This window comes from Methanobrevibacter thaueri (genome assembly GCF_015062905.1).
Lineage (GTDB): Archaea > Methanobacteriota > Methanobacteria > Methanobacteriales > Methanobacteriaceae > Methanocatella > Methanocatella thaueri_A.
This window is the reverse complement of sequence record NZ_SUTK01000004.1, coordinates 1-57671: the sequence shown is the minus strand read 5'-3', so window position 1 is coordinate 57671 and position 57671 is coordinate 1. Positions and strand designations below refer to the sequence as shown.

General features: G+C 37.6%; 54 protein-coding genes and 1 riboswitch (1 of these 55 running past the window's edge). Of the genes, 25 read left to right on the top strand and 29 right to left on the bottom strand.

Features of this window, described 5'->3' with window-relative positions; translation table 11 throughout:
* Positions 1 to 842: the 3' portion of a methanogenesis marker protein 11 gene (gene mmp11, locus E7Z79_RS01690; RefSeq protein ID WP_303738250.1), read on the top strand. 100 nt of this gene lie to the left of the window's left edge; 842 of the gene's 942 nt are visible here — the last part of the coding sequence; its start codon lies off the left edge, out of view; it ends in the stop codon at positions 840 to 842.
* A gap of 249 nt (positions 843 to 1091) precedes the next feature.
* On the opposite strand, the gene E7Z79_RS01685 is transcribed toward mmp11, so the two are convergent.
* The 7 genes from E7Z79_RS01685 to E7Z79_RS01655 all read right to left on the bottom strand — a co-directional run bounded on the left by E7Z79_RS01685 (position 1092) and on the right by E7Z79_RS01655 (position 11702).
* The gene (locus E7Z79_RS01685) at positions 1092 to 3731 is read right to left on the bottom strand and encodes a PEP/pyruvate-binding domain-containing protein (RefSeq protein WP_303738249.1); all 2640 of its coding nucleotides are present in this window, start codon (positions 3729 to 3731) and stop codon (positions 1092 to 1094) included.
* 79 nt (positions 3732 to 3810) lie between these two features.
* Positions 3811 to 5298, bottom strand: a complete 1488-nt coding sequence (locus tag E7Z79_RS01680) for a glutamate synthase-related protein (protein ID WP_303738248.1) — start codon at positions 5296 to 5298, stop codon at positions 3811 to 3813.
* A complete protein-coding gene (locus E7Z79_RS01675; RefSeq protein ID WP_303738247.1) occupies positions 5299 to 6372 on the bottom strand; it encodes a Coenzyme F420 hydrogenase/dehydrogenase, beta subunit C-terminal domain in 1074 nt (357 codons plus the stop codon).
* Positions 6373 to 6383: 11 nt separating this feature from the next.
* Positions 6384 to 7037, bottom strand: coding sequence for a tributyrin esterase (locus E7Z79_RS01670; RefSeq protein ID WP_303738246.1), 654 nt, complete (start codon positions 7035 to 7037; stop codon positions 6384 to 6386).
* 15 nt (positions 7038 to 7052) lie between these two features.
* Positions 7053 to 7970: a glutamine amidotransferase gene (locus E7Z79_RS01665; RefSeq protein ID WP_303738245.1), complete on the bottom strand. Its 918-nt coding sequence runs from the start codon at positions 7968 to 7970 to the stop codon at positions 7053 to 7055.
* A gap of 338 nt (positions 7971 to 8308) precedes the next feature.
* Positions 8309 to 9646 (bottom strand): type I glutamate--ammonia ligase, encoded by a 1338-nt coding sequence (gene glnA / locus E7Z79_RS01660; protein ID WP_303738244.1) that lies wholly within the window; start codon positions 9644 to 9646, stop codon positions 8309 to 8311.
* 328 nt (positions 9647 to 9974) lie between these two features.
* A complete protein-coding gene (locus E7Z79_RS01655; RefSeq protein WP_303738243.1) occupies positions 9975 to 11702 on the bottom strand; it encodes a glycosyltransferase in 1728 nt (575 codons plus the stop codon).
* A gap of 144 nt (positions 11703 to 11846) precedes the next feature.
* Here E7Z79_RS01655 and E7Z79_RS01650 point away from each other — a divergent pair, with 144 nt between their 5' ends.
* The 3 genes from E7Z79_RS01650 to E7Z79_RS01640 all read left to right on the top strand — a co-directional run bounded on the left by E7Z79_RS01650 (position 11847) and on the right by E7Z79_RS01640 (position 16342).
* On the top strand, positions 11847 to 13994 hold the full coding sequence (locus E7Z79_RS01650; protein WP_303738242.1) for a Tex family protein: 2148 nt from the start codon (positions 11847 to 11849) through the stop codon (positions 13992 to 13994).
* A 61-nt stretch (positions 13995 to 14055) separates the two neighbouring features.
* Positions 14056 to 15078, top strand: a complete 1023-nt coding sequence (gene purE / locus E7Z79_RS01645) for a 5-(carboxyamino)imidazole ribonucleotide mutase (protein ID WP_303738241.1) — start codon at positions 14056 to 14058, stop codon at positions 15076 to 15078.
* A 7-nt stretch (positions 15079 to 15085) separates the two neighbouring features.
* A complete protein-coding gene (locus E7Z79_RS01640; protein WP_303738240.1) occupies positions 15086 to 16342 on the top strand; it encodes a UbiD family decarboxylase in 1257 nt (418 codons plus the stop codon).
* A 648-nt stretch (positions 16343 to 16990) separates the two neighbouring features.
* Here the strand turns inward: E7Z79_RS01640 and amrS are convergent.
* From amrS to E7Z79_RS01615, 5 genes are all read right to left on the bottom strand, one after another.
* Positions 16991 to 17863, bottom strand: coding sequence for an AmmeMemoRadiSam system radical SAM enzyme (amrS, locus tag E7Z79_RS01635; protein ID WP_303738239.1), 873 nt, complete (start codon positions 17861 to 17863; stop codon positions 16991 to 16993).
* The gene (gene thiL / locus E7Z79_RS01630) at positions 17850 to 18773 is read right to left on the bottom strand and encodes a thiamine-phosphate kinase (protein WP_303738238.1); all 924 of its coding nucleotides are present in this window, start codon (positions 18771 to 18773) and stop codon (positions 17850 to 17852) included. The genes amrS and thiL overlap by 14 nt, the downstream gene beginning before the upstream one ends.
* A 63-nt stretch (positions 18774 to 18836) precedes the next feature.
* The gene (cfbA, locus tag E7Z79_RS01625; protein WP_303738237.1) at positions 18837 to 19325 is read right to left on the bottom strand and encodes a sirohydrochlorin nickelochelatase; all 489 of its coding nucleotides are present in this window, start codon (positions 19323 to 19325) and stop codon (positions 18837 to 18839) included.
* 87 nt (positions 19326 to 19412) lie between these two features.
* Positions 19413 to 20327, bottom strand: coding sequence for a sirohydrochlorin nickelochelatase (gene cfbA, locus E7Z79_RS01620; RefSeq protein ID WP_303738236.1), 915 nt, complete (start codon positions 20325 to 20327; stop codon positions 19413 to 19415).
* Complete coding sequence (locus E7Z79_RS01615; protein ID WP_303738235.1) at positions 20299 to 20697, bottom strand: Zn-ribbon domain-containing OB-fold protein; 399 nt, start codon at positions 20695 to 20697, stop codon at positions 20299 to 20301. Before E7Z79_RS01615 ends, cfbA (E7Z79_RS01620) begins: the two co-directional genes overlap by 29 nt.
* Positions 20698 to 20870: 173 nt before the next feature.
* Between E7Z79_RS01615 and E7Z79_RS01610 the strand changes: the two genes are divergently transcribed.
* On the top strand, positions 20871 to 21824 hold the full coding sequence (locus E7Z79_RS01610; RefSeq protein ID WP_303738234.1) for a hypothetical protein: 954 nt from the start codon (positions 20871 to 20873) through the stop codon (positions 21822 to 21824).
* Positions 21811 to 22662, top strand: a complete 852-nt coding sequence (locus tag E7Z79_RS01605) for a hypothetical protein (RefSeq protein WP_303738233.1) — start codon at positions 21811 to 21813, stop codon at positions 22660 to 22662. The genes E7Z79_RS01610 and E7Z79_RS01605 overlap by 14 nt, the downstream gene beginning before the upstream one ends.
* Here E7Z79_RS01605 and E7Z79_RS01600 read toward each other — a convergent pair.
* Genes E7Z79_RS01600 through E7Z79_RS01585 form a run of 4 tightly spaced genes read right to left on the bottom strand, consistent with a single transcriptional unit; the run spans position 22659 to position 26142 of the window.
* A complete protein-coding gene (locus E7Z79_RS01600) occupies positions 22659 to 23918 on the bottom strand; it encodes a magnesium transporter (RefSeq protein ID WP_303738232.1) in 1260 nt (419 codons plus the stop codon). The two genes, E7Z79_RS01605 and E7Z79_RS01600, sit on opposite strands and share 4 nt — an antisense overlap.
* A 33-nt stretch (positions 23919 to 23951) precedes the next feature.
* A complete protein-coding gene (locus tag E7Z79_RS01595; protein ID WP_303738231.1) occupies positions 23952 to 24548 on the bottom strand; it encodes a potassium channel family protein in 597 nt (198 codons plus the stop codon).
* Between the two features lie 11 nt (positions 24549 to 24559).
* On the bottom strand, positions 24560 to 25633 hold the full coding sequence (gene cobJ, locus E7Z79_RS01590) for a precorrin-3B C(17)-methyltransferase (RefSeq protein ID WP_303738230.1): 1074 nt from the start codon (positions 25631 to 25633) through the stop codon (positions 24560 to 24562).
* 8 nt (positions 25634 to 25641) lie between these two features.
* Positions 25642 to 26142: a hypothetical protein gene (locus E7Z79_RS01585; protein ID WP_303738229.1), complete on the bottom strand. Its 501-nt coding sequence runs from the start codon at positions 26140 to 26142 to the stop codon at positions 25642 to 25644.
* 161 nt (positions 26143 to 26303) lie between these two features.
* Here E7Z79_RS01585 and E7Z79_RS01580 point away from each other — a divergent pair, with 161 nt between their 5' ends.
* Both E7Z79_RS01580 and E7Z79_RS01575 read left to right on the top strand, forming a co-directional pair.
* On the top strand, positions 26304 to 28031 hold the full coding sequence (locus tag E7Z79_RS01580) for a DNA-directed DNA polymerase II small subunit (protein WP_303738228.1): 1728 nt from the start codon (positions 26304 to 26306) through the stop codon (positions 28029 to 28031).
* An 11-nt stretch (positions 28032 to 28042) separates the two neighbouring features.
* Positions 28043 to 28618: a class II aldolase/adducin family protein gene (locus E7Z79_RS01575; RefSeq protein ID WP_303738227.1), complete on the top strand. Its 576-nt coding sequence runs from the start codon at positions 28043 to 28045 to the stop codon at positions 28616 to 28618.
* Here the strand turns inward: E7Z79_RS01575 and E7Z79_RS01570 are convergent.
* A complete protein-coding gene (locus tag E7Z79_RS01570) occupies positions 28615 to 28779 on the bottom strand; it encodes a Met repressor (RefSeq protein ID WP_303738226.1) in 165 nt (54 codons plus the stop codon). The genes E7Z79_RS01575 and E7Z79_RS01570 overlap by 4 nt on opposite strands.
* A 144-nt stretch (positions 28780 to 28923) precedes the next feature.
* Between E7Z79_RS01570 and E7Z79_RS01565 the strand changes: the two genes are divergently transcribed.
* Positions 28924 to 29172, top strand: coding sequence for a UPF0147 family protein (locus E7Z79_RS01565; protein WP_296782455.1), 249 nt, complete (start codon positions 28924 to 28926; stop codon positions 29170 to 29172).
* A 26-nt stretch (positions 29173 to 29198) separates the two neighbouring features.
* Here the strand turns inward: E7Z79_RS01565 and E7Z79_RS01560 are convergent, their stop codons facing one another.
* Together E7Z79_RS01560 and E7Z79_RS01555 are read right to left on the bottom strand one after the other, a co-directional pair.
* Entirely contained in the window at positions 29199 to 30212 is a 1014-nt protein-coding gene (locus tag E7Z79_RS01560) for a cobalt-precorrin 5A hydrolase (RefSeq protein WP_303738225.1), read from the bottom strand.
* The gene (locus E7Z79_RS01555) at positions 30209 to 31246 is read right to left on the bottom strand and encodes a cobalamin biosynthesis protein (protein ID WP_303738224.1); all 1038 of its coding nucleotides are present in this window, start codon (positions 31244 to 31246) and stop codon (positions 30209 to 30211) included. Before E7Z79_RS01555 ends, E7Z79_RS01560 begins: the two co-directional genes overlap by 4 nt.
* Before the next feature lie 65 nt (positions 31247 to 31311).
* Here E7Z79_RS01555 and E7Z79_RS01550 point away from each other — a divergent pair, with 65 nt between their 5' ends.
* Together E7Z79_RS01550 and E7Z79_RS01545 are read left to right on the top strand one after the other, a co-directional pair.
* Positions 31312 to 31794 carry a DUF2299 domain-containing protein gene (locus E7Z79_RS01550; RefSeq protein ID WP_303738223.1) on the top strand — a complete coding sequence of 161 codons (483 nt, stop codon included), beginning with the start codon at positions 31312 to 31314 and terminating at the stop codon, positions 31792 to 31794.
* Positions 31795 to 32429: 635 nt separating this feature from the next.
* Positions 32430 to 33596 carry an orc1/cdc6 family replication initiation protein gene (locus E7Z79_RS01545; RefSeq protein WP_303738222.1) on the top strand — a complete coding sequence of 389 codons (1167 nt, stop codon included), beginning with the start codon at positions 32430 to 32432 and terminating at the stop codon, positions 33594 to 33596.
* Here E7Z79_RS01545 and pyrB read toward each other — a convergent pair.
* On the bottom strand, positions 33589 to 34524 hold the full coding sequence (gene pyrB / locus E7Z79_RS01540) for an aspartate carbamoyltransferase (RefSeq protein WP_303738221.1): 936 nt from the start codon (positions 34522 to 34524) through the stop codon (positions 33589 to 33591). The two genes, E7Z79_RS01545 and pyrB, sit on opposite strands and share 8 nt — an antisense overlap.
* Positions 34525 to 34528: 4 nt before the next feature.
* Positions 34529 to 35389 (bottom strand): ATP phosphoribosyltransferase, encoded by an 861-nt coding sequence (hisG, locus tag E7Z79_RS01535; RefSeq protein ID WP_303738220.1) that lies wholly within the window; start codon positions 35387 to 35389, stop codon positions 34529 to 34531.
* Positions 35390 to 35630: 241 nt separating this feature from the next.
* Between hisG and E7Z79_RS01530 the strand changes: the two genes are divergently transcribed.
* Together E7Z79_RS01530 and E7Z79_RS01525 are read left to right on the top strand one after the other, a co-directional pair.
* The gene (locus E7Z79_RS01530) at positions 35631 to 35837 is read left to right on the top strand and encodes a histone family protein (RefSeq protein ID WP_296782471.1); all 207 of its coding nucleotides are present in this window, start codon (positions 35631 to 35633) and stop codon (positions 35835 to 35837) included.
* 43 nt (positions 35838 to 35880) lie between these two features.
* On the top strand, positions 35881 to 37185 hold the full coding sequence (locus tag E7Z79_RS01525) for an amidohydrolase family protein (protein WP_303738272.1): 1305 nt from the start codon (positions 35881 to 35883) through the stop codon (positions 37183 to 37185).
* On the opposite strand, the gene tfrA is transcribed toward E7Z79_RS01525, so the two are convergent.
* Positions 37178 to 38821: a fumarate reductase (CoM/CoB) subunit TfrA gene (gene tfrA / locus E7Z79_RS01520; protein WP_303738219.1), complete on the bottom strand. Its 1644-nt coding sequence runs from the start codon at positions 38819 to 38821 to the stop codon at positions 37178 to 37180. The genes E7Z79_RS01525 and tfrA overlap by 8 nt on opposite strands.
* Positions 38822 to 39032: 211 nt before the next feature.
* Between tfrA and E7Z79_RS01515 the strand changes: the two genes are divergently transcribed.
* Positions 39033 to 39407 (top strand): DUF120 domain-containing protein, encoded by a 375-nt coding sequence (locus tag E7Z79_RS01515; protein WP_303738218.1) that lies wholly within the window; start codon positions 39033 to 39035, stop codon positions 39405 to 39407.
* A gap of 39 nt (positions 39408 to 39446) precedes the next feature.
* Positions 39447 to 39578: riboswitch (FMN riboswitch) on the top strand.
* Between the two features lie 53 nt (positions 39579 to 39631).
* Positions 39632 to 40315 (top strand): 3,4-dihydroxy-2-butanone-4-phosphate synthase, encoded by a 684-nt coding sequence (gene ribB / locus E7Z79_RS01510; RefSeq protein ID WP_303738217.1) that lies wholly within the window; start codon positions 39632 to 39634, stop codon positions 40313 to 40315.
* On the opposite strand, the gene E7Z79_RS01505 is transcribed toward ribB, so the two are convergent.
* From E7Z79_RS01505 to gatA, 3 genes are all read right to left on the bottom strand, one after another.
* On the bottom strand, positions 40316 to 40729 hold the full coding sequence (locus E7Z79_RS01505; protein ID WP_303738216.1) for a hypothetical protein: 414 nt from the start codon (positions 40727 to 40729) through the stop codon (positions 40316 to 40318).
* Positions 40729 to 42222 carry a DJ-1/PfpI family protein gene (locus E7Z79_RS01500; protein WP_303738215.1) on the bottom strand — a complete coding sequence of 498 codons (1494 nt, stop codon included), beginning with the start codon at positions 42220 to 42222 and terminating at the stop codon, positions 40729 to 40731. Before E7Z79_RS01500 ends, E7Z79_RS01505 begins: the two co-directional genes overlap by 1 nt.
* Positions 42223 to 42314: 92 nt before the next feature.
* Positions 42315 to 43685: an Asp-tRNA(Asn)/Glu-tRNA(Gln) amidotransferase subunit GatA gene (gene gatA, locus E7Z79_RS01495; RefSeq protein WP_303738214.1), complete on the bottom strand. Its 1371-nt coding sequence runs from the start codon at positions 43683 to 43685 to the stop codon at positions 42315 to 42317.
* A 109-nt stretch (positions 43686 to 43794) separates the two neighbouring features.
* Here gatA and E7Z79_RS01490 point away from each other — a divergent pair, with 109 nt between their 5' ends.
* Positions 43795 to 44589, top strand: a complete 795-nt coding sequence (locus E7Z79_RS01490; protein ID WP_303738213.1) for an HAD family hydrolase — start codon at positions 43795 to 43797, stop codon at positions 44587 to 44589.
* A 72-nt stretch (positions 44590 to 44661) separates the two neighbouring features.
* Here E7Z79_RS01490 and E7Z79_RS01485 read toward each other — a convergent pair whose 3' ends face one another.
* Positions 44662 to 45375 carry a sugar phosphate isomerase/epimerase gene (locus E7Z79_RS01485; RefSeq protein ID WP_303738212.1) on the bottom strand — a complete coding sequence of 238 codons (714 nt, stop codon included), beginning with the start codon at positions 45373 to 45375 and terminating at the stop codon, positions 44662 to 44664.
* Between the two features lie 67 nt (positions 45376 to 45442).
* Between E7Z79_RS01485 and E7Z79_RS01480 the strand changes: the two genes are divergently transcribed.
* The 6 genes from E7Z79_RS01480 (at position 45443) to albA (ending at position 51408) form a co-directional block, all read left to right on the top strand.
* Positions 45443 to 45856, top strand: coding sequence for a PadR family transcriptional regulator (locus E7Z79_RS01480; RefSeq protein ID WP_303738211.1), 414 nt, complete (start codon positions 45443 to 45445; stop codon positions 45854 to 45856).
* Positions 45843 to 46889, top strand: coding sequence for an ATP-binding cassette domain-containing protein (locus tag E7Z79_RS01475; protein WP_303738210.1), 1047 nt, complete (start codon positions 45843 to 45845; stop codon positions 46887 to 46889). The genes E7Z79_RS01480 and E7Z79_RS01475 overlap by 14 nt, the downstream gene beginning before the upstream one ends.
* Positions 46876 to 48030 carry an ABC transporter permease gene (locus tag E7Z79_RS01470; RefSeq protein WP_303738209.1) on the top strand — a complete coding sequence of 385 codons (1155 nt, stop codon included), beginning with the start codon at positions 46876 to 46878 and terminating at the stop codon, positions 48028 to 48030. The genes E7Z79_RS01475 and E7Z79_RS01470 overlap by 14 nt, the downstream gene beginning before the upstream one ends.
* An 11-nt stretch (positions 48031 to 48041) precedes the next feature.
* Entirely contained in the window at positions 48042 to 49244 is a 1203-nt protein-coding gene (locus E7Z79_RS01465) for a PQQ-binding-like beta-propeller repeat protein (protein ID WP_303738208.1), read from the top strand.
* A 45-nt stretch (positions 49245 to 49289) separates the two neighbouring features.
* Complete coding sequence (locus E7Z79_RS01460) at positions 49290 to 50825, top strand: 2-isopropylmalate synthase (protein WP_303738207.1); 1536 nt, start codon at positions 49290 to 49292, stop codon at positions 50823 to 50825.
* Between the two features lie 307 nt (positions 50826 to 51132).
* Entirely contained in the window at positions 51133 to 51408 is a 276-nt protein-coding gene (albA, locus tag E7Z79_RS01455) for a DNA-binding protein Alba (RefSeq protein ID WP_292600277.1), read from the top strand.
* A gap of 6 nt (positions 51409 to 51414) precedes the next feature.
* Here the strand turns inward: albA and E7Z79_RS01450 are convergent, their stop codons facing one another.
* Positions 51415 to 52074, bottom strand: a complete 660-nt coding sequence (locus E7Z79_RS01450) for a PHP domain-containing protein (RefSeq protein WP_303738206.1) — start codon at positions 52072 to 52074, stop codon at positions 51415 to 51417.
* A gap of 5 nt (positions 52075 to 52079) precedes the next feature.
* A complete protein-coding gene (locus tag E7Z79_RS01445) occupies positions 52080 to 53108 on the bottom strand; it encodes a DUF1786 domain-containing protein (protein WP_303738205.1) in 1029 nt (342 codons plus the stop codon).
* A gap of 92 nt (positions 53109 to 53200) precedes the next feature.
* Here E7Z79_RS01445 and E7Z79_RS01440 point away from each other — a divergent pair, with 92 nt between their 5' ends.
* The 3 genes from E7Z79_RS01440 (at position 53201) to E7Z79_RS01430 (ending at position 56297) form a co-directional block, all read left to right on the top strand.
* Entirely contained in the window at positions 53201 to 54502 is a 1302-nt protein-coding gene (locus E7Z79_RS01440; RefSeq protein WP_303738204.1) for a TrpB-like pyridoxal phosphate-dependent enzyme, read from the top strand.
* A gap of 413 nt (positions 54503 to 54915) precedes the next feature.
* A complete protein-coding gene (locus E7Z79_RS01435; protein WP_303738203.1) occupies positions 54916 to 55770 on the top strand; it encodes a ParA family protein in 855 nt (284 codons plus the stop codon).
* Complete coding sequence (locus E7Z79_RS01430) at positions 55770 to 56297, top strand: AAA family ATPase (RefSeq protein WP_303738202.1); 528 nt, start codon at positions 55770 to 55772, stop codon at positions 56295 to 56297. The genes E7Z79_RS01435 and E7Z79_RS01430 overlap by 1 nt, the downstream gene beginning before the upstream one ends.
* A gap of 206 nt (positions 56298 to 56503) precedes the next feature.
* Here the strand turns inward: E7Z79_RS01430 and E7Z79_RS01425 are convergent, their stop codons facing one another.
* Positions 56504 to 57616 carry a radical SAM protein gene (locus E7Z79_RS01425; protein ID WP_303738201.1) on the bottom strand — a complete coding sequence of 371 codons (1113 nt, stop codon included), beginning with the start codon at positions 57614 to 57616 and terminating at the stop codon, positions 56504 to 56506.
* Between the last annotated feature and the right edge of the window lie 55 nt (positions 57617 to 57671).

Here is a 57671-nt window from a genome sequence, read left to right as displayed (position 1 = left end):
AACTCGTAGAGTACCATCCATGTATTTCAGGGTCTCATTGGTTACTGCACCAATACAGAAACAATTCAGAGCTCATTGATTCCGCTTACCGTGACGGAAACAAGCATGTCTATAAATGTCATGTCGGCAAGGCTCCGCTTGACCTGAAGGCAAGTTTCAATGCTGCCGGAATTGATGAGATTATCGTTGACGGCGATGAGGTTAAGGTTACCCATGCAGGTCTGGCCGGTGCTGGCGTTGGAGCTGGAATGTGCAGAGGAATGGGCGAAGGTGTTAAATATGTTGAGCTTATTCAAGTTGGAGGAGGCTCAAAAGCAGGTAAGGCTACAGTTGTGACACCTAAACTTGAAAAGGTAGTTATAGGTGTTGACGATACAGACACCAAAGATGCAGGTGCCACCTGGACAATGGCTCATAATCTGGGAGTCGAACTTGCAGGAATGGGTTTCGAATACTTGGATCACATTATTGTTCAACTATATCCTCATAATCCGCACAAAACTCAAAACTGTGTTTCAATCGCTCTTACTTTCGCTGTCGAAAGCGATAAAAAGCAGGATTTAATTGATAATGTAATTGAAATTCTCAAAAGGGATACCTTATCCGATAAAACAGCAATTGCCATATTGGAAGGTTTAGACATTCCTGAAAAGTTAAGAGAGTATTCAATTGCTACAAAATCCGGAATGATGGATGTTGAAACTGCAGAATCTGTTGCAGAAGAATTGAACATTCCATTGATTGCGGTTACCGGCGAACAAGGTAAAGTCGGCGCTCTTGCAGCCCTTGGACTTTATGATGATGTTGAAGAGGCCGTGAAAGCTTATGAAAAAGAAATCTAGATTAATTCTAGATTTTAACTTATTTTTTTAATACTGAATTTCAAAAAAAATATGTGAAAAACAACCCCGCTGAAAAAATAAACTCGAAAAAATCAAACAGGGTCATTGATCACATAACGATTTTGTCATACGTTTCTTTTATTTGAAAAATCTTTTTTTCAAAAAATTATTACAAATAAAAAGGCATATGTCCCACCCGCCTGCCCAAAAATAATGAAATGTTTTCCATTATCCTAAACTATGACCTGATTACTTGAAAATGCACAATGTTTCATCCTTATTCATATCATGGTATAACTCCGCCTTATTTTCATCAAAGTCTATAACCTGTATCATGGAATAGACTTCCTCACTCAAATTAGGATTGATGTCCTCCAGGATATTCGGATAATCATAGACCATGTCCCTGTTGAATTCCAGTTTCCTCTCATTTTCAAACAATGCCCCATAGTATATTTCCGCTTCCACCAAATCCTGGAACATGTGGCTTCCAAAAGACAATTCCGGCATATAGCCAACCTCACTATATGCCTCCTCCAGGATTGCGGAAAAATGACTGATATCGGCAAACACTACAGGAATTCCCAACTCGGGAGAGGATGTGCCTATTCTTCCGGGAACTATCAGAATAGCTGTTTTATCGTTGTTCTTGCAATAAGCATTTACATCACTGATAACCCTGGATATTGAACTTTTCTGGGCATAAGGATATTCGTAATACTTGTGCGGATCAACATAGCAAATCGTGTCAATCTTGTTCTTGCGTGACATTCCCATGGAGGATTCCTTAATGTGGAAAAAGACGTTTTTGTCTTCAGGCATCTCAATGGCCTCATCATTTACTGAAACCTGAAGAGGGCGACATTGCAATAGATTTACATTGAATGAATTGTCCTCTCCAACATTGACTGTGTATTCAATGTCGACCGGGTAATCATATGCTGTTTGTAACGTGCTCAGGATTTCCTTCATCTCTTCAATGAATTCCTTATTCTTTACGATTCCCTCACAGTTGACGAACACTATTTCACGACGTTGTCCACGATCCCGAAACATTCTTTCGGCTTCACGGTCATGTTCGACCAAAATTCTTTTTGCATACCTTGGAATTACACCTAAACCCTCATCGACAGGTATATCATGCAAAGAGATATTTTTTAAATCGATGACATCAAGATAATGCTGTGAATATCTGTGCTTTTCCTTTATATCCTTCGTTAGTGTCACTTCAGGCTTATCAAGATTGATGATTCTTGGATAATCCTTTTTTGTCCTGTCTACAGCCTTAGTACCAAGACCCATTACAAGCCTCAACATTCCCTTGCTGTTGTCCATGTCCGGAAGCGGAGAATATGGGCTGTATGAAAATCCGACACCGGCAGCTGTCGGGAATAAATAGTCTCCATGATAAGAGCCTGAAACCCTTTGAACCAGAAGAGCCATCTGTTCATCAGTGTCGTCCAAACCATTTATTTTCCTGTATTCCAAAGCGGAAATGTTCATGGTACTTGAATATACAATCTTTACAGCCTCTTCAAAAGCGGCCAGACGTTCCTCAAGACTGCCCCTATTTACGCAGAACACAGATTCGTATTTTCCGGCAAATGCATTTCCATACCCGTCCTCAAGGAAACTACTTGACCTGACAATTATAGGGTTCTGTCCGAAGTAATCCAATATGCGTATGAATTCCTTTTTAATTCCATCCGGAAAACTGCCGTTTTTAAGGGCTTCCTCCAATTCCTTACCGTATTTGTAATAACCTTCCTGTGTCCTTTGCTTTACCCGAAGGTCCCACAAGTCGTTTGAAACGATATATGTATAGAATAAATCGGAACCTATATAGAACGAATCATCAGGCTCGAAATTGCTGTATATCTCCGGACGGTCCTTTTCGATAATTTTTCTTGCAAGCAGCATTCCGCATGTCTTACCGCCCACCAATCCGCTGCCGACACGACGGTCGTAAATTGTGATGTAATCCTCAAAAGTGAAGTATTCCTTGATTTTCGAAAGCATCTTTTCATCTTTCGTCATCATCAGCTCACAGATCTTATCGCATTCCTCGTCAATGTTTTTGCCTTCTTTATACTCCCTTCTAACCTGAATCATATACCTTTCCCAGCTGTCCAGGGTCAGCCCATCCTGATACTTGTCGGAATTGATGGTCTTGTAGTATTTGCTGACTTCCTGGCCATCCTGAAGAACCTTGACGAATCCTGTTTGAGGGTTGAACTTGTGTCCCAGAAACATGGTCTGGGAATACCTGTTCCACACCTTCAGAGGAGAGACGTAAACTTCCTCTGGAGAATTAGAGTATACATTCAGGAACAACTGTGTAGTTTCACGAATTTTGGCTATTGCATCATAAGAATGCCTTCCACGAATGATTGGGAAATATGCCACAGTGTCCAGTTGGAAGAGGAACGGACAGGTGACCTTAAAGAAATTGCCCATCATCAAATCTGTTGACCAGACCGCCTGCAGGTCACTCAGGCAGTCGAAAACATAAAATGCGTCAAAGCCTTCCTTTTCGATGATTCTGTGAACTTCAAGAGTGAATGTTTCAAATTGGTTATATGGATTTACCTGATATATCTTAATCCCATCACGCTCTATCATGCAAAACTCGGTGTCAGGATTATCCTGTTCAATTTCAAGCAGTTCAAAATCCTTATCGGTCATTTCTATTAATGGAGGATGATTAGCAAATCGAATGTATATCAAGTTCCTGCCATCTTCCTTTGCCTGTTTGACATAGGGATTGACAAAGTAGGAAAATTCATTCAAGTTTGTTACATTCCATACTACATTATCTCCCAATCGGATATTGTCTAAGGCTTCATCAAGCCCGGGAATTCCGGATTTAATCCTATCGAATGCGGCCATAATAATGTCTCCTAATATTTTTTAATTTTTTTAAACCCCATAATCTTGAATTTTATATTCTAAATAATTCCTCATCAAATTAATATTGCTTGCTTGACATTGGCACTCCGGTTAACTGTGATGCTTCCATGGTCAATGCAAGCAGGTCCTGACGTTCAAGATTTTCTATATCAGTGTTTCCTGCCTGTTGGGTCAAGGATGTCACTTCCTGAGTCATTGCCTCTATATAATTTGCAACTTGCTGACCTTTTCTTATTGGATCCAGTCTTCTTCTGAGCACCCTGTCCTGTGTGGCAATTCCTTTAGGACATATTCCTTCAGAACAGCTTTGGCAGACCTTACATCCTATTGAAATTAATGCTGAGGTTGCAACATACACGGCATCTGCACCTAATGCTATTGCTTTTGCCACATCCGCACCGGACCTTATTCCACCGGCAGCCACAAGACTGACCTCGCTTCTTAAGTTTATCTCCTTGAGTGCATCATCAGCCTTTACAATCGCTTCTATTGTAGGAATACCTGCATGTTCAGTGACGACTTCAGGTCCGGCACCGGTTCCTCCCTGCATACCGTCGACTACAATTATGTCTGCGCCTGCCTTTGCTGCAATCTTTACATCCTGTTCAACCCTACCGGATGCGAATTTCACAATAATCGGTATTTTCCAGTCGGTGATTTCCCTTAATTGGTTGATTTTCATGCCTAAATCCTCAGGCCCGACAATATCCATGTGTCTTGCAGGACTTAATGCTGAGGTTCCTTCCGGAATGTTTCTGACTCTGGCCACCTCAGCGGTCACCTTATGGGAAAGCAAATGTCCGCCCATACCAGATTTTGCACCTTGACCTATCTTTATCTCAACGGCTTCAGCATTGTTCAGGTAACTGGCTGAAACACCGAAACGGCCGGAAGCATACTGTGCAATCAGCTTATCGGCATAATGCCTCTCTTCAGGAAGCATTCCCCCTTCGCCTGTATTGGTTATTGTGCCCACTTTACTGCTTCCAATAGCCAGTGCTATTTTTGCCTCTTTGCTCAGTGCACCGAAAGACATTGCTCCGATCATGATTGGAGTATCGATTTCGATTGGGTTTTCAGCAAACCTGTCCCCAAGCACTACTGAAGTCTTGCAGGTTTCCCTGTATGAATCTATTGGAGGTCTTGAAACCTGTGCAGGCAATATGCTTAAATCATCAAATGTTGGGATTTTCCTGGTCAGTCCACATCCGCGCACTTTATATGCTCCGCTTTGGCTTTTACGTTTGATTTCAACCATTGTTGAATTTGACCAGATTCCTCTGCCTTCATCTACAAGAGGCCTGACATATATTGCATGTGTCGGACACATCTCTTCACATATTTTACATCCTACACAGTTTTCCTGATGAATAGGCAGCGGTTCATCGTTAATTACCTCATATACGTTGTGAGGGCAATTTGAATAGCAGCTGTAACAGTTTTTACATGCTGACTTTTTAGGATTGTCACATAAATACCAGCAGCAGCCAGGCCTATCATTGTTCTGTCTGCATATCTCTATTTTTCTTTCAACAGTGAATGACATCTAATTTACCCCCTCTTTTATATCTTTTAACGGTTTGAACACCGGACAGACGGAATATTTTGTTCCTCCGGATTTTACAACTTCATCAATGTCTTTGGTTATCTTTGCATAAGGCTTCCATGCCAGGTCATCTTTCTTATCAACAATGAGTGCCTCGGTAACGATTTCATTGGTCAACAGATAGTCTAAAAGTGTGGTTACAATGGAACCGTCCTGTCCCTGGCTATGTTTCAATGACCTGACTGTCAGCACTTTAATAAAGTCACCAATCGGTTTTGTATTGTCATTTCTTAAATTTTGAGTTGTAAACGTTCTAGGACAAACTGCAAAGCATGCATGGCAGTCTTGAGGGCATTCGCCTCTCATTATCGGTTTTGTATCATCGATTGTTATCAGATTGTCCGGACATACATATTCACATGCTCCGCAGAGCACACAAGCTCCGATATCAATGATATTTGACTTCAGATCTAAGAAGTTAGACTCTGAGATTTCCTTATTGATTGAATCGTCTGATTTTTGCCTCTGATACAATACCGGCCTAGCAAGAAATTCCTTATTTTCTATATGCTCTAGATTTTTGCTAATTTTGTTTCCTGCAAGTTTATTGAGTAAATTAAATTGAAATTCTGTAAGGTCTTTGGCTTCAATGAATTTTTGTTCTATTGCTCCATTGACTATTTCCTCTCCTTTTTCGGTTCTGATTATCAATGTTGACCAGCCGTCATCTGATCCTATGGAACCTACTGAAATGTCGGATGTTTCTGATGTCAATTCAACGCATATGTTACAGTTTTTTCTGATGATTCTTTTAGCTACTGATAACGGTATTTTCACTGTTTCTTTGGTTTTCAGTAATAAAAATACGAATCCTTTATCAATCTGGAATTTTTCAATGTCATCCATTATCAAATCGTATTCCTCTAAAAGATTTTCAAAGTACTTATATGAAAAATTCTCCATACAAAATAAGCCCAGTTTAACATCAATAGGGCTGTCAGTATAATGTTGCAGTTTGGATGCTGCCATAATTTCACATGGTGTTCCAACCATAGCTATTCTATGTTCACTCATTTTCTTAGCTCCTATTGTATATTAACGATTTTTTTAAAATTCTTATAATCCGCATCACTTAGTTCAAAATCATATTCTGTTAAAATTTCCCTTAGCTCATTTTGATCTTCAGGGGCGGCTTCCTGCATAACAGCATTTTTTCCCAGACTTTTCACTTCTCCAAGAACATAAATGCTTCCTCTCATAATTGATTCGCCAACATCATCGGTTACGTCGCCGAGTATTATGAGTTTACCTCCCATCATGAGCAATCCGGTCATGAATCCGCTGTTTCCGCCAATTATTACGGTTCCGCCCTTCATGATTTCACCGGTTCTTGAACCTGTGCTTCCTTTTACCAATACAGTTCCGCCATAGATTCCCTGTCCTGCACCGTCACCCGCTGTGCCTTCAATGACCAATTCTCCTTCGGTCATGTTGTCTCCGGCAAACCATCCGGCGTTTCCGTTGATATGTATCCTTGGGCCGTTTACCATGGTGCCGACAAAATAACCTGCAGATCCGTTGATTTCTATTTCAACATCTTCAGTTAAGCCTGCACAGATATTGTGTCTGGATTCAGGATTGTTAATGATAATTTTATCATGAGATATGGCCTGTTCTTTTATGGTACGGTTTAATTCTTTCTCATCCATATTTTCTGCATCAATTACATATTCTTTCATGGATAAACCCCCTCATCAGATGGTGTAAGCTCTTGTTTCTCCTGGAGCTATCTGTTCTATTTCATTGGAATCTGTTACATCATGCAATGCCATTTCCTCTGAAGCTATTGCAAAAATTTCATCAGTTTCCACCATTACTCCCGGCCTGAGGCCAAGCTTGTCCTTTGCAATTCCGATTCCGTTGGGAGTTCCGACCAATATTGAAAATGGGCCGTCCAAATCAATTACCGCCTGGTCAAGGGCTTCCTCTAATTTATAACCTTGGTCAAGTTTATCCGCCATATAGTGAACGATGCATTCCGTATCGTTGAATGACTCAAAAGTGTGTCCTTTTCTCTCTAAAGGATCTCTGATTTTCCAGTAATTGGTGATTTGGCCATTGTGCACTACAGTTATGTCTGGTATGATGTAGCTTTGGTATGGGTGTGCATGATAGCGGTCCACACCACTTTCTGTTGCAAAACGAGTATGTCCTATCCCGTGTGTTCCCATTCTGCTTTGAACGTTGAATCTTTCTGCAATGTCCTTTACTTTTCCGGTGTCCTTTATCATTTCAAAGGAATGTGAACCGTTGATTACCCTTACGTTTTCAAGTTCGTCTATCTCTCTTATGCATGGCTGTAAAAGAGAGTACTCGTCCAGTGCTATTTTGCATTTGTATACGTCTGAGTCGCCTACAGACTCTATTAACTGTTCTTCGAATATTGGGCTTATCTGATTTAATAATGATTTTAAATTGTCTAATGCTCCTCTTCTTCTTTGTACTTCGATATTTAATTGATAATAATTTTCAGGGAAATCTAAACTGCCATAGATTGCATAACCTGCTGAATCCGGGCCCCTGTGTTGTAGGGATTCCAACATTGATGTCAATGCCTGGCCTACATTGTGAGTTTTTTTATCTTTGTATATTACACCTGCTATTCCACACATTTTTTTACCTCCAAACAAAATAATAGGTGAATACAACATGTAAGTTAATGACAGATCAAATCAATAACTTAAGTCGAGTTTATTTTAAATCTGATATCTCAGTTTTTCATCATGCTTGAAATATCATGATTTAGATTTCATATGCCTAATGACTGCAATTCTAAAATTACCATATGCCTTAAAAAAAATAATTCTAAAATCTTAAAAACTGTTTAACTTCAATATTTCACTGTTTTCTGATTTCGCTTTAATTCTCAACCTCCAAAAAAATTTAATATCGATTGGCAGCCCATTTAAAGACCAAATTTTAAACAAGACCGCCAATCAATTCAGTGATATTATACGTTTAAGTACTCATCCCTTTCATAATCGAAGACTTGAATTCTATAAGCATCCCATTCAGCCCTTTTGATGTTATAGAATTGATTAAATACTTTTTCTCCAAGAGCGTTTTTAACAACCTCGTCCTCTTCTAATGAATGGTATGCTTCCCATAAGCTTGTTGGTAAATTGCCGATTCCTTTTTGGGCAATTTCATCTTCGGAAAGTGCAAACAGGTTTTCTTCAGTAGGTTCACCAGGATCAATCTTATTGTCCATACCATCTAAACCAGCTTCGAGCAGCACTGCAAATGCAAGGTATGGATTACAGGATGGGTCTGCTGACCTGCATTCGATTCTTGTACCTAATCCACGGGATGCAGGAATCCTTAATAATGTTGACCTGTTTTTGAATCCGTAAGCTATGTAACATGGTGCCTCGTATCCAGGCACTAGACGTTTATAGGAGTTGACTGTTGGGGATAATATTGCTGATAAAGCCGGTGCATGTTTCAGCAATCCTCCAATGAAGTATAATGCTTCCTGGGATATTTGGTTTTCAGTATCCGGATCATAGAAAATGTTTTTTCCGTCTTTAAACAAACTTTGGTTACAGTGCATTCCACTACCGTTGATTCCGAGGAACGGTTTTGGCATGAATGTTGCTTTAAATCCTAAGTTGTTTACTACAGCTTTTACTGCCTCTTTAAAGGTTATTACAGCATCAGCTGTTTTTAAAGCATCAGCATATTTAAAGTCTACCTCGTGCTGTCCTGCAGCCACTTCGTGGTGGCTTACCTCAACATTGAAATCTAATTTTTCCAGACCTAATACGATTTCCCTTCTGATATCAGTACCCTGGTCTAGTGGTTCTACATCAAAATATTCAGCTTCATCTGCAGGTATGTAATTTCCGTCTTCATCTTTTGTTATGATGAAGAATTCCGGTTCTGGACCCATATTGAATTGGTATCCTCTTTTTTCTGCTAATTGTAATGATTTTTTAAGCACTCCTCTTGGATCTCCATCATATGGTTTTCCCTCTGTAGTGAAAATATCACAAATGAATCTGCTGGTACCTTTCACTTCAGGTCTCCATGGAATTGTTGAAAATGTGTCGATATCCGGTTTTGCAAGTAAATCACTATCATTAATTGAAGCTAATCCTGCAATTGAGGATCCGTCAAACAATAATCCATCATTCACGATGTCTTCAACATCGTCGGCTTTTTTAAGAGGTACTGCCATACTTTTTGGTAACCCATGTATGTCTGAGAGCTCTAATTTCAAAAATTTTATGTCGTTTACTTCTATTGTTTTAATTATTTGGTCTAATTTATCATCTCTTTCTGACATTCTTTCACATCAATTTTTGAGTTTATTTTTCATTTAGCTGAATATTTTGAAAGTTGAAAATTTTTTACTAAATGAATTTGATATAATGTATAGTCGGAAATACATTGTCGGAAGGAACATTCCTTCCGATTAATAAATTTAGCAGTATTAATATATAAATATTTTGAATATGCGAAAAAATAAAAACTAAAATAGAAACAGTATTTTCTTAATTATCAGATGACTAATGCAAAACAAATCAAAAAAATCATTTAAATATTGTCAAAAGATGATTAGAAAAAATTAGTGATGAAAAACAAAAAAAATAGATAATTAACTGGAAATATTTCTAAACATTTGACGTGGAATCTAGAGAATCAAATTCAAAATTCAGGAAGGTTCCCTGGCTTTCCCGAGGAATTTGTTTTATGGATGTTGTATTCTTATCCTTAAACATTATTTCAACGGTGTGATTTCCATAGTCAAATGTGACATTACTGTTCTTCTTGAAGTTAAATGAAGTGACAAATTCATCATTGACCTTAATATCATATGTTGAGTTCTTCTTGAATATTCCTGATGAGTAAACAATTGATGTATTGTCTAAAAAGATTTCGTATGTGCATGAATGAACGTCTCTGGAAGAAACTATATACTCTTCATAAACTGTGGAATTCTCATTTTCATAGCTATGGGTCATTACAGTTCCTTCAAACACTTGCTTTAAGCGGGTGTTTTGTATCACATTTCCTTCTTCAAGATTCAAGAAGTTTTTAGCCTCTTTAGGCAATCTTAATATATTAGGTTCGCCGTCCCTCGCATCTTTGATTGTATAGGTGTTTTCATCAATCTGTATCGTATCGTTTTCCTTTACGCCCAATGTCATCATTGCATCGGCCGGCATACGTATTATGTCCAATTCATCTTCAATTGCAATGTCAACAGTGTAAGGGCCCCTTACAGTGATTGCATTGTCCCTTGCTGAATCGTCTGCATAAATAATCAGGTTTCTTGAATTAGGCTCGATTGACAAAACACCATTTTCATAATGTGCCGCTCCGATAAATGTTGAAATCATTAAAAGCAATAAAATGATTGAAATAATGAGCGGAAAATGAATTTTGATAAACGATCTTACAAGGTTTCCCTTAGGGGTCTTTTTAAACATTACGATTGACTTTACGATAACCTTGACAATATAGTAGATTGCAATTATAAGGCCGATTACACCAATCATTATACCGACAGCCAATGGAACAAAGCTTACGAAAAATATTGTAAACAAACCTAGGATAACCAGGGACAACCCCACAATTGACATTCGGATAAAATGACCGATTTCGTCAATCATGATAACACGGCCATACTTGTTTGCACGGCTCATGATAGTCCTTACAACCTCATTTGCCATCAGGTTCAAATCCTCAAGCGGGGACATGTCATGCTCGATTGCACCAATGTCGACCTCAGTTATTGAAATTCCCAACACGTCAGCATCAATAACGATACCCACATCGACACCATAGTCCTTTTCAAAATTAATGCGTTTCAATACATCCTTACGTGCCGCAAACTGACCGCTCAAAGGTTGTTCAAAAGAGATTTCAGGGAAGAAAAAGTTTAGAAGCGGTTTCGCTGTAAGTTCAGTTACACGTCCACTGGCACGTGCGAATTTGGTTTTGGTAATGTCAGTCTTTCCTTCGAGTATCGGCATAATCATCGCCTCAACCTTTTTGGAGGTCAGGTTATGAATGTCCGCATCAATGAAAGCTATAATATCGCATTCCGCTTCCCTGTAACCAGTGAACAACGCTTCACCCTTACCCTTGTTGGTTTCATGGGTGATTACACTAGCTCCGGCCTTCATCGCTTCGGCCTCGGTGTTGTCGGATGATCCGTCATTTACAACGAGTATCTCATCAACGAACGATACCTTCCTGACCACTTCCACAACTTTGGCCACGGTATCCTCTTCGTTGTAGGCGGGAATGATTACAGAAACCTTCTGGTATTTTTTGGGTTTTTGGGTTTTGATGCCCGCCAGCAAAAATGCAATAATTACGAAAAACCAATACAATTAAATTCACCGTTTTTAATTTCTACATTATTATTTTTATAATTTAAATAGTTATAAATGTTATTATTTATTCAAACAAAAAATTATTAATCAATAAGCGATAATATTGAATTAAAAAGAAATATTGAATATAGGTAGTATTTGATGATTGTTAAGACACTTGAAAAGGAATTGAATCTGGCCAACTGGCAAGTTAAAAAGGTAATCAAACTGATTGATGACGGCAATACCATACCCTTCATCGCAAGGTACAGAAAAGATGTGACAGGTTCTCTCAACGATGAAACATTGAGAAAATTTGATGAAAGGCTTAAATACCTGCGAAACCTGGAAGAAAAAAAGGATAAGGTAATGAAAAGGGTTGAAGAGCTAGGAAAGCTTGATGATGATTTGAAAAGCCAAATTTTAAGGGCTGAGACATTGGTGGAACTTGAGGACATATACAGGCCATTCAAAAGCAAAAAGCAAACAAGGGCTACAAAGGCACGTGAAAAAGGCCTGGAGCCACTGGCAAATATCATCTTAAAACAAAAGGTTAAGGAAAGCATCAAAAATATAGCCAAAAAGTATGTCACCGATGAGGTGAAAACCCCTGAAGAGGCGATTCAGGGCGCACAGGACATAATAGCTGAAATCATTTCGGACAATTCCACATTCAGAAAGAAAATCCGTCAAAATACCTTCCACACCGGCCAGATCGAAACAAAAGCCAAAGACAAGGACACCTCCACTGAATATGACATCTACTACAACTATTCAGAAAAAGTCAAAAGGATACCTCCTCACAGGATTCTGGCAATCAACAGGGCGGAAAACGAAGGCATAATCAAAGCAAAAATCACCTGCGACAGCGATGAAATCATAAAATATCTAAACAGGCACATGCTTAAAAACATCTCAAGAATTCCTGAAAAGATAGAATACAACAGATATACGACACCAATCATTAAGGAAGCCGTCAGCGACGCTTATAAACGTCTGATTTCCCCTGCAATTGAACGGGAAATAAGAAATTCATTAACCGAAAAGGCCGAAGAGAAGTCAATAGAGGTGTTTGCAAAAAATCTGAATCAGCTTCTGATGGAAAGTCCGCTAGTCGGCAAGACTATTTTAGGATGGGACCCTGCATTCAGAACAGGATGTAAGCTTGCCATTATTGACAAAACCGGAAAGGTATTGGATACCGCTTTGATTTATCCGACAGCACCTCAGAATAAGGTTAAAGAATCCATAAAAACTGTTCGTGAACTGATTGAAAAATATGACATTAACGTTATTGCAATAGGCAATGGTACGGCCTCAAGAGAGTCTGAAGAGATTGTATCTCAAATTATCAAAAACACAAATGTCGAATACATCATTATCAATGAGGCTGGAGCATCAGTATACTCAGCCTCAAAATTGGCTGATGAGGAATTTCCGGAGTTTTCAGAGGGTGAAAGAAGTGCGGTATCAATCGCAAGAAGGCTGCAGGATCCATTAGCGGAACTTGTTAAAATCGACCCGAAATCAATAGGTGTCGGACAATACCAGCATGACATGAATCAAAAGCGATTGAATGAATCATTGACAGGTGTTGTTGAAAAAGTGGTCAATGAAGTGGGAGTTGACCTGAATACCGCATCAGTAAGTCTCCTGAATTACGTTTCAGGCATTGGAAATACAACCGCTAAAAATATTATCGAATACAGGGATGAGAACGGAAGCTTTAAAAACCGAAAGGAATTATTGAAAGTTAATAAACTCGGTAAAAAGACATTTGAACAATGTGCCGGTTTCATTAAAATTGATAATCCGGATTATCCGCTTGACAATACCACAATTCACCCCGAATCATATGATGCGACCTTAAAATTATTGGATAATCTGAATTACTCCGTTAATGATATAGGAACCTCAAAACTAAAATTAGATAACATCAACATCAAGGAATTGTCTGAAAGACTGGACATCGGCCAAGAAACCCTAAAGGATATCATTAAGGAGCTCAAAAAGCCTGGCCGTGACCCCCGTGAAGACATGCCGAAACCGATGCTGAGAAAGAACGTATTATCGATTGATGATTTGGAAGAAGGCATGATAATGCAGGGAACAGTCCGAAACATTGTTGATTTCGGTGCATTTGTAGATATTGGAGTTCATCAGGACGGACTGGTTCACATTTCACAGTTGGTAGCCGATAGGTTTGTAAAGCACCCCTTGGATATTGTGAGTGTAGGCGACATCGTTGACGTTAAGGTCTTGGATGTTGATAACAGAAGAAATAGGATTAATCTTTCGATGATAATTTAATATATATTAAAATCAATATTTTATAGTGAATATAAAATTTATTTTTAGAAGGGATTTTTAAATGACACCAAAGATAATGATTATTCTTGGAAGTGGATCAGATATTGCCATTGCAAATAAAGCAATGGACATACTGGACAAATTAGAAATACCATACAGTTTAAAAATAGCATCAGCCCACAGGACACCTAATCTTGTTCGTGAAATCGTTACTCAAGGTACTGCTGCTGGAATAGAAGTATTTATTGGAATTGCAGGTTTAGCTGCGCACCTACCGGGTTCAATTGCGGCATATACGTACAGACCCGTCATTGGAGTTCCGGTTGATGTGAAAACAGGAGGTGTCGATGCTTTACAGTCAATCATTCAAATGCCTTACCCGTCCCCTATAGCTACCGTTGGAATTGACAGGGGAGATAACGCCGCAATTCTCGCTGCACAATTCATTGGACTTCATGATGACGAAATACATCAGAAGGTAATAAAATTAAGAAAGGATTATGCTCAAAAGGTAATTGACAGTAATGAAAACCTTGTCCAGCCGATTCACAGGCCATTCATCAGAAATGACTTCATAAAAGTCAAAGACATTGAAATAAATAAAGTTCAAGCAGATGAAGAGAATGGAGGATGCAAAAACAAGGATGCTGAAGTGGCAATCATTGTTGGAAGGCAAAATGACGTATTGACAGCCAAAAAAATTACCAAACTTCTTGACAGACTCAAAATTACATATGACATGAAAGTAGTCTGTCCAATCAGATCAAACAAAAAATTCATAGATTATGTCAAGTCCATGAAAAACGCCAAGATTTTCATCGGAGTCAGCTCCAACTCATCACAGGTTACAGGAGGACTAGTCGGCCTTACAGCAAGACCTGTAATTGGAGTTCCATGTACCAATGAAAACGGCGATGACTACATGCTTACAACTGTCAGCATGCCACCGGGAGTTCCCGTTGCAACTGTCGGCATAAACAACGGAAAGAATGCCGCAGTATTGGCAGGTGAAATATTTTCAATCAGAAATCCGGAAATGGTGGACATTCTTGAGAAATTAAAGGATAAAAAAATAAGCTTATAGTGATAACATGAACCTTAAAGACGAAAACATTATAGAAATTGCAGATGAGCTTTCAACTGAATATGAAATCTCAAAAGTATTAAGAGAATATCCTAAGGACACCGTTATTGTTAAGAACGTGAAAGGATATGACATGCCAGTTGTAACCGGAATCTGCAATACCCGTGACAAGATTGCAAAATCAATCAACTGTGAAGTGTCAGAGATTACCGAAAAAATCATTGATGCGATGGAAAATCCGGTTGAAGTTACAAAATTCACTGATTTTTCAGATTATGATAATTTAGATGTTGATTTAGGAAAAATTCCTATTTTAACACATTATAAGAGAGATGGTGGAGCATACATTACCGCCGGTGTCGTGTTTGCACGTGACCCTAAAACAGGCATCCAGAACGCTTCAATCCACAGGATGATGGTGCTTGACGATAAAAGACTGGTCATCAGAATCGTGCCAAGAAACCTTTACACCTACTTCCAAAATGCACAAGCAGCTGGTGAAGATTTACAAATTGCAATAGCTATCGGAATGGACCCTGCAATATTGCTTGCAAGTACCACTTCAATACCTATCGACTACAATGAGATGGAAGTGGCCAATGCATTTAAAAATGGGGAACTCGAATTGATAAAATGCGGCGATTTGGAAGTTCCACAGGCAGACATTATTCTTGAAGGTAAGATTTCAGTGACTGAAACCGTTGCCGAAGGGCCGTTCGTTGACCTGACTGACACTTACGACATTATCCGTGACCAGCCAATCATAAACCTTGAAAAGATGCACATCAAAAAGGAAAATCCATGCTATCATGCAATCGTTCCTGCAGGATTTGAACATAAATTGTTGCAAGGCCTTCCTCAAGAGCCAAGGATTTACAAGGCAGTTAAAAATGCTGTTCCTACAGTTGAAAATGTCGTTCTGAGTGAAGGAGGCTGCTGCTGGCTGCATGCAGTTGTATCAATCAACAAGCAGACCGAAGGTGACGGTAAGAATGCAATCATGGCTGCACTATCCGCACACCCTTCACTAAAACACTGTGTTGCAGTGGATACCGATGTCAACATATTTGATGCCGAAGATGTGGAATATGCAATAGCTACACGTGTGAAAGGTGACCGTGACATCATGATTGTTCCAAATGTCCGTGGATCATCATTAGACCCTGTGGCTGAAAGTGACGGCACAACCACTAAAATCGGAGTTGACGCAACCAAGTCACTTAAAACATTGGAAAAATTCGAAAGAGTTAGTTTTGGCGAATAAACTAACTTTTAATTTACTTTTTTTAAAATTTTTTAAGTGCAGATTCTTAATTCATTTATCTAAGTTATTTTTTACTTAAGAATTCGATTAGAAAAGTAGCTATTAATTATATAACTACTATTTTCAAGATATTATTAAAATTTGAAAATTTAACAATTTTTTTTAAAAAAAAAGCATTTTAATAAAAGTAGGGTTGAATTAAAACCCTAACAATTATTAAAAATTGGAACCAAAAAATGAATTCCATACAAACCGATGTTTAATACTTATTTTTCTTAATATTTAAAATTTTATAATTTATATAATAGTAATACTTTATATATATAAAGTAATAATAATATTACACTGGAACAGATATAAAATACACAACCAAAAATTTTATCCTCCTAAAGGAGGTGAAGTGATGGTGGAAATGCTTGTTGACTGCATTATCTTTTTAGCAGCAACATATATTTCTAGCAAAATCTAGTTAGAAATTAAAAAAAGCATTTTCTGATTAAAATTTGAAATTAATCAAAATGAGAGGTTATAGTTTTCAAGTTGAGTTTTCGAAAAAAAGAAGCGTTGAAGCGGAATTTTAATTTGTGACATACTTTTTGTGAAATGGATATGATAATCAGAGTGGATTACCATCCACCAACCATCACTCTAAATATTTCCCAAATACACGTTCTTAATGCCCTTATCATGGGCAATATCACGAGCCTTAAACAGGATTTCAGGTCTTGTCGGTGAAATATCATTCATCCTATAATATGGAAATGCCCTTGAGAAATGAAGCGGCACATCCACTCCCAATTCACCAGCAACAAAATCACATAACTGATTAATCTCATCGACAGAATCATTATGTCCATTGATTATTAAATTGGTTATTTCCAAGTGCTTGCCTTCATCATAAACCCTTTTTATATTGTCCAAGACCACATCCAAATCTGCACCACATATCTTCTTATAGAAATCCTTTGACATGCTTTTGAGGTCAATGTTGAATGCGTCCACAAATCCCAAAACCTCATTCAGTGACTTGTCTGAAAAATAGCCGTTGGTGACATAGATTACCTTCAGGTCTTTTTGCCTTGCAAGCAAAGAGGTTTTCTTGGAGAAAGGTAAGTGTATCGTAGGTTCATTATAGGTCCAAGCAATTGACTTGCAATTGTATCTAAGTGCATTTTCCACAATCTCCTCTGGTGTTATTTTAACACCCCTTGAATTTTTGTCATATTCATGTGATATCATATAGTTCTGACAATGCAGACATGTCATGTTACACCCGAAACCGCCGATTGAGTATGTAAATGTCCCTGGTAAAAAATGATTCAAAGGCTTTTTTTCAACCGGATCGGGATTAAGTGATGAAACGATACCGTATGACTCATCAAACAACTCGCCATTTATGTTTTTATGCTGCTTGCAAACTCCTGTACTGCCATCGGCAATCTTACAGTAGTTTGCGCAGATTTCACATCTGATCTTTTGTGTCTTGGAACTCTTTTTGTATAAATCGCTACTCACTAACATAATGCTCATAGCCTTTGTTTTCTATTCTTTCAACATAGCCGTTTTCCAGGGTAAGTTCAACAACATCCGAATCGGTAACCTCACCGATTACAATGCAGTCAATCGGCAACTTTTCAAGATTCTCCTTGGAAATAGTGAATAATAGCTCAAAATCCTCGCCGACATGCAATATCAAATCCAGATAATCAAGGCCCAATTCGCCGGCCAGGTTTTTATACTCATCAGAAACCTTTAACATGTCCTCATAAATCATAAAGCCGAAACCGTCCCTTTTAATCTCATATAACTCGCTTGCAAGCCCATCAGTAATGTCAGTGGCTGAAGTTGCATAATCCTTCAGGATTAAACCCTCCTTAAGCCTTGCTTCCGGTTTTAAGGCATGCTTTACATATACATTATCAAAAGTGTCCATTTCAAATCCCAATGCGGCAAGACCGATATTTCCGGTAATTGCTATCAAATCGCCCTTTTGATAAGTGTCTTTCATCAATGGCTTATCTGTCAGGCCCAATGCGGTGCCGGTGATTATTATTTCCGATGCCTCATTGGTGTCTCCGCCAATCAGTGGAATTGAATAATAGCTACAAGCATTAAGGACTCCGTGTATAATTTCCTTAAAATATTCCAATTCCATGTCTTTTGGAATCGCTATTGCAAGCAGAAATCCTATCGGTTCCGCTCCCATTGCCGCAAGGTCGCTCACATTGACTGTGACTGCCTTAAATCCCATGTCAAAATAGGACATGTTTCCCGGAAAGTGTCTTGACTGAATCAGCATGTCACATGTTGAAATAAGATTTGTATTGTTAAAATCAGTTATTGCGGTATCATCGGGTGTGATGTCCCTGGAATGGGATATGATATTCCTGACCAATTCCTTTTCGCCGATGTCTGAGACTTTTAATGTCATGAATATTAGTATAAATTTTAAATTAAATAAGTTTTAAGAAAAAATAGAAAAAGGATTTCAGAACTATAAGTGTTCTGAAACTCTGTCTTTGATGATTTCATACATTCTTTTGTCGATTCCTAAAGGATCGGTTAAAACGATTTCACCATCGAATTCGACCGACTCGTCGTCATGGTCATGATGGTGGTGATGATGATGTCCGTGATGGTGGTCATCGTGATCATCGTGGTCATGATGGTGGTGATGATGTCCGTGGTCGTCACCTTCATAATCGCTCTCAATTCCTAACAATCCCGGAATGTCCCTTTTTGTGTGAAGACCGTGTGCTACAAAGACCGGCACTACAATGATTTTATCCAAATCGTTTTCAGAAGTTAATTTTTTGATTGTTTCCGGAATTCCCGGTTTTCTGATTTCCATGAACCCGTATTCAACCGGCATGTCTGGAAACTCTTCAACATACATTTCCTTATAAGCTTTAATTACCTCTTCACCATCGTCCAATCTGGAACCGTGAGATAATAATAATATTCCTGTTTTCTTATCTGACATAAATATCAACCATAATTAAATTTTAAGTTAAATTCTGTTAAGTTATCTTGATTAAAAAATTTTTCAAAAAAATATATGGAAAAATAACTATTTTCCCTCAATCATTTTAGCTAAAATATCTATTAAGATGTCATCTGCCTTTATAGGCTCCGGATATAATATTTCACCATCGAACTCGACAGGGGTCAAGTCATGCACGTGGTCGTGGTCCCCATGGCCATGGGAATGGCCGTGTGAATGCCCATGTTCGTGGTCATCCAGAAATCCTAGGATATGTGGGATGTCATGGGTTGTGTGCATTCCAGGAGCAATGAATACCGGTACGACAACCAGTCTTTCCAAACCGTTTTCATCAACCAGTTTATTGATTGATTCAGGTATGCTTGGACCGCATAATTCCATGAATCCGAAACTTGACGGCAATTCGCAGGTCTTTTCGAACTTATTGTATAATGCGGTTGCAAATTCCTTGTTGTAGTTTAGTCTGGAACCGTGGGTTACAAGCAGTATTCCGGTTTTAGCATTGTCATCCAATTCGGATTCAGCCAATGCTTCTTCAACCCTTTTATCGATGATATCCAATAGCTCATCTCTTGGTCCAATTGAACTTAAAAGTTCAATTTCACCGTCAAAATCAACGTCAGGAGCTATTGACAGGTAATGTTCCGGCGGATAGTTGCCGTCAGGACATCTTGGATCAACTTCAAGCGGCTCTAAGCCTAACAATTGTGGAATATCGATATTGGTGTGAATTCCTGGAGCTAAAAATACAGGAAGAGCAATGATTTTATCCAAATCATCCACTTCTTCTTTTAGAACATCTACAGCACCTGCAATTGTAGGCTCTGAGACTTTCATGTATCCTATTTCAGCCACAAGACCTGTTTTTTTGATAAATTTTTCTTTGATTTCTGTAAATACCTCTTCTGCGTAAGGCAAGGTACTGCCGTGACTTACGAGAATTACACCGGTATTATTTGATAACTTTGAATTTGTATCCATATGAGATTACTCCGTCTTCTCCATCCTCTCTAACTCTTCTAAATACCATTTCAACATCATCGCCGATTTCAAGTGAATCAACATCACAGTCGACGAGTTGGCTGGTTAATTTTGCACCTTCTTCAAGTTCAATGACTGCTACAGCATATGGAGCTGATTTTTTGAAGTCATCAGGTGCTGATCTAATTACTGAATAAGTATATATTTTTCCTTTTCCAGAAAATTGGAAAGGTTCGAGGTCTCCTTTTCTCCTACAATTAGGACAAACTACACGAGATGGGAAGAAAACTTCACCACAGGTGTTACATTTGGAGCCTATAAGATTATATCTTTGTTGTATATGACGCCATGTTCTTACAGTATCAGACATGTGAATCCTCCTAATAATTTTCAATATGTATACTTTATCTTAAATAATATAAATAGGTATTTTTTTTATTACTATTTTTGACATTTTCGCAAAATCGTATTAACATTAATGTGTAAAATCACAGGGTCGCACTTCAAGAAGTGATTTATAAATTTCAAGCCAAATTCTTAAAAATGAAAGCAAAAAAACCAGACTCAAAAGGCAATATTATTGTAGGCACCACCGCAATTTTGATTGTGGCGCTTCTGTTAATCTCAATTTTCGTTATAACTACAGTAACATTCATTCAAAATTCAAATATTGACTCCAAGAATAATGATAACTTCAAATACATTATCGATGACTATTCGGCCAATCTGGAGATTTTGGGAAGGGATGCAATAGCTGAAGCTACCCAAAAGGTTTACAATGGCCTGCCTGTAAGAGACAGCCAGGACCAAATAAAAAAGAACCTGAACAATATTTTAGAAGATAAAAACGAAGAATTCAAGAAGAAATATGATATTGACTTGTCTTCAGAAGTCATATCGGTTGAGCCTACGGATTCGCCATGGAAAGTCTTGTTCAAGGTAAAGTTAAATGGAAAAAAAGGCAATGATGAATTTTCACAGATAATTGAAAGAAACGCATCGATTGAGGGTTTAAGAGACCCATTGCCTATTGCAAAGCTGACAATAGCATCTGGCGTGATGGCATATGACGATAAGATTCATTACAAGACTGCACTTTCTGCATATATGCTCCTGCATAATTTCGACTCTCCGGAATCATATATCGAGGCAACGGCACCGTTGACTATGAAAAGGTGCCCTTATGACCCATACGTTCACCATGGTGATCATGGAGTATTGAAGGATTGTCTTGATAAGGGATACTTCCATGAAAGCGCTGACGGAAGCTGCTATCTGTGCAGACTGGAGGGCAAGGGGAAATGTCCGCATTATGGTATGGAGGTCTTCATCCAGACACATACCCCGCTTGGAAACGAATCGCTGTCGTGCTCTGACCATGTGGTATTTGCAGACCACTATAACGGCGAAAAGATAGATCCTGATGATTGGGACAGCTTGATTTTGGATGCATCACACAGAAAGAAATATGGGTTGGTGGGCAATGAGAGCTATTGAAATCGGAATGATCCTAATAATAATTTTAGTAATCTTCGGTGCAATCCTTGCATCGATTGAAAACTCGACTGAAAAGGCTATAAAAGAAGTGGAAACTAACAATATGGAAAAATTAACATCTGAAGTCATTGACAATCTGATAAACAATCCGGGGGTTCCTGAAAACTGGAATGAATATGGCAAGGGTACTCCCGGCCTTGCAATCGTCAATGAAGAGGGTCAGATAATTCCGAACAGTGTCTCGTATGCCAAACTGATAGCCCTTGGAAATGATTATGACAAGCTTGTATATGATAGATTGTTCACATCTAAACTCCACACTTCAATGGAGCTGATACCGAAGGAGAGCAGCATTTCAAGTATAAAAATCGGTGAAAGTGGTGAATGCGAAAACGTTTTTTCACTTACAAGACTGGTGAAATGTGATTTCTACAAGAGCTATGTCATCAAAAATTTTGAAACTGAAGGAAAATGCAATAGGCATCACACTCAGGACAAGTGCAGCTGCAACTACTTTAAGGTGTTTCCGGGCAATCTTAAAAGCTCGGATTACTATCTGTTGATTGATACCACTGAAGAATATGACCTGTCATACATTGTAGACACCACAAGAGTCGTGAAGGAGAAGTACTGGAAAACTACAATATCCGATGCAATCTATCTAAACGATGAATTCAAGTTTTATGATGATGACAGTGCAATCGTCTTCGTTCATCTTGACAAGCCCCACCCAAGGGCATTGCTTGTGTCTGTTCCGAAAAACTTCGATAAGAGCCTATTGGAGTATGACTATTTCAGAACCAATGAATGTGAACTCATTCTAAAAGCGTGGTACTAAATCAAAGCGCCCAATAGGAGCAGTGAAACTGAAATCAGGACAAAACTTGAAATTGAATCCGTTATGCTGGTTGAAATAGGAATTACGATATTGTCCGGATCCAAATTATGTCTATATGATGTAATGGAAACATAATAGACGATAATTACCATTATGGTCACTAAAATCAGCCCGGACATTGTGCTTATTTCAACTATCTTATCGAATCCGACACCAACAACTCCCAAAGCGAAAGATGATCCTTCAGCCAAAAGACCGATTAGAGGGAACACGATAATGGCTAAAATGAAGCTAATAATGAAATTATGAATGGCTTCTCCTTCCGGCTTATTAAACGGTTCTACCAGCCCTGAATGTAGTCCTGATGATAATCTTGCTCCCAAAATACTTATTAAGCTTCCGCTTTCTCCTGAAAACAGTGGCAATAGGGTCAAGAGGCTTGCATTTGTAAGCAATGTTTCAAGCGCTGAATTCAATATGCTTCCTGCTGCCCCTCCCAAAAAGGAACATAAAAGCAATACAGGTGTAGACTGCTTTAAAATTGTATTTGTCTCATAGGAAAGACGATAACAGTAAACAAAGCTAATGCATACTGCAATTAATACTATGACAAGAACAGCGTCCTTAAAAATAAAGCTGAAGTTCATTGCCTGAAGAATAAATATTGATGCAATGATAGCCGGCAGTGTAAGCAAATCCCCAAATGCTGCTATAATCGGACTTGTTATATTGTCCGGATCCCATCCGTGTTCGTAGCTTTTGAATGATACGAACATTGTAATAGGAAGCATTATCAAGTTTGAAATTATTCCTGCAAACACACAGATTAGCATGAAATCTATTAGACTCATGGACGGTTGATGCAGCAGAATACATAATATCTTAGCTATGATTGCTAAAAACAATGACAATACCATTGTCAAAACAAAAGATGAGTATATGTTATAGTTTAATTGCTCTGAAAACTCAAATTCAGGTGATATTATACCAATGTGCAGGTTAGTTGACAATCTTGATGCAAAAGAACCGAAAATATTTCCTCTCATTCCAATAGCACCAGGGATTACCACCAGCAATCCCGGAAATGTCTCAAGGAAAAATGTCATCTTACCTAAAATAAGACCTGCGCACAGGTCACCTATAGCACAAATAAAAAGAGCTATTAATCCTTCCTTAATAACTGATTTATGTTCTGCGTAAAAATCAGACCATTTTACAGATAGTGGAGTGCGAATCTTCTTCTGTTTGTCTGTCACACATATCACTACCCATAATCATTTTTTCACTTCCTAGTCTTCTTCTAATTCTTCTGGAATATCCTCTAAAGAACAGGTTCCTGCTGCTAATTTTTCAAGCAAATCAGCGCCTTCGTCTGTTCCTTTTAAAATTAAAGTATCATCCGGTAAAAGTGTAGTATGCTTATCCGGTCCATAAATCCATGATGAACCTCTTCTGATTGCAATTACGCGCATACCAGTACGATTTACCAGTAATAAATCACCTAAACTATTATTTGCAAGTTCTGATGAATCGTCAATAGTAACTCTGACTATGCTTTTGTCAGATTCTTCCATAACCATCTTAAATACAGGGTGTGGTTTAAACCCGGTTATCACCAAATCAGCCAAATCCTTAGCTGCGTTCGCTATACTTTCTGCAGCTTCTGCAATTTCAATCAATGCAGTCAATTTTTCTGCATCTTCATATGATCTGGCCGCTACTAGCGATTCCTTTTTGATTTCATAATTCATGGAGTTAACTTCATTTTCAAGTGCAATGACCTCTTCAGCTGCGGCTTTACTGTTGAATAAAACTGCTGAATAAGCTAAGTCCACCATTAACTCCGACATGTTTTTCATTTCTATTAAAAGAGTTTTAATTGTCAATTCAAATTCCCCTATAGATCATTTGGATCTGTTTTCAATAAGCATGCTTTTCTAAGTTTCAATAAAGTTTTCTTTTTGGTTTTCAAATCTTCAACATCTTCAAGAATGTTTTCTAAAGGCTCTCTTAAATATTCAGTGGCTTCCTTTGTATGCAGCCAGTGGCAGTTTGTACAGTTCCATACTCCCTTGCCCTTTATCCATTCTCCGCCTGTTGCAGAATCTCCGCATGGGTAAAATGGACAATAGCAGAAATCGCAGTATTGGCCATCCCAGTGGCAAGGATAGAATTCGCACTCACGATTTGGACCATGAGCCACTTCGCCGTTCAAGAACTTTTCATAATGATTTTGTGATAATGGATGGATTTTGGACCTGATAACATATCCTCTCGGTGTTATCATCTTGCCGTCCTGGACATAAGTTATGTCATTTCCGACAATCAGTGTGCAGGACATGTTCACGATGTCTTCAGTCAAATCCTTAGCTTCAACGATTGTTGCCTTTGGAGGCTCATAGGTACTGTCGACAATTCCTATCAATGCATCTTCACCTCTGATATCCAAAACACATTGCTTAAACCTTCTGAAAGGTTCTTTACGTGTTTTGCTTATTGGATTGTAGATTGCAACGATAAAATTCGCCTCAAGAGCATATTTCAACTTCTTTTCTATTTCTGATAATGGAGTCAAGATATTGCTCAAACTTATTGCAGCGAAATCATGTAAAGGAGCTCCCAAATGGCTTGACGCATAATTTAGGGCTGATACTCCTGGATAAACCTTTATTTCAACATCTTCATATTTGCTTACTATCTGATATAATACGTTTGCCATTCCGAATACGCCCGGGTCACCGGAACTGATTAATGAAACTGTTTGGCCTTCCTGACTTTTTTTAATCGCAAATTCAGCTCTGGCTATCTCATCGCCCATTCCTTTTTTGACGATTTCCTTTCCTTCAATTAAATCTTCAATCTGGTTAATGTATTTCTTATAACCAATAATGACATCAGACTCTTCAATAGCTTTAATAGCCGCTAAAGTCATATTGTCTCTATTTTGACCGATTCCTATTACATTAATCATTTATATCACTAGTACAATTTTAAAATAGAAGTTATTGCAATTGTATTTTCATCCACTCTAAGACCGTTTTCACCGTATCTGGCCTGACCGGTTGCCATGACCTTGTAAGACGGATTCTGACTGATAACAATCTGTCCTGATGCCTGACTTGGTGAAGCATAACCTAACGCCTCGATGTTGACGGTAATGTTTTTATTGTTATTGGTATCGTCGAATGTAGTTATGTTCATTGAATCAACATTAACACCATCTACCTGCGACAGGGATTCCATCTTAAGCGCAACATCCTTTTGATTTGAAACGTTGACTGGAGTCGGATCCTTAATCAGTGCCTCATTAACCTTTTGCGGGCTGAAGAAATCATGGATTTTCGAAATCTGCATGTCCACCAATCCATGGAAGTTAGGAGCTTCAGCTGTTACAATGGTATATGAACTGAACAGACCCAATTCGAAAAATACGATAAATAACACTATTATTAGTATAACTCTAAGTATTTTACTTGCCATTTTATCACAATCATTAATCTTTTATAAATATAGATTATATAATATTATAAATTATATGTTTAATATATAATAAACCTAACCCAAATTAACAGGCTGAAATAAATATTGACTTTTAAAATTCTCAAAGTTTATTAACATAGAAAAATAAATTTTTTATCAGTATGTCGACAAATAAAATTCTATTAAAATTTGCAAAAAAAGGAATAAACCTATCACCTGAAGCTTATGATAAAGTCATAAATGCAGAAAACCCTATAGATTTTGCATCCACTTTAATAGTTAAATTAAAAAGTGATAAGTTTACATCAAAGGACCTGGTTAGCGTCAGCGGTGAAACTATTGATGAACTCACCGGAACTAAAACCGTGCCTGAAAGCGATAATCAGGACACTTTAATCAAGTCCGAAGAAACTGAAAAGACTGTTGACAAAACACCACAGCCACCTAAGGAAGTTTCTCACACAAAGGCACAGCCACAAAAGAAGGTTGAAGACGAAAAGCCGCAACCAATTGACGATGAAAAGGAAATTAAAAAGCCTGATTCAATTGACGACCTTAAAAAGGAAAGCGACAAGCCTAAAAACTACGTTAATGAAACGATTCAAAAAGCTTCTGAAACCATTAAGGACACTAAAATCAAATTTAAAAGAAATGAACAGAAATCCAATGTTAAATATGACTTCAAAATCATTCAGGACACAAGTAAGAAATCCTATACCAGCGGTGAACTTGAAAACCTGATTTCCTATTTCAAAAGCAGATATGACAAATTGGCTAATATCCTGTCCAGGCGTCCTGAGCTTAGAAACTATACCAAAATTGCCGATATTGACGACAGCATGGAAAGCTTAAGTCTGATTCTGATGGTTCGCGAAATCAGATCAAGCAAAAACGGCCATAAAATCGTTGAGTTTGAAGATGATACAGGAAACATTTCCATTCTGTTTTCAAACAAAAACGAAGAGTTGTTTGCAGAGGCCGAAAAGCTTGTTAGAGATGAAGTTGTCGGTGTCATTGCCAACAAAAGCAGTGATGCGGGTTTCGCTTTTGGCCAACAGATCATAAACCCTGGTGTCCTAAGCATTCCTGAAAAGGAAATGGACTTCGGTATCGTATTCCTTTCAGACGTTCACATTGGAAGCCTGACATTTCTGGAAGATGCTTTTCAAAGATTCATTGACTGGATTAACTGTGAAGCCGGAGACGAAGAGCAGAGAAGAGTCGCTGAAGACGTCAAATACCTGATTATAGGAGGGGATATCGTGGACGGTATCGGAGTATATCCAAATCAGGACAAAGAATTGGCCATTAAGGACATTACAGAACAGTATAACGAAGCTGCCAGATTCCTAGGCAATATCAGAAGTGATATCAAAATCATCATTGCCCCTGGAAACCACGATGCATCAAGAGTTGCTGAACCGCAGCCTGCAGTTCCTGAAGAATATGCAAATGCACTGTATGAACTGGACAATGTAGAGTTCATTTCAAATCCTGGTGTCGTTTCCCTTGACGGAATTAATGTGTTGATTTACCACGGACGCAGTTTTGACGACTTGGTTATGGCTATCAAGAGCTTTGAATATGAGAAAAGCGATGAAATAATGATGGAATTATTACAAAAAAGACATTTGGCTCCAATTTATGGTGAAAGAACTCCATTAGCTTCAGAACTTGAAGATTATCTTGTGATTGATGAGGTTCCTGATATTTTCCATACAGGCCACATTCACATTAACAGCTATAAAAAGTATAAGGGAGTTCATCTGATAAATTCAGGTACGTTCCAGACTCAAACCGAGTTCCAGAAAATTTACAACATTAATCCTACTCCTGCTGAGGTACCTGTTATTCATAAAGGAAAATACAGACACTTTAAATTCTTATAGAGGTTATTTTTATGAAAAAAAATATTGCAGAAATTATTGACGTTTCTAATGAGATTTATGATAAGGGCTTGGTTTCCGGAAAATCAGGCAACATCAGCGCAAGATTTGGTAATGTTATTGCCATTACACCGACCCTGAAATCATTATCCAGCCTATGCGAAGAGGATATCGTGCTTGTTGATATGCAGGGCAATGTCCTGACTAAGGGAAAGCCTTCTTCCGAAGTTAACATGCACCTGGAAATCTATAAAAAAAGATCTGATGTTAATGCTATTGTACACACTCATTCGCCTTATGCAACAGGATTTGCATTTTCAGATAAAAAGCTTAAAAGACTTGAAGGTTTCGGACCGATTGTAACACCATATCTGCAATCCATTGACTATGAGAAGCCTGGAAGCGATGAGCTTGCAAAAAGCGCCAGTGAAGGCCTTGGAAAAGAAGATGTATTGATTTTAAAAAATCATGGTGTGATTTGTGTAAGCGACAGTTTAAAAGAAGCGATGTTACTTGCAGTTTTTGTTGAAGAGACTGCTAAAACTCAATTCATAACATTGATGTTAAATTCAGCTGAAGATAATGATTAATCTTCATCTGAAATTACGTTTTTGTTTCTGTTTTTCATTCCTTCTTCAATCATTTTAATGATTAATCCGGATAATGAAGTATCTTCATCAATTGCCATTTTCTTTAATTCTTTTTTTAAATCTACAGGTAAGTTTATTGTGGTTTTGCTTATATCTGACATGTATAATAATTCATTTTAATTAAATATATATTTTTCTAAATAATATGTTCTCATCACCAAAAACTATTTAAATCTATTACAGACAAATATTATCTTAATAGTTATTTTTACTTATTTTAATTATTTATTTTGGAGGGAGAATAAATGAGTAATCAAGCGATTGAAGAAGTATGTGAAATTCTTGACTATATTTCAGATAATAACACTGTTCCTCGTAACATCAGAGAAGCAGCTAGCCAATCTTGTGATTTATTAAAAGATGATGAACAAGATCAATCTGTAAGAATAAGTACTGTTCTTGGAAAATTAGATGAAATCAGCAATGACCCTAATATTCCAGTTCACGCAAGAACTTTAATTTGGGAAGTTCTATCTAAATTAGAAGCAATCTAATTTAGTTTTTTACTATTTTTTTATAATTATTTTGAAACGGCGATTGCTATTGTCACGCCATCATATGAAGTTTTTTTATATATCAATTTTGAATCGAAGCCTGCCATTATCAATGCTGACGGTTCACAAACGCCATAAATTCCAAACTTTGAATAAACGAATTCTGACTTGGCAACATCACAGGATTCAAATAGTTTCAATTTGTCAATTTCAACGAATCTGACAGGTATATTCATTTTTTCAGACAATTCCAATATGCCCTTTTCATCTTTTTTTATTTCGGCTGAAGTGAGCATGTTAACTCTTGAAGGCAAAATTTTCAAATCATCCAATGATTTCTTAAGCCCATCATGAATGAATTTACATTCCTTTCCACGCCTGCATCCGATTCCTGCAACTATTTTTCTCTCTTTCAGTACCATTTCATGACCGTCCAGGCTGACATGTATTTCATCTGTATCGACATCTGATGAATAGGAAAATAAAACATAGATTTCAAGTGTGACTTTTCTCAAATAATCGAAGAGATAATCGAAATTCCTGTTTGGATTGAGTGTGAATGTAATCTCACGGCCTTCCAATATGGCCTTATTGAAGAACAGGATCTCCTTTGTATTGTCAATTCTCAGATACAAATCCTTTGCAAGAACATCTATTCCCAATTTCTTGTTGACATCAGTGGAAGTTGTTATGACAGGTGTTGAGTCAATCAAATCTGCAACTTTGTTTGCAAGCTCATTGGCACCTCCCAAATGGCCAGATAAAGTTGATATAACAAATTTTCCATTGTCATCGATATTTATCACTGCAGGGTCTGTTACCTTGGACTCAACCAGCGGCGCAATTGACCTGATCAATATTCCAGAAGCCATTATCGCAATGATTGCATCATACTCATAAAATAAAATTGGAAAATGTTCTTTGACATTTTTATGATATAAGTCACATTTTATTATTGTGGAATCCATGTCCAATTTTTCCTTTAATCTATTTGCCAATTCATGACCCTTGTCGGATACTGAAATAATTGCAATTTTCATAATATCACATATATTAAAGCAAGTAAAAGTATAATTACTATTGTAAACAGGTAAATAGTCACTTTTGATAAGCTTACAGCTTTTGAAATATCCTCTTTTGTTATATCTTTATTGTCATCCCCTAAAATATAGGTATCTTTTTTGATCAGTTGAATGTTCAATGCCCCTGCGGTTGTTGCCATTGTGTATCCTGAATTTGGTGAAGGGCATTTTCTGGCATCCCTCATCATGATTTCATATGCATTCTTGCCGTCAAATTTCAATAGATAGGAAGAGATGACTATGAATATTCCTGCTATTCTTGACGGAATGAAATTCAATATGTCATCTATTTTGGCTGGTACAAAACCGATGTCCTTCAATTCATCTGTTTGGTATCCAAGCATTGCATCAAGGGTGTTTGAAATTCTATATGCCATTGGAATCGCCAGCAGATAAAACAGCTGATTGTCAATCGGATGCCATAAAATCAATGCTGCAAAAATAAAATAGTAAAAAACAGGTGCAACGTATGAATCCGTTATGTTTTCAGTCAGACTCTCGATTGTTGCAGAAACGATGAATGATTCTGTGAGCTCATCAGTGTCACGACTGACCAGGTATGAAACCAGCTGCCTTGCTTTATCGATGCTTTCATCGAGCGCTACCTTAACATCAACTGCAGTCTTCAACAGCATATTGACCGAAAATGTCGATGACAACAGTATCACAAATACAATGAAAAACAAAGCAAAGTTACAGCTGCAAATCAAATATATAATATATAAAATAATAATAGATACTGAATATACACATAAAACAACAAATAATCCAGATAACCTGTTTTTAACGTTTATGAATAGTTTTTTAAAGAAGTTGATTATAGATCCCATTATTACGACAGGATGTACCCTTGTGGGCAGCTCCCCAAATACCATATCTATCATCAATGATAATATCAGAGCAATTATAATAAATAAAAATAAATTAAATGATGTAATGGCGTTTATTTTTGTTGTTATTATACCATTAATCAAATTATTATAATCAATCATAGTTTAATTTATATAATTAAAAAATAAATAATTTATTATAAATTTTAATAAAGAATGATGATATTATGAATCTTGAAGAAAATATAAGACAATGGTTATTTGAAGAAGATTTGTTAAGAGAAGCCAAATATGATGAAAATGCTGATTTTCACTATATCATTGAGTTTCCAAAGGAAAATATCATGGATGTCGTAAAACCTGCTGGAAAGGACTGTCTGATCGTTGCATGTGCCACCCAGGTTGCCCAACAGCACTTGGACCTGATGAAACAGGCTGACAAAAAGACACAAAAGGATTTTATAATGGATTTGAACTTCGGTCTGAACAATTTTTTAGTCGATTTTGAACTTCAGGTTGCAAATGACATTTTACAGCAATTCGTAGTTACTGAACAAATATTTGAGGATGGAATAAGTAAAAATGAATTGTTTAGAACTCTTAAACGTGTTTTCAAGGCTAAACTGCATTGCATCTGGTTAATCGACAAGACTTTTGGAACACTTCAAATCAACATCACACCTTCCAATCAGAATGACATGTTCATTTAGAGAGGGAGGGGTGTATTTCAAGTGAAACGATTTCGTTGATATTGTAAGACTGAAGGGGTCTATTTCAACTGTAACACTTGAAATCTATCTTTTTTTATTTGGCTTATTTTCCTGATTTTCAATACTCTTTCTTCTTTGTTTTAAAATTCAAACGTTGAATCATGTTTTTTACACTTGAAATACATGTCTTCATTTTGGGCTTTTGGCCAAAAAATGTTACACTTGAAACGGACCTCTCTGTCTTTGTGATAAATCATGACAGTTTTTTCAAAGTTGATGTCCATTTGCCGATTAGGTCACTTTGAATGCATATTTTTTTGAGAAAATTACACTTGAAATCATTATCTTATATTTGAAATAATAGTATTTCACATTTAAAAATTAAATGATGAAAATCAAATATTTTTATATTATAAAATATTTTGTAGATTTATATTAAATTATACATATTTTTAATTAGTATTTTTCAATTTAAATCAATTTAATCAATTTAATTTTCAGAGATTTTCCAATTATTATTACATTTTTCATAACTTGTAATAAAAAGCTTTATTTATTAGCTGTTTTATACTATTAACACTGGAAATTATACTCACGACATTTTTGTTATTTATTTATTTTTTTAGGTGGGGAAGATGGCGAATATTTTTGAGGACGAACAACTTATTTCAAACAGAAGGAAAAATCAGATATTTAAAAACAAGAAACCTCTGGATCACAGATTTTTACCAGAAAAACTAGTTCATAGAGACGAGCAGATCAGAGAAATTGCAAGAAATTGGGTCGATGTTTTGGATAATGTCACTCCATCAAACGTTACATTATACGGTAAAACAGGAACAGGAAAAACAGCGGCATCCAAATTCGCACGTGAACAGCTGATTGAAGCTGCAGACAACGAAAACATCTTTGTAAAGATTGAATATATCAGATGTACAGATTTCACTACAGAATATCAGGTTATTGCTGAGCTGTGTAACAGGCTCGGACGTGATGTTCCAAACCGTGGATGGACAAAAGCAGAGGTTGTCAATGCATTCAGAAGCTTGTTTAGAACCAATGCATTTGGTAAAAAATTGCAGCTGATTGTTATATTGGACGAGATTGATATCCTGCTTGATAAGGATGGTGACGGAATATTATACACATTAACAAGAACAGACAATGTTGCAGTTCTGTCAATCAGTAATTATCTTGACTTTAAGAATTTAATCAAATCCAGAGTTACAAGCAGCCTGAACGATAAGGAAATTGTATTTCCGCCTTATGGCGCTGACCAGTTGGCTGACATTTTGTCCGAAAGGGCTGAACTGTCATTCAATGATGGTGTATTGAATGATGATGTCATACCGTTATGTTCTGCAATGGCCGCTAAAGAGGAAGGCGATGCAAGATATGCATTAGACCTTTTAAAGAATGCGGGCGAGTTGGCTTTTGATGATACCTGTGAAAAAGTAACAACTGATCATGTAAAAAGAGCTAAGGAAAGAATAGAGCATAATAAGGTTAGTGAAATTTTATCCACACTTCCGCTTCAGCAACAAAGACTTCTGTTGGCTATATTGACATTAACTAAGCAAAAAGAGGAAATCACATCCGGAAAACTTTACGAATCTTACACTGACATTTCCAAAAAGGATGCAGTTACATACAGAAGAATATTTGATTTCATCAATGAGCTTGAATTGCTTGGTATAATTTCTACAAACACCGTTTCACGTGGTCGTGGAAAAGGTAGAACCAATATTATCAAACTTCAATGTGACGAAGCTTTACTTGAAACAGCTCTTTTCTCTATTTAGGGTTGTTTTTAATTAAAGTTTTTAAAATCGCCATCCTGACCGGCACCGCATTTGCTGCCTGTTTGAAATATTTGTTGTATTTGGTATCGTCAACATCACCGGCGATTTCATCTATTCTAGGCAGTGGATGCATTACAATCAAATCCTTGCCTTCCAACATTTTTTTATTGATGATATATGATCCTTTTATTTTCAAATAGTCGTTAATGTCAACGAAACGCTCTTTTTGTATTCTGGTTACATATAATACGTCAACATCATCTATGATGTCCTCAATGTTATCGACTTCCACATACTCAACGTTTGTTTTATTTAAATCGTGTAGAATCTCTTGGGGCATTCTGAGCTCCTTAGGGGATACCAGGTAAATTTTAACATTATTGAATAAGGTAAGGGCCTGGGCAAGTGAATGTACTGTACGGCCAAATTTCAAATCTCCGATAAGGGCGATATTCAAATTGTCGATTGACCCGATTTCATTTCTTATGGTGTATAAATCAAGCAGTGTCTGTGTAGGATGCTGGCCAGCACCGTCACCTGCATTGATAACCGGAACATCAACTATATCTGATATGAATTTTGACACTCCTTCAAGCTCGTGTCTGATTACAAGCGCGTCGCTGTATCCTTCAAACATTTTTGCGGTATCTGCAATGCTTTCACCTTTTGAAACGGAACTGGATCCGCTGCTTGCAAATCCAATGCATTGTCCGTTGAAACGTTTCATTGCTGTTTCAAAGGATATTCTTGTTCTTGTTGATGGTTCAAAAAACATTAAACCTAGAATTTTTCCTTTTAATTCTTCTGATACTGCTTTAGATTGGGCAATATCTTCTAATTTTGAGGCCTCATCAAGAAGATATTCAATATCCTCTCTTTCAAAGTCTTTAATTGAAATAATGTTTTTTAGTTTGAAAATTTTAACCACCTTTTTAAATTATTCTTTCGATTGGCACAACCAGGATATCACGGGCACCTGCATTTCTTAAATCATTTACAAGTTCAAAAACTTCTTTTTCATCAATCACCGCTTGTGCGGCAACGGTTTTCTTTTCGGATAATACTTCAGATATTGTAAGACCGCCCATTGATGGCATCACTTCTTTTACTTTATCCAAGTCGCTTTCATCAACGTTCATCATAATCAGCTTTTTCCTGTCGGCATCAAGCACACCTTTTATGCTTGTACTTACGGCTTCAATTAATTCCTTTTTGTCTTTTAGGCTGTCATGATTTGCGATGAGTTTGATTGAGCTTTCCAATATGACATCAATGATTTCCAAATGATTCATTTTGAGTGTGGTTCCTGTACTTGTAAGGTCGGTTATTAAGTCTGCAATACCTATAAATGGAGCGGCTTCAGTGGATCCGCTTAACTTAACGATTTTCAAGTTCAATCCATTTTCCTGCAAGTATTTTCTTGTTAACACCGGAAATTCGGTAGCTACCTTCATATCATCTGTAATGTCATTGACTGAATTGATGTTTGATTCTTCGGGAGCCGCCAGGACCAGTTTTGTCTGTCCAAATCTCAGGTCAAGAAGTTCATGAACATCCGCTTCGTTTTCTTTAATCAGGTCCACACCGGTTATTCCGACATCTGCCACACCGTCATTGACAAATTCAGGAATATCGGATGCTCTTGCAAACATCACTTCGATATTTTCGTTGAATGTTTTGGAAATTAGTTTACGATTGCTTTTATCGATTAATCCAAGCCCTGCTTTTTCCAGGATGTTTATTGATGGTTCGCTAATTCTTCCTTTTGATGGAACCGCAATTTTTATTTTCATTATATCTTCTCAAATTTTTTTGTCTGATAATATATTTAAAATATTGTTATTTATAATCTTTTATTAATTAATATGAATATTAATACTATTATTTTTGAAAATTTGGAAATTCTTATTTTTCATTTTTCAAATATGGCATGATTTAGCGAAATATTTAAATATTAAGATAGAAAATATCTTATTTAACTTATTATTTGTTGATAATAATAAGTTTTAACAGAATTTATGTGAGGTGAAAATTATGTCTGAAATACCAAAAGCTCCTATCGCAAGGATCATTAAAGAATCTGGTGCAGAAAGAGTTAGCGAAGATGCAAAAGCTGCATTAGCTGAATACTTAGAAGAAGTAGCTCGTGATGTTGCTAAAGAAGCAAACAATGTTGCTAAAATCGCAAAACGTAAAACTGTTAAAGCAGATGATATTAAATTAGCTATCAAAAACTTATAAATTGTTTTTAGCTAACTTTTTTTTATTTTTTTTTTAAGGTGTTATCATGAATAATACTATTTTGATTAAAAACGCATTAATTTTAAACCCAAATAATTTTGAAAACAAAAAGCAATCCTTATTAATTAAAGATGATTTAATAGCTGAAATCGCCGATGAAATCGACGACAGCAATGTCGATAAGATAATCGATGCGGAAGGTAAAATACTACTTCCGGGATTAATCAATACTCACACTCACTTATCAATGACATTATTCAGAGGCCTTGCCGATGATTTGAGCCTCGACAGTTGGCTGAACGATCATATCTGGCCGATGGAAGCAAATCTCAATGGAGATTATTGCTATATTGGAGCTCTTTTGGGAGCAGTCGAGCTTATCAAGTCAGGAACAACAACATTTTCCGACATGTACTTCTACATGGAGGATGTTGCCCGTGCAGTTGAAGATGCAGGGATAAGGGCCGTCCTGTCATATGGAATGATAGACTTTGGCGATGCCGAAAGAAGGGAAGCCGAAATCAAGGAAAACATGACATTATATGAAGCCTGCAATGGAATGGCAGACGGAAGGATTAAGGTATTTTTCGGTCCCCACTCACCATATACCGCTTCCGAGGAACTCCTGATTAAGGTACGTGAATTGGCTGATGAACATAACATTGGAATTCACATACATGTTTCAGAAACCCAAAAGGAAATCAATGACAGTCTTGATGAAAAAGGCCTAAGGCCATTTGAATATTTGGAAAAGATCGGATTTTTAGGTCCTGATGTTGTTGCTGCACACTGTGTATGGTTAAGTGATGATGAAATTGAAATAATCAAAAGGCACGGCGTTAAGGTATCACACAATCCATGCAGTAACATGAAACTGGCTTCAGGTATCTCTCCTGTTTCCAAACTGATTGATAATGATATTTGTGTATCCATCGGTACTGATGGAGCTTCTTCAAACAATAATTTGGATTTGATTGAAGAGCTGAAAACCGCCAGCCTGCTTCAAAAGGTTTCAACTTTAGACCCTAAGGTTTTAACTTCCGACGAAGCCATTGAAATGGCTACCATAAAAGGAGCTGAAACATTAGGCTTGAGTGATGAGATTGGTTCTATTGAAGTCGGTAAAAAAGCGGATATTATTTTAATTGACACAAATAACGCCAACATGACTCCGGACAGTTCATCTTTATCTTCAAATGTAGTTTACTCAGCAAACGGTTCAAATGTCGATACCACTATTTGCAACGGTAAAATATTGATGGAAAATAAGAAATTAACCACTCTTGATGAAGATGAAATTTATGCTAGAGCCAGACAGGCAATAAAAGAATTAAAAGAAGCTATCTAGCTTCAAATTCTATTTTATTTTTATTTATTATTATACTCTTTTTCCATTCATCTTTAGTTTCAGGGAAATCGCTTCTGAAATGTGCTCCACGACTTTCTCTGCGTATGATTGCTGATTTAACAGTCAGGATACAGATTTCAAGCATGTTTATTACTTCAAGAGCAGTCACCAAATCGGTGTTGTATTGTTTTTTGTCGCTGACATCAAGGTTAACGAGCTCCTTCTGCATTTCCTGAAGTTGTCCCAATGCCTCGTTCAGGGTCTTTTCTTCACGGACTATTGCAACCTTTTCCCACATCAGGCTTTTGATTCTGTTTTTGAATTCTTTAGGTTTGATGGAGCCTTTTTTAATCAGGCCTTCAATTCTTGATGCCTCTTCTTGAACCATTTCATCATTTGTCTTGAGTTCACTTTCCTTTGCGGCCTTTGATGCGCTAACACCGGCAATCTTACCGAACACCTGAGTATCAGCCAGCGCATTACCGCCCAAACGGTTTGCTCCATGGACTCCTCCACAGACTTCTCCGGCTCCAAACAGGTTATCCAGGGAACTTGATGCGTCAGTGTTTATTTTCAGCCCGCCCATAAAGTGGTGAGCAGTCGGTGCCACTTCTATAGGACCGTGCTTGATGTCCACTCCAACATTTTCAAACTGCAGGACCATGGTTTCGAGCTTTTCGTCTATATAATCGTCATCCAGGTGTGAAATGTCCAGATATACTCCGCCGTTTTCTGTTCCTCTTCCTTCGATTATTTCCTGATAGATTGATCTTGCAACGACATCACGTGTGGCAAGCTCCATTTTTTCAGGTGCGTATTTGCTCATGAACCTTTCGCCTTCGCTGTTTATCAGCTTTCCGCCTTCTGCCCTAACGGCTTCAGTTACAAGGACTCCCTTTTTGGATTCGGGCGCAACCATTCCTGTCGGGTGGAACTGGACCTGTTCCATGTCAACCAGGTTTGCTCCGGCACGGTAAGAAATTGCATATCCGTCTCCATTCTTTTGGAAGGTATTGGATGTTACAGGGTATAGTTGTCCGGCTCCTCCGCTTGCAAGGATGGTCGCTTTTGCCTTGAAGTATATGAGGCTTGAATCTTTCAGGTTTAGGCCGGTTGCACCTATAACCTGATTGCCGTCAGTTACGAAGGAGGTAATCATTACCTCTTCGATGCATTCGATATCTCTTTTGATGATTTCCTCTTTAAGAGCATTCAACAGCTCTGCGCCTGTCCTGTCCCCTTGATAGCAGGTTCTTCTGAAGCTCTGTCCTCCGAATGGTCTCTGGTCTATTTCACCAGACTCTTGCCTGTCGAACAGTGCGCCATAGTTTTCAAGGTCAATCAATCTTTTTGGTGACTCATTGACGAGTATTTCAACCAGTTTCTTGTCGTTGAGATAGCTTCCACCTTTTAGAGTGTCGTTAAAGTGAGCGTCTATTGAATCATCCTTGTCGACGGTCTTGAATACTGCATTGTATCCTCCTTCTGCCATTCCGGTACAGCCTGACCTGAATGATAATCCTTTTGACACGATGAGTGCTTTTAGACCTGCATCATCAACTTCGATAGCTGCTCTTGAACCTGCTCCTCCAGATCCAATGATTAACACATCTGTAGAGATAGTTTTTATTTCCATTTCAATTACCCTGTAAAATTTTATTATATTATTACTATATTTTTCATCGTTAAAAATATTTATTAATCAAAAAAAATTAAATTTATAGTGATGAATCTATATTTCTTAAGTTAAATTTAAAACATTTCTTTGATTGTTTGATTAAATTGAAAATATAGTTTAAAATTTTGACACTTATTTAATTTGATATCATTTAATTAGAGGTTATTTCATGAAAATTGAAGGTGAAGTTAAGACAGGTTTGGGTAAAGGCTCATTTTTCATGTCACAGGAATTCTACTCAAACGAGTTCAGGAAAAATTTGGGTTTCGTTCCATATCCCGGAACATTGAATGTTGTTGTAAGCGACGAGTATCTGGATGAAATCAATGAAATCAAGGATAACTGTCAAAACATAATCAAGCCTGATGAAGGATTCGGGGCTGTAAAGTACATTGAAGCTGTCTTAAATGATGAAGTTAAAGGGGCAATAGTTTTTCCTGCCAAAACCGTTCATGACGTGAACTATCTGGAGTTCATTGCCGAGATTGCATTGAGGGACGAGCTTGGCATTGAAGACGGCGATATCGTATCTTTAGAATTTTGATACCATAAAGTATTTTATACATAACGAATATATTTTTTAATACGTTCTCGGGGCGGGGTGCAATTCCCCACCGGTGGTGATTTTGATATAATAAGTCCACGAGCACAAAGACGTGTTGATTTGGTGAGATTCCAAAACCGACGGTGACAGTCCGGATGGAAGAGAAGATAATAGTTATTTAGTTATTTTTAGCCCTGGTTCTAGTTATATAAGGAGATATTACTATGAATCAAGAAACAAATTTAGATAAAGCTTTAGAAGCTATAAGAAACGGTCAATTTGTACTAGTTTTTGATGATGATGACAGGGAAGGAGAAGTCGACATGATTATCGCTTCCGAATTTGTAACCCCTAAATCAATTGCAACCATGAGAAATGACGCAGGCGGTTTAATCTGCAACTGCTTACACGATGATTACTGTGAAGCAATTCATTTGCCGTTTATGGTGGACATCATGAAAGCGGCTACAGAAAAATATCCTGAACTTGCAGAACTTGCACCAACAGACATTCCATACGATGAAAGATCATCATTTTCAGTTTGGGCAAACCACAGAAAATCTTTCACAGGCGTAACAGACCATGACAGAGCAATGACAATATCTGAAATGGCTATCATGATGAAAGAAGAAAGATTTGATGAGTTCGGTGCAACATTCAGGTCACCTGGTCACGTATGTCTTTTAAGAGGAGCTGAAGGACTTGTCAAAAACAGGCAAGGACACACTGAAATCGGTCTTGCATTATGTGAGCTTGCAGGCGTAACTCCTGTCTGTGTAGTGTGCGAAATGATGGATGGCGAAACAGGTCAGGCCACATCAGTTGCTGATGCTCGCAAATACGCAGAAGAAAACGGATTGGTCTTACTTAAAGGCGAAGACATCATTAACGAATACTTAAAAGAATAGTTAAGGTGCTTCACTGCACTTTTTAGCTATATAATTGGCAATGAATTCCATTATTTGCTGATATTTGTAGGAATTATAAATGCTGAATGAGACGTATCTTCCGTCTCTCATTTTAATTTCCAAACCATTTTTCACTTCTTTTGATTTGTTTATTGCAGCTATTTTTTTCCATGGAATTCTTAGAGTTTTATTTTTCAGGGCATTTTCAATGTGAATTCCGTCATCCTTGAAACTGAGGATTCTCACGATTCTGCGGTTTTTGTCACTTGCAATCTGAATGTTGCCGTCCTCATCAAAGACATAATCGGGTATCAGGCATGTTGCCTTCCAGCCCTGTTTCATTTTCTTTAAAACGTGTGCACGGTCTTTTTTGGTCAGCTTGACGCCGGTTTCAGGACTCAGGTTAAGTGCCATCAAACCACCTTGCTTTTGATTTCATCGAATGTGTAGATTTTTTCAAACTCGACTTCACGGGCCATGCTGATTATCAGGTCAATGTCCAGGTTGCTTTCAATCAGATCCATCGCATGTGAGGTGAAAAGCTCATATCTTATTTCGACTTCCGGAATGAATCCTCTCATGTCGGCTGATTTTAGTTTCGGAAGCTTCAACACGTTTTCGACCTTTGTGTTGTTTTTGATGTATGGCACCACTTGGTCGAATATATCGTCATTGTAGACTTTGTTTAAAAGAATCGCTTCTACTGAAACTCCTAATTTTTCAAGCATGTTCGCATGTGAAACCAAATCAACGGCAGCTGATTCTATTCCACCCTTGTTCACGCCTGAAGCAAGTATCATCGGTATGTTTGATGACATGGCTATTTCCGCTGCTGAAAACGGAACCTTTTCGTTAAGTAGTCCTGTAAACACGCTCATTACTCCCTCGATAAGCACGATATCATAGTCTGATGAGTTGAGTTTCGCGACAGTAGATTCGATGTCGCTCCAGCCAAGGTGACCAATTTTTATTGATGCGAACTCTTCCATCCTGCCTTTTGTCAGGTAAAGTCCGGGAATAATGTCACGCACATCGGGACCTACCTTTAAAAGGGCCACTTTATATCCTCTTTTTCTTAGGGCACCGGCAAGACCAGTTACAATGAAAGTTTTACCACTGTCAGATCCATTGCTTCCAATCATGAGGTATTTAGGTCTTTTGTTTGGTGTAATATCAGGTATTCTTATTCCAGTGTTGATTCCAACCTCGCTTTGAAGGAATTTTTTGACTTCTCTATTTCTATTGTAAATCTCATCGGTATCTGTAGCGTCTATTTGTTCTAATAGATTATCTACAATAATGGGATTTTCATCCAGAATACCGTGAATCATGGTTCCGATAACATTGCCGTCATCGTTGCATGCACCTGAAAAGATGTTATAGTCGCCCTTTTCATTGGTGTCGCCGTAATTCATCCTTTGGACTTTTGAATAGAACAGCGGTTTTGCATCCCCTTCAACCTTACCGTAGGTATGGGTGTGGAAACCGTCAACGTCTTCAGTCTGTCCCTTCACTAAAAATGAGTTGTCAAAGACCTTTGCCTTTACACGGTCGCTTGTAATCAATGGTGAGAAATTCACGTCGATTATTCCAAGGCCGTCCTTAACGATTGGCACTGGGGATTTTCTTCCGATGTCTATCTGATTGGACAGTAGCTGAAATCCAGCACATATTCCAATGATTGGCTTCCCGGCTTTTGCCATTTTCTTAATTTCAGTGTTTAGGCCCATGTTAATGTCATTTGATTCAATAAGTGTTCCGCCGGGAATGATTAATGCATCAAGTTCATCTGAAGCCTTATTACCATTTACAAGTCCGTTTTCCTTTACAATGTCGGTTGGTAAGTTTCCAAAATCTTCAAATCCGGGAACCGCTCCATTGATATAAGCAAGTCCAATTTTTGTCATAAGAATAACCTCTTGATATTCTATTATATCTTTTAAATAATAAAATTTTAGAGGTGCATTTCAAGTGTAAAAAAGTTTATAAAAAAAGAAGTTTATTGAGTGTTTTCGAAAACACTCATAGCTTTGATAATTTTTTCGTCATCCAATGGTTTTGCCTGAATCTGCAATCCTACAGGAATGCCGTCAACCTCACCTGCTGGAATGCTTGCTGCAGGAATACCAGCCAGGTTGGCAATAACTGTCAATACGTCGTAGGCATACATTTCCATTGGCTCCAGTTCGGCACCGATTTCGTGAGGAAGTTTAGGCACGGTTGGTCCTACAATCAAATCGACATTTTCAAGCATTGAGGTGATTTCAGCTCTGATAACTGACCTTGCTTTTAATGCTTGCTTGTAGTATTTACCGCTGAATTCAGCTTCTGCAATATGTGAACCGATTTTGATTCTTCTTAAAACCTCATCTCCACAGACCTCTTCGATTCTGGAACCGTAATCCCTTCCGTCGTATTTTCTGGTTGCTGAGAAGAATTCAACATAGTTGATTAGGTAGTAAGTAGGCAGACATAAGTCAATGTAGTCGAAACTAACTTCAACAAGCTCTGCGCCTGCATCAACCAATTTTTGAATAGCTTTGTTGACTGTCTTGTTGATTTCATCATCAGTCACGTCAATGAACTCCTGACAGACTGCTATTTTCATGCCTTCTAAAGAGGTTTCTTCAAGCACTTCGGTAAAGTCAGGCTTTTCCCAGTCAAGTGTGGTACATTCGGTTTCGTCATATTTTGCAATAGTATTTAGAGCTAATGCTATTCCGCTTACATCGTTGGCTAGCGGTCCGATTTGGTCCAGACTCATGGATAAATCTAAAAGACCTTGTCTTGAAACGGCACCGTAAGTAGGTTTGAATCCGACTACTCCACAGTGTGATGCAGGGTTTCTGATGGATCCGCCTGTATCGGAACCGATTGAAATGTCACACATTTCAGCTGCAATTGCCGCTGCACATCCTCCGGAAGAGCCTCCAGGGATTCTTCCCATGGCAGCAGGGTTCTGGGTTGGACCGTAGTAGGAAGTTTCGGTTGAACTTCCGGCTGCAAATTCATCCATATTCAAAATACCGATGATTATTCCATCTTCCTTAAGGATTTCGTCAACAACAGTTGCATTGTAGCTTCCGTAGTAGTCTTCCAGGGTTTTGGAAGCTGCGGAAATAATCAGATCTTCAACATTAATGTTTGCTTTTATACCGAATACCAAACCAGCTAAAGCGCCGACATCTTCGCCGTTAGCGATTTTTTCATCAATAGCTTCTGCTTGTTTTAATGCATTTTCATAGTTTAATTCAATGAATGCATTAATTTCTTCGTTATTTTCATCGATAACTTTAATGAAGCTTTCTACATTTTCTTTAGCTGTCATTTCTCCACTTTTAATGGAGTTTAACTTTTCAATAACGTTCATTAAAACACCTAATAATCGTAAATTATAATATTAATATTTTATTTTTCAATGTTTATAAACACTTGTTTTTTTAAATACTTTTATATATTTTTTTCAACTATTATTAATCATGAAAAAGGCTGTTGTATTTGATAACTCAGGAACATTGATTGAAAGGTTCAGGGTCATTAAGGATGTCATAAATGGCAATATATTCACCGATATTAATTCCCTTGATTTGATCGACCAGGCGGATGCCCTGGCTTTGGTCGTTCTTCAGTTCAATACCAATAAACTTCTGAAACTGGATTCAGACACTTTTATTTCTGATGTCATCAAGGAGTATAACATCGATTTTGATGTCAGCTTTTCAACAAAGCAGGTTTCCAAGGCTGAAGTCAAGGAAATTCTTGACAACGAAAAGTCAGCCACAGTATCAGACATCACTGACGGTTTTGACATTTTGCGAGAAAAGATTTCCCATATGGAGCTGTGCAACGGATCAGCTCTCATTGTTGACATGGACCTTGGCGTTGTTGCATATACCATCACTTCAGCAGGCAAGTTTTTCCCAAAGGTATTTGAAACCGTCGAAACGTTAAAGTCACGTGGAATTGAGATATATATCGCTTCAGGTGACAGGAAGGGAGCCATCAACAGACTGGCCAACATGCTTGATGTTCCAGAGGACAATGCCTTCGGTACCGTTTCAACCCGTGGCAAATGTGAAGTGGTATCCATCCTCAAGGACAGTGGCTATAAGGTCATGATGGTCGGTGACGGACTCAATGATATATTGGCATTTAAAAAGGCTGACGTTAGTGTCCTTACCATTGAACAGCAGGAGGAAGTGTCTCCTAAAATGATGGACAAGACCGACTACATTATTGAGGACATTTTTGAGGTCACAATGATTGATTTCTGATTAATTTTTTTATAACTCATAACTTATAAGTTATAACTTATAACTAATAACAACTAAAAAAATAATAATAAGTTATAAGTTATCAATTACCTCTTTGCTTTTGAGGATGTTATCGAAGTTGTTCAACTCGATGATTGCGGTATCAATCTTTTTAAGCAGATTCAGGTCCATTGTACCTTCACCCAATGTAATGTGCTGGTCTTTGACACCATCATTGTCATTCAGGTGACAGTAGCTGATGTTTTTTAGGCTAAGCATCTCCTCAAGGTTTCCACAGGTATTTCCGTGGCCGGTGTCGATTGTCAGGCTGCAGCCGGTTGCCTCCTGTATCATCTCTATTTCCTCAACGGTGTTTCCTAAAAACTTGCCACGGACAGGCATGTTTTCGACTGAAATCTCCACATTTGTGTTGTCTATGATTTCTCCAATGCTTTCAATAGCTATTTCCAATGCCCATTTCCTTAGATGAGGTTCGTTTCTACCTATTATTCCAGGATGAACAGTAATTGTATTTGCATTAATGCTTTCTGCATATTGTCCGCAATGGATCATCTGTTTTACACTTTCAGCTCTTATTCCCCTGTTCAGGCTTGCGATATTAATGTCCACTGTTGCCGCATGCATTCTCATGTCAAGGCCGCAATCCTTGAATTCACCGTTGTCCTTTTCATAAAATGGGCCTTCTGCGAGAATTTCTATTATTTCAAATCCATGTTTTTTAGCTAAATCGATGATGTCATTGTTAGGTTCCATGAATAAAGCCAGTGTTGTAAAACCTAATTTCATATTTAAATATTGGTAAGGCAAATATAATAAATGTTAACATATATCAAAAATTGACATATGGTGAAATATGACAGACGAAAAAGATTTTGAAAAAACTCATGAAAAGTTCCTCAAGCATTTTACCAATGGGATAATCCATAAACTTATCTTATGGATTATTTCAAAGGAGAATATTCATGGATATGGAATCATGAAAAAGCTGGATGATTTTTTCAGCTTTGAAAATTCCAAATGTGACATGAAGATCAATTCAAGCAAAATATATCCGATATTGTCCAAGATGGAGGATGAAGGATTAATTATTGGGGAATGGAAAGTCAACGAAAACAACAAAAGGGTAAAATATTATTCAATAACTGAAGATGGGCAGCAATTCCTGAATGAAATGCAGGCTCATATGAATGTTATCTTGGGTAATCCCTCCTGGATGAATTTTTTCAAAGACATGACAGGAATGGAGATTAACAATGAACGCAATTGAAACTAGAAATCTGACAAAAGTCTACAACAATAACTTTACTGCGGTTAATTCTCTTAACTTGGAAATTCCAAAAGGAAGTATTTTTGGCATGTTGGGTCCGAATGGTGCAGGCAAGACAACCACAATAAAGATGCTCACCTGCCTGATTCAGCCTACTTCCGGCAAAGCGACTGTTGGAGGATATGACGTTCAGGAAAATCCCGATGAGGTTCGAAACCTTCTGGGAATGGTTCCTCAACAGGTTAGCCTGTATAAGGATTTGACAGTAATGGAAAACTCACAGTTGTGTGCAGACTATTATGGTGTGCCTCAGGACGAGCGTGATACACGGATTGAAGATTTGATGGAGCTTGTTGACATCAAATATGCAAAGGACAAGCGTGTCGGACAGCTTTCAGGAGGCCAAAAGCAAAAGGCTTCCCTTGTGGCAAGTCTCGTTCACAGGCCGGACATCCTGTTTTTGGATGAGCCTACCATCGGGCTAGACCCTACCACCAAACGAACCCTTTGGGATTTGATAAGAGAGTTGAACGACAACGGTCACACAATAATTTTATGCTCCCACGACATGCATGAGGTGGATATGCTTTGTGACAATGTGGGAATCATCAACACCGGCAATCTGGTCGCTTACGATACTCCTCAAGGGCTTAAGGATGCTCTTCTGGAAAGCAACAAGCAGGAACTCACCGACGCTTTAACCAAAATTTCCGATGAAAGCGAGGGTTCCGATTCAGCAAGAGACGATTTGGAAAATCTCAGCTTAAAGAAGATGTCAGTGCTTTTGAAAAATCAGGATGAGGAAATTATAGATACAATTTCCCAATCCGATAATGTAAAAAGTGTGGAAGTGGCTAGAAACGGCCGTATTAATTTGAGAATAGACAGCTTTGACGATATGGCAGTTCAGAATGTATTGAATGACATAATTTCTTCCGGCGGAATAATCACTTCAATCTTCACTGAAGAGCCGTCTTTGGAGGACGTGTTTATAAAATCAACATCAGAGGTGAATGAGGATGATCGAGCCTAAGAAATTCTGGTGGATGATTAAAAAGGAACTGATTTCACTTAAAAGGCACCCTGCAAGGTTGGTTTCAATACTTGCATTTCCGATAATCATGATTCTGCTCTTTGGCTATGGAATGGGTGGGGAAATGACAGACCTGCCTATTGTTGTGGTGTCACAGTCAGACGGCGATTTGACCGATTTGACATTGGATACCATCAAGTCAACCGAGACATATCATGTTGTTGATGTCATTGACAGCTTGGATGAGGGAAAGGAGCGTGTAGAATCGGGTGAAGTTAAGGCTGCAATAATACTACCTTCTGATTATGATAAGGATACGACTCAGCAGAAGGGCGTAACGCTTTACATTGATTCGTCAGACCAGATGGCTTCACAGATTCTTGAATCATCAACACAGGGAATATTCTATAGGATTTCAAATATGGTGGCTTCACAGACCAGCGTTTCCACACAGGATGCGAATATCGAGCCTAGCATTTCACACTCCCTGGACAACTTCAAGGATGACATTAGCCTGCACATAAACCGCATTTATGGTAACATCAAGTATATAGACTTCCTTGTTCCCGCCATTTTGGGAATGACAATCATGATGAGCTGTATGATGGGAATGGGTGCAACAATTGCAGGTGAACGTGAAACAGGTGAGCTTGCAAGACTTTTCATGACACCTACATCAGTTTCCACAGTCATCGGAGGAAAGATTGCGGCTAAATTACTGATTGAACTTGTCAGGGCACTGATACTGATATTTATGGCGGTATTACTCTTTAATGTGAGCATCAAGGGAGGATTCCTGCAGACATTCATAGTTTTAGTCATAGGGGCATTGTGTTTTGTCGGATTTGGAATAATGCTTTCTGCAAGAACTCAGACCCAGGAGGATTATGCACAGATATCCCTGCCGTTCTCAATGCCTATGATGTTCGTTTCAGGAGTGTTCTATCCGATTGAGACAATGCCTTGGATTTTACAGAAGCTGGCTTATGTTTTCCCATTGACATATTTGAATGATGCAATGAGGGGAATAATGCTTAAGGGTCAAACTTTAGGTGATGTATGGCTTGATTTAGTCGTGCTTTTAGGATTTACAGTTTTATTCTTCATCATTGGAGTAAAACGATTTAACAGGGATGTATAGGAGGTTTTGAAATGTATAAAAAATTATTTATGGGAATAGTTATAGCGCTTTTGTGTCTCTCTCCAATAGCTGCAGCAAATTGGGATTCATTTGCCGGAGACATTGACCATAACGCCTATAGGGAAGAAAGTTCTGATTTCGTAACTAATCTGTGGACATACAGCATGGGATCTCCAATCCATTCATCCCCTGCAATCCACGATGATTATGTATATATCGTATCAACCGACGGTATCCTAAAAGCCGTTGATATGAAAACAGGAGAAGAGGAATGGGATTTGGATTTGGGATCTCCTACAAATTCATCACCGATTGTACATAAGAACAGATTATACATAGGATGTGAAGACGGCCTGAAGGCGGTAAACATCAACTCTCATGAAATCGTATGGGATTATGACTGCGACAATGTTGCGTCAACCCCATTTTATCATGATGATGTAATTTACTTTGGAAGTGATGACGGACATTTATACGGACTTAACAGGGACGGAAAGGTTGAATTCAACAAAAAACTGGATGGTGAGCTTAAGTCATCTCCTATTGTCGTAAACGATACAATATTCATAGGCTCAACAAATTCCAAATTATACAGCATAGACACAGACAAGTCCAAAAACTGGGAGTTCACCACAGGTGATGAAATATTGTCATCTCCAAGCTATGTCAATGAGACAGTCCTCTTCGGTTCATGTGACGGCAACATCTATTGCCTAAAGGAATCCAACGGGGAACTGGTCTGGAAAGAGGACCTGAGCAATAAGGTAATATCCTCCCCGACAGTTGACGAGCATGACAACAGCGTCTACATAGGCAGTGATGATGGAAACTTAACCTGCCTTGACGTTCGTGACGGTACCGTAAAATGGTCCCATCAGACAGGAGACAAGGTCCAATCAACCGCTGCTTTAAAAGACAATTTGGTTGCATTCGGTTCCAACAACGGCAACTTCTATGTTTTGAATAAGTATACCGGAGCTGAAGAGTTTACATACAACCCAGGTACAGTTTTATTTAATTCTGCAATTACATCCTCACCAGTGATTAACGGCAACTCCTTGATTTTTGGTGATGATTCAGGCAACCTGTATTCCTTGAACATTGAAAAATATGAAGTTCCAGGCTCAATGCAGCTCTATTATTCATTAGGAGTTTTAATCGTTCTCCTGATTGTGGCCGTTGTGGTTGTATTTAAGGTTAGGGGTCGCAAATAATTAACCTTATTAACCTTATTTTTTAAATTTTAAATGGGGGATGCGATGCAGAATATCGAAACTTTAAGAAATGAAAACATGAATCTAGCTGATAAAATATATATTTTCGACACTACTCTAAGGGATGGTGAACAGACTCCCGGTGTGGCTTTGACAGTTGACGAAAAAATCCAGATTGCTCAAAAGCTCAACAATTTGGGGGTTGACAAGATTGAAGTCGGCTTTCCGGCTTCATCAAAAGGCGAAATAGAGTCTGCCAGAAAAATCAAGGCTTTGGATTTGGATTCGACTTTGGTGGGACTTTCAAGATCTTTGACAGTGGATGTCGATGCGGTTTTGGATGCGGATTTGGACTATATACATACATTTATCGGAACCTCTCCTTTGCATCGTGATTATAAGCTGAAAATGTCCAAATCAGAAATCATCACAAAGGCGGTTGAAACCGTGGAATATGCCAAAGACCATGGATTGACTGTAGAGTTTTCCGCTGAGGACGCTACCAGAACTGAAAAAGGCTTTCTGTATGATGTCTTCAGCCAGGTAATTGATGCTGGGGCTGATTTTTTAGACGTTCCGGATACCGTAGGCATTTTGACTCCAATCATGACCCGTGAGCTGATAACAGATATAAAGGAAAGTTTTTCAATTCCTATTAGTGTCCATTTTCATAATGATTTTGGACTTGCTACTGCTAACACTCTGACAGCTATCGAATGCGGGGCCGATCAGGCTCACGTTACAGTCAACGGTTTGGGTGAAAGGACCGGTAACTGTTCTCTTGAAGAGCTTGTGATGACTTTGAAGTCAGCTTATAACGTTGATTTGGGCCTGGACACCACTCGATTATATAGCCTTTCCAATTTGGTGGGCCGTTTGACTGGTGTAAAGATGCCTGTCAACAAGCCGATTGTGGGGGACAACGCTTTTGCTCATGAATCAGGCATTCATGTTCATGGCATCCTGAACAACTCCTCTACTTATGAACCTATTTCTCCTGAAATGGTTGGCCATTCCAGACGTATCGTGTTGGGCAAACACACTGGGGCAAATGCTTTAAAGTCAAAACTAAAGGAATATCACATTGATTTAAATGACGAGCAGTTCTATAAGGTTTTCAATGAAATAAAATCTTTAGGTGATAGCGGTAAATGTGTTACCGATGATGATTTGGTGGCTATTGCCATTACTGAGCTCGCTTCAGCTCGTGAAACCCCAATTGAAATAAAGGGCATGAGTATTTCAATGGGTGCTAATGTTTCTCCAACCGCTACAGTTAAGCTTTCAATCGATGGTGTGGAAAAGGAAACTGCAAGTACAGGTGTTGGGCCGGTTGATGCTGCATTAAATGCTATTAGTGCTTTGATTGAGGATACCCTTCATATTGAGCTTGAAGAATATAATCTTGAGGCCATTAACGGCGGTACCGATGCATTGGCAGACGTATTTGTAATCTGTTCTGATCCTGATGGCAATAAATCTACCGGAAGGTCAATCAATCAGGACATAGTCATGGCAAGTATCTTGGCAGTTTTGGATTCAATCAATAAATTGTTGGTAATTTATCGAACAAATTATTAATTTTTTTTTAAAAAATTCTTTTTTTTTCATTTTTTTAGCATATTTGTAATTTTTATTTTACAAATTATTATTTTATTATTATAGATTAATAGAGATATTATGAAAAAGTTTAGTAGAATTTCTATTTATTATTTATTTTTTTATTTATTTTTTATTTGCATATTAATTGTTCAATATTTTTTATTTATTTTTTTACTTACTTTTTATATATTCCAATTTTTTTATTTTACTGTTTATATTTATAATGCAAATTTTATGTAAAATTTTATATACATTAATAGCTAAAGTTTAATATGGTGAAATTATTATGGAGAATAATACAATTTTTGTAGGTAGCAAACCTGTTATGAATTATGTTTTAGCAGTTGTTACACAATTTAACGAAGGGTCTGATAGCGTTCTTTTAAGAGCTAGAGGAAAAGCTATCAGTCGTGCTGTCGATGCTGCTGAAATTGTAAGAAATAGGTTTGTTCCGGAAGCGGATGTTACAGACATTCAAATTTCTACTGAAGAAATTGAAAATTTCAACAATGAAAAAACAAACGTTTCTATTATAGAAATTTTAATTGAAAAGAGTGAATAGCTCTTTTTAATCAAATTTCTTTAACACATTTTTATCAAAAAGGTATTTGGAAAGCAATATATTTGATGTTCCTTTTCCTTTTGCTTCTACTTTTCCTTTGCGTATTGCTTTTAGGACACTATCAATATCCTTTTCACAATCGATCAGACTAAAGCAGTCGCCAACAAATTTCCAATAGTGTGCATCGCTTGCACCTAATGTTGGAATATTTTCAGTTTTTGCTAAATTTTTTGCCTTATTGTTACAGTAGCCTATAATGAATCTCGCATTTTTTGTCTCTATTGCATCGATTTTAAGTTCCTTAGGATTAATTTTGCATAGGAGCCCATGGCGGTAAAAACAGAATGGGTGAGGTATAATTGCAAGACCCCCTAAATCATGAATTCTGTCGATAGTATCTTGAGGTGAAAGGTCACGAGGTATATTTTCCTCACACCCAAAACCAAGGATATGGCCAAGTGTTGATGAAATCTCAATAGATGGTATTGCCAATATATCTGTATTTCTAGTTTTAGTCAAAACTTCACTGGTTCCATCAACGGTATTGTGGTCGCTTATAGCTATTATGTCAATATCTCTTTTTTGGGCTGTTTTTAGTATATCATCAATTTTTGAATGTGAGTCCGGTGAATACTCGCTGTGAATGTGGGAGTCCATTTTAAGCATATTATCTATCCTTGTATAGTCTTGATTAATCCGATTGTTCCGGTCATCATCACATCTCCCCCGGGAGCTGCATGATGCCAATCTAGATTTGTCTTTTCAATCAGTTCCCTTTTCGGGCCGCTGACTATAACCTTTTCGATTTCAGATATCGGGTTTAATACATGTGCCCCATGTCCGAAGTCTTCGTGAACTTCCTCGTGGGTTATCTCACCTGATGCCAATCTTTTGATATACCTTTCAAGTGATTCTCCACTGAGGCTTGAGGTGTGATGTTCAAACACTCCCTGTATCTTGCCGTTTTCTATTGATGCCGCTGTTGTGTGGCCGTTTCCGATATCTATTACAATGAAGCTGTTCAGTTTGCTTGCCACCTCATCATAGCACATTCCGGCTATTGATGCGAATTTGGTATCCATCACCAATGGAAGGTTTTCTATGCCTTCATCCTTTATCTGTCTTCTGACAGCCTGCATTCTTGTGAAGTACTCAGGCATTTCCTCCTTGAATCCGAATTCCAATGGGGAGATTGGATGTGACACCTTTTCCCTTATCTTTTCAAATCTGAAGTCCCTGTCTCCCATATTTTCATTATACCCGTGATCCTGCACGGCTATTGCTATTTCGTCGAAATCGAAATCCAGGTCATAACCTAACAGGAATTCGGATAATTTCTTGATATTGATGTCGCCAAGTTTTATTTTTGTATATTCTGAGTAGTCTTTGCCCTCATCTGCAATTTCTATTCCCAATGACTTGACCTGTTCGATATTGTCGCGTATTGTTTTTGCACATGTCGGTTCCATCACTACCTTGTATCCTTTTTCCATATGTTCCAATAGGCTTTTTTTGATTTTACCTCCGCCCATTATTTCTCCTGTAAAGTAGATGTCATTTTCTATTTCCCTTATCTGTTGGGATATGTATAAGTGCGGAGATGGAAGAACAAGCTTTATGGAATTTTCCAGTTCCTTTTCGGTATCATATATCATTATGTCTTGTGTTCCGGTTCCAACATCAATAGCTAAAATTCTCATAATTTAAAATTGTTCTTTATAATATTAATAATTTTAAAATGTACATTTTTGTACAACAAAGTTTTATATAGTACATTGATGTAAGTATTATTATGACTTACAAAATTGAATTATCATCAGATGAAGTGCCAAAGCAATGGTATAATATGCTCGCTGATTTGCCTGTTCCACTTCCTGCTCCTAAAAACAGTGAAGGAAAAGACCAAATTTCAGCTTTACAATTAGCTTTCACCAAAGCAGGCCTTGAACAGGAATTTGCAACAGATCGCTATATCACTATACCAAAAGAAGTTAGAGAATTATACATGGAAATGGGAAGACCTTCTCCATTGGTCAGAGCCAATAAATTGGAGGAATATCTTAATACTCCTGCAAAAATCTATTTCAAAAGGGAAGACTCTTCACCAACCGGTTCACACAAGTTGAATTCAGCTATTCCTCAAGCTTATTTTGCTAAAAAGGAAGGTGTTGAAAGATTGACTACTGAAACTGGTGCAGGCCAATGGGGTACTGCATTGTCCCTGGCATGTAATTTGCTTGACATCGAATGTACAGTATATATGGTTAAAGTTTCCTTCAACCAAAAGCCGGACAGGAAAAACATCATGGACATTTACGGTTCAAATGTATTTGCTTCACCTAGTGAAAATACAGAAGTCGGACGCCAGGTCCTTGCTGATAATCCAGACCATCCAGGTTCATTGGGAGTTGCCATTTCCGAAGCTATGGAAGAGGCTTTGCAAAATGATGAAGTAAAATATTCCTTAGGTAGTGTTTTGAACCATGTTATGCTGCATCAGACCGTTATCGGTCAGGAATTGAAGACACAGCTTGAGATTGCTGAAGAGACTCCGGATGTAATGATAGCATGTGCAGGTGGAGGAAGTAACTTTGCCGGATCACTGTTCCCATTCATCAAGGACAAGATTGACGGAAACTCAGACACCCAGTTTATCGCTGTTGAACCAAGCGCTTGCCCTACCTTAACAGAAGGAACCTATGATTATGACTTTGGAGATTCCAACGGTTTCACCCCAATGCTTAAAATGTTCACCTTGGGACATGACTTTGTAGCCCCTTCAGTTCACGCTGGAGGTTTAAGATACCACGGTATGTCACCTATCGTTTCCCTTTTAACTAAAGAGGGATACATTGAACCAAGATCAGTTCATCAGAAGGACTGTTTCGAAGCAGGTATCACTTTTGCACGTAATCAGGGTATTGTTCCTGCTCCTGAAACCACTCATGCAATCAGGGCTGCAATCGATGAGGCATTGAAATGTAAACAGACTGGCGAAGAGAAGACTATCGTATTGAACTTCTCCGGTCATGGAATGTTGGACTTAAAAGGATATGCTAGCTATTTTGACGGAACCATGCAAAATGCTAAATAATCCTTTATTTATTTTTTTTTGATTTTTTTAGTTATAAGTTATAACTTATTATTTTTTCATTATTAGTTATAACTTATAAGTGTTAATGAATAACTAATAACTTATTTGTGAAAACAAATACTTTATAAGGAAGAAGTTATAAAATATAACTTATTTGTTAAAAGTTAGTTATGATAAGTTATTTCTTAAAACTTATTTTTTATAATTTAGAAGTTCTAACTTAAACCTTATTTCCTATCCCTTAGAAGTTGGAACTGATAACTTATTTCCTTTAAGTTTTAATTTAAAAGAAATAACTTAATCCTTTTAACTTATACTGGATAACTTAATTGTTATTCTTTAGAGCTTTGAAATTTTAAGTTATAATTCATAACTGGTAACTTAAAACTTATCAGATATAGGAGAATTCTTTAATGAGTGAAGTAATTGCAGTGATGAATCAAAAAGGGGGCTGTGGTAAAACAACAACTGTTGTGAATACTGCAACATCTCTAGCGGTAATGGGCAAATCTGTTTTAGTGGTCGATATGGATCCTCAGGCCAATGCTACTACAAGCTTTGGCATTGATAAAACTAAAATAGAAAATACTATATACGATGCTATCATTGGGGATATAAATGTAAAAAAAGCAACAATTCCTACGTTTATTAAAAATTTGTTTATTATCCCAAGTAATATATCCCTCAGTGGTGCCGGTATGGAGCTTTCCAGTAGAGAAAATTACCATATTATCTTGAAGGAAACTCTTAAGGATGTCGTACCGTTATTTGATTACATTTTCATTGATTTACCTCCTTCATTAGGTGTCATAACAGTCAATGCATTAGTAGCTTCCGATAGCGTTTTAATACCTATCCAAGCTGAGTATTATGCACTAGAAGGCGTAGCCGATTTGATTAATACCATAAAATTAGTCGAACAAAGGCTTAGAAGTCCCACTCCAATTAAAGGAATTCTCCTCACTCTATATGATAAGAGAACTAGGCTCAGCAAAGACGTTTACAAAGAGCTTAAAAGCTACTTTGGTGAATCAAACTTATTATTTAAAACCGTTATTCCAAGAAATATCAGATTGGCTGAGGCTCCTAGTTATGGAAAGCCTTGTCTTGTTTATGATCCTGAAAGTACTGGAACAAAAGCTTATCTTAAATTGGCAAAGGAAATTATCCAAAGGGATGAAAATGTTAATTTGAGCGATGCCAAGACAAATATTAAAGCTAAAGCTGAATTAAATAGAAATTCCAATAAGACTGGGAGGGGTAGATAATGCCTAGAAAAGGTCTTGGAAAAGGGTTAGACTCTTTAATTCCACCTGATTTTTATAATGAGGATTTTGACAGTAATTCCCCTCAGTCCCTTGAAGATATGTTAAAAGAAGAGGAGACTACTGTTGAAGACGTTGTTGATGATGTAACCTCTAAAGAGGAAACTGAAGTTGAAGATGAAGTAACTCCAGAAGAAGAAACTGAAAGTGATGATACAGATGTTGAAGAAGGCATGGAAAATGAGGAAACTGATGACTCATCCGAAGAGTTATCTGGCAATCATGGCGGCGAAGAAACTGTACAAACATCATCAGAAATCCAAATCCAAAAGGAACACATAGATGATGTTAAAAAGATTGTGGACAAAAATCCAAGAATCACTTTATGGTCTTCAAGATCTTCAGCTGTATTGAGATATTTAAGAAAAACCGAACCCGAATTCAGTATTTCTAAAGAGGCTTCTATTTTGATTGATGAGGCCGTTTCTAAAAAATACCCTGAAATTTGGGCATTATTTGATGATGACTAGTATATTATCAAATATAATTCACTTTTTTTAATATATTATTTTGCACTTGAAATTGTTCTCAAGAATCTATTTTTCACTTGAAATTATACTTAATATATTTTACAATATATATTTGATATGCTATTTTTTTCTATTATTTTAATTGATTTCATGAATATTTATTTTAACAATAATCCATTATATTATAATTTACTCTTATAAAAAATTTAAAAATCAAAAGTAGTCTGATATTCACCACTTATTTTAATATATGGTTCCGCTCTGTCAACTACAACACCTAGTTTCCTAAGCTGTTCTTTATTGGAGAATGGTGTTTTTTTTCGAATAGAAATTATCTGCTTTGCAGATTTTACACCGATGCCTGGAACCCGTATCAATTCTATCAGTGGTGCGGAATTTATTTCTACAGGGAATATATTCATATTTTTTGCGGCCAGTATTTTCGGGTCCTGGCTCAACAGCAGATTGTCATTATCGTCAAATACCAGCTCTTTAACATTATAGTGGTAATCGTTAAGCAGGCTGTCAGCATTGTATAACTTTGAGGTTCTGTCAGTTGAACATGCCTCTTTATTTGAAAATTCAGTTTCTTCAATTGGGGTAAATGCTGAAAAGTATGTTCTTTTCAATTCTGAATTTTTGTAGATTTTTTCCATTCTACTAAGTATTTCCCTGTCACTTTCATCGTTTGCGCCGACAATAAGTTGGGTTGTATGGGTGGAATTCGGATAAGTCGTACTTTTATGCTGGTATCTATTGATCCATGATAACCTTTTCAGTATATCCTTGTTGTAGTCCTTAGTTGAGGATAGTTCTGCAAGGCCTGATGGTGTTGCAGCTTCGATGTTTATGCTAACTCTATTTGCAAGAGCCATTGCCCTTTTGATTGAGTCCCTACTGGCACCCGGAACCACTTTTAAGTGTATATAATCGTCATAACCGTATTTTTTTCTCAAAAGTCTGATTGTTTCTATTTCCTTTTCCATTGTGGAGTCCACATCGCCTGTGATTCCTGAGCTTAAAAACAGACCGTTGACCATTCCCCTGTTATAGTATCCGAGAAATGCCTTTGCAAGCTCTTCAGGTGACAGTTCCAATCGTGTGAAATTTCTTTTGGATTGGTTGATGCAATATTTGCAGTCATTTTTACATTTGTTTGTTAAAAGAGTCTTAAAAAGAGGAATCTTACATCCATTATGACCTGTTGCTTCGTAAATTCCAGGCAAATTAATCTGCGAACTTTTGTTATGACTGACATAATCGCAAAGATCATACTGTGCAGAATCTGTTAAGATTTTCATCTTTTCCAATGTAGTCATGTTAATAATTATATATTTTATATTAAATAACAATTCTTTTTGAAATTATATGCCT

What these genes read in the sequence shown, in the direction of transcription:
- E7Z79_RS01685 (WP_303738249.1), bottom strand. Translation starts at nt 3,731, where the DNA reads ATGGCCGCATTCGATAGGATTAAATCCGGAATTCCCGGGCTTGATGAA.
- E7Z79_RS01680 (WP_303738248.1), bottom strand. Translation starts at nt 5,298, where the DNA reads ATGTCATTCACTGTTGAAAGAAAAATAGAGATATGCAGACAGAACAAT.
- E7Z79_RS01675 (WP_303738247.1), bottom strand. Translation starts at nt 6,372, where the DNA reads ATGAGTGAACATAGAATAGCTATGGTTGGAACACCATGTGAAATTATG.
- E7Z79_RS01670 (WP_303738246.1), bottom strand. Translation starts at nt 7,037, where the DNA reads ATGAAAGAATATGTAATTGATGCAGAAAATATGGATGAGAAAGAATTA.
- E7Z79_RS01665 (WP_303738245.1), bottom strand. Translation starts at nt 7,970, where the DNA reads ATGTGTGGAATAGCAGGTGTAATATACAAAGATAAAAAAACTCACAAT.
- glnA (WP_303738244.1), bottom strand. Translation starts at nt 9,646, where the DNA reads ATGTCAGAAAGAGATGATAAATTAGACCAAATAATTAAAACAATAGAA.
- E7Z79_RS01650 (WP_303738242.1), top strand. Translation starts at nt 11,847, where the DNA reads ATGATTGTTAAGACACTTGAAAAGGAATTGAATCTGGCCAACTGGCAA.
- purE (WP_303738241.1), top strand. Translation starts at nt 14,056, where the DNA reads ATGACACCAAAGATAATGATTATTCTTGGAAGTGGATCAGATATTGCC.
- E7Z79_RS01640 (WP_303738240.1), top strand. Translation starts at nt 15,086, where the DNA reads ATGAACCTTAAAGACGAAAACATTATAGAAATTGCAGATGAGCTTTCA.
- amrS (WP_303738239.1), bottom strand. Translation starts at nt 17,863, where the DNA reads ATGTTAGTGAGTAGCGATTTATACAAAAAGAGTTCCAAGACACAAAAG.
- thiL (WP_303738238.1), bottom strand. Translation starts at nt 18,773, where the DNA reads ATGACATTAAAAGTCTCAGACATCGGCGAAAAGGAATTGGTCAGGAAT.
- cfbA (WP_303738237.1), bottom strand. Translation starts at nt 19,325, where the DNA reads ATGTCAGATAAGAAAACAGGAATATTATTATTATCTCACGGTTCCAGA.
- cfbA (WP_303738236.1), bottom strand. Translation starts at nt 20,327, where the DNA reads ATGGATACAAATTCAAAGTTATCAAATAATACCGGTGTAATTCTCGTA.
- E7Z79_RS01615 (WP_303738235.1), bottom strand. Translation starts at nt 20,697, where the DNA reads ATGTCTGATACTGTAAGAACATGGCGTCATATACAACAAAGATATAAT.
- E7Z79_RS01610 (WP_303738234.1), top strand. Translation starts at nt 20,871, where the DNA reads ATGAAAGCAAAAAAACCAGACTCAAAAGGCAATATTATTGTAGGCACC.
- E7Z79_RS01605 (WP_303738233.1), top strand. Translation starts at nt 21,811, where the DNA reads ATGAGAGCTATTGAAATCGGAATGATCCTAATAATAATTTTAGTAATC.
- cobJ (WP_303738230.1), bottom strand. Translation starts at nt 25,633, where the DNA reads ATGATTAATGTAATAGGAATCGGTCAAAATAGAGACAATATGACTTTA.
- E7Z79_RS01585 (WP_303738229.1), bottom strand. Translation starts at nt 26,142, where the DNA reads ATGGCAAGTAAAATACTTAGAGTTATACTAATAATAGTGTTATTTATC.
- E7Z79_RS01580 (WP_303738228.1), top strand. Translation starts at nt 26,304, where the DNA reads ATGTCGACAAATAAAATTCTATTAAAATTTGCAAAAAAAGGAATAAAC.
- E7Z79_RS01575 (WP_303738227.1), top strand. Translation starts at nt 28,043, where the DNA reads ATGAAAAAAAATATTGCAGAAATTATTGACGTTTCTAATGAGATTTAT.
- E7Z79_RS01570 (WP_303738226.1), bottom strand. Translation starts at nt 28,779, where the DNA reads ATGTCAGATATAAGCAAAACCACAATAAACTTACCTGTAGATTTAAAA.
- E7Z79_RS01565 (WP_296782455.1), top strand. Translation starts at nt 28,924, where the DNA reads ATGAGTAATCAAGCGATTGAAGAAGTATGTGAAATTCTTGACTATATT.
- E7Z79_RS01560 (WP_303738225.1), bottom strand. Translation starts at nt 30,212, where the DNA reads ATGAAAATTGCAATTATTTCAGTATCCGACAAGGGTCATGAATTGGCA.
- E7Z79_RS01555 (WP_303738224.1), bottom strand. Translation starts at nt 31,246, where the DNA reads ATGATTGATTATAATAATTTGATTAATGGTATAATAACAACAAAAATA.
- E7Z79_RS01550 (WP_303738223.1), top strand. Translation starts at nt 31,312, where the DNA reads ATGAATCTTGAAGAAAATATAAGACAATGGTTATTTGAAGAAGATTTG.
- E7Z79_RS01545 (WP_303738222.1), top strand. Translation starts at nt 32,430, where the DNA reads ATGGCGAATATTTTTGAGGACGAACAACTTATTTCAAACAGAAGGAAA.
- hisG (WP_303738220.1), bottom strand. Translation starts at nt 35,389, where the DNA reads ATGAAAATAAAAATTGCGGTTCCATCAAAAGGAAGAATTAGCGAACCA.
- E7Z79_RS01530 (WP_296782471.1), top strand. Translation starts at nt 35,631, where the DNA reads ATGTCTGAAATACCAAAAGCTCCTATCGCAAGGATCATTAAAGAATCT.
- tfrA (WP_303738219.1), bottom strand. Translation starts at nt 38,821, where the DNA reads ATGGAAATAAAAACTATCTCTACAGATGTGTTAATCATTGGATCTGGA.
- E7Z79_RS01515 (WP_303738218.1), top strand. Translation starts at nt 39,033, where the DNA reads ATGAAAATTGAAGGTGAAGTTAAGACAGGTTTGGGTAAAGGCTCATTT.
- ribB (WP_303738217.1), top strand. Translation starts at nt 39,632, where the DNA reads ATGAATCAAGAAACAAATTTAGATAAAGCTTTAGAAGCTATAAGAAAC.
- E7Z79_RS01505 (WP_303738216.1), bottom strand. Translation starts at nt 40,729, where the DNA reads ATGGCACTTAACCTGAGTCCTGAAACCGGCGTCAAGCTGACCAAAAAA.
- E7Z79_RS01500 (WP_303738215.1), bottom strand. Translation starts at nt 42,222, where the DNA reads ATGACAAAAATTGGACTTGCTTATATCAATGGAGCGGTTCCCGGATTT.
- gatA (WP_303738214.1), bottom strand. Translation starts at nt 43,685, where the DNA reads ATGAACGTTATTGAAAAGTTAAACTCCATTAAAAGTGGAGAAATGACA.
- E7Z79_RS01490 (WP_303738213.1), top strand. Translation starts at nt 43,795, where the DNA reads ATGAAAAAGGCTGTTGTATTTGATAACTCAGGAACATTGATTGAAAGG.
- E7Z79_RS01485 (WP_303738212.1), bottom strand. Translation starts at nt 45,375, where the DNA reads ATGAAATTAGGTTTTACAACACTGGCTTTATTCATGGAACCTAACAAT.
- E7Z79_RS01480 (WP_303738211.1), top strand. Translation starts at nt 45,443, where the DNA reads ATGACAGACGAAAAAGATTTTGAAAAAACTCATGAAAAGTTCCTCAAG.
- E7Z79_RS01475 (WP_303738210.1), top strand. Translation starts at nt 45,843, where the DNA reads ATGAACGCAATTGAAACTAGAAATCTGACAAAAGTCTACAACAATAAC.
- E7Z79_RS01470 (WP_303738209.1), top strand. Translation starts at nt 46,876, where the DNA reads ATGATCGAGCCTAAGAAATTCTGGTGGATGATTAAAAAGGAACTGATT.
- E7Z79_RS01465 (WP_303738208.1), top strand. Translation starts at nt 48,042, where the DNA reads ATGTATAAAAAATTATTTATGGGAATAGTTATAGCGCTTTTGTGTCTC.
- E7Z79_RS01460 (WP_303738207.1), top strand. Translation starts at nt 49,290, where the DNA reads ATGCAGAATATCGAAACTTTAAGAAATGAAAACATGAATCTAGCTGAT.
- albA (WP_292600277.1), top strand. Translation starts at nt 51,133, where the DNA reads ATGGAGAATAATACAATTTTTGTAGGTAGCAAACCTGTTATGAATTAT.
- E7Z79_RS01450 (WP_303738206.1), bottom strand. Translation starts at nt 52,074, where the DNA reads ATGCTTAAAATGGACTCCCACATTCACAGCGAGTATTCACCGGACTCA.
- E7Z79_RS01445 (WP_303738205.1), bottom strand. Translation starts at nt 53,108, where the DNA reads ATGAGAATTTTAGCTATTGATGTTGGAACCGGAACACAAGACATAATG.
- E7Z79_RS01440 (WP_303738204.1), top strand. Translation starts at nt 53,201, where the DNA reads ATGACTTACAAAATTGAATTATCATCAGATGAAGTGCCAAAGCAATGG.
- E7Z79_RS01435 (WP_303738203.1), top strand. Translation starts at nt 54,916, where the DNA reads ATGAGTGAAGTAATTGCAGTGATGAATCAAAAAGGGGGCTGTGGTAAA.
- E7Z79_RS01430 (WP_303738202.1), top strand. Translation starts at nt 55,770, where the DNA reads ATGCCTAGAAAAGGTCTTGGAAAAGGGTTAGACTCTTTAATTCCACCT.
- E7Z79_RS01425 (WP_303738201.1), bottom strand. Translation starts at nt 57,616, where the DNA reads ATGACTACATTGGAAAAGATGAAAATCTTAACAGATTCTGCACAGTAT.